The organism is Collinsella sp. TM09-10AT (assembly GCF_003436275.1).
Classification (GTDB): Bacteria; Actinomycetota; Coriobacteriia; order Coriobacteriales; family Coriobacteriaceae; genus Collinsella.
On the sequence record NZ_QSOP01000014.1, the window covers coordinates 1 to 57,671 of the forward strand.

General features: G+C 58.8%; 51 protein-coding genes (1 of these 51 running past the window's edge). 20 read left to right on the plus strand and 31 right to left on the minus strand.

The window, feature by feature from the left end:
• Nucleotides 1-232: 232 nt before the first annotated feature.
• From DXD77_RS06765 to DXD77_RS06785, 5 genes are all read right to left on the minus strand, one after another.
• Nucleotides 233-562 carry a helix-turn-helix transcriptional regulator gene (locus tag DXD77_RS06765; protein ID WP_117563845.1) on the minus strand — a complete coding sequence of 110 codons (330 nt, stop codon included), beginning with the start codon at nt 560-562 and terminating at the stop codon, nt 233-235.
• Nucleotides 563-570: 8 nt separating this feature from the next.
• Nucleotides 571-1,110: a hypothetical protein gene (locus DXD77_RS06770; protein ID WP_147324130.1), complete on the minus strand. Its 540-nt coding sequence runs from the start codon at nt 1,108-1,110 to the stop codon at nt 571-573.
• 250 nt (nt 1,111-1,360) lie between these two features.
• Nucleotides 1,361-1,717, minus strand: a complete 357-nt coding sequence (locus tag DXD77_RS06775) for an Hpt domain-containing protein (protein WP_199407877.1) — start codon at nt 1,715-1,717, stop codon at nt 1,361-1,363.
• Between the two features lie 23 nt (nt 1,718-1,740).
• Entirely contained in the window at nt 1,741-3,621 is a 1,881-nt protein-coding gene (locus DXD77_RS06780; protein WP_117648263.1) for a diguanylate cyclase, read from the minus strand.
• Between the two features lie 210 nt (nt 3,622-3,831).
• A complete protein-coding gene (locus tag DXD77_RS06785) occupies nt 3,832-4,629 on the minus strand; it encodes an alpha/beta fold hydrolase (RefSeq protein WP_117648264.1) in 798 nt (265 codons plus the stop codon).
• Between the two features lie 225 nt (nt 4,630-4,854).
• On the opposite strand from DXD77_RS06785, the gene DXD77_RS06790 reads away from it, so the two are divergent.
• The 3 genes from DXD77_RS06790 (at nt 4,855) to DXD77_RS06800 (ending at nt 7,746) form a co-directional block, all read left to right on the plus strand.
• On the plus strand, nt 4,855-5,631 hold the full coding sequence (locus DXD77_RS06790; RefSeq protein WP_117648265.1) for a radical SAM protein: 777 nt from the start codon (nt 4,855-4,857) through the stop codon (nt 5,629-5,631).
• A gap of 160 nt (nt 5,632-5,791) precedes the next feature.
• A complete protein-coding gene (gene map, locus DXD77_RS06795) occupies nt 5,792-6,679 on the plus strand; it encodes a type I methionyl aminopeptidase (RefSeq protein WP_055286839.1) in 888 nt (295 codons plus the stop codon).
• 131 nt (nt 6,680-6,810) lie between these two features.
• Nucleotides 6,811-7,746 carry a D-2-hydroxyacid dehydrogenase gene (locus DXD77_RS06800; protein ID WP_117648266.1) on the plus strand — a complete coding sequence of 312 codons (936 nt, stop codon included), beginning with the start codon at nt 6,811-6,813 and terminating at the stop codon, nt 7,744-7,746.
• 179 nt (nt 7,747-7,925) lie between these two features.
• On the opposite strand, the gene DXD77_RS06805 is transcribed toward DXD77_RS06800, so the two are convergent.
• The 3 genes from DXD77_RS06805 to DXD77_RS06820 all read right to left on the minus strand — a co-directional run bounded on the left by DXD77_RS06805 (nt 7,926) and on the right by DXD77_RS06820 (nt 10,390).
• The gene (locus DXD77_RS06805) at nt 7,926-8,417 is read right to left on the minus strand and encodes a PIN domain-containing protein (protein ID WP_117648267.1); all 492 of its coding nucleotides are present in this window, start codon (nt 8,415-8,417) and stop codon (nt 7,926-7,928) included.
• Nucleotides 8,410-8,790, minus strand: coding sequence for a translation repressor RelB (locus tag DXD77_RS10400; RefSeq protein ID WP_158549108.1), 381 nt, complete (start codon nt 8,788-8,790; stop codon nt 8,410-8,412). The genes DXD77_RS06805 and DXD77_RS10400 overlap by 8 nt, the downstream gene beginning before the upstream one ends.
• Nucleotides 8,791-9,004: 214 nt before the next feature.
• Entirely contained in the window at nt 9,005-10,390 is a 1,386-nt protein-coding gene (locus tag DXD77_RS06820) for a M18 family aminopeptidase (RefSeq protein WP_233506762.1), read from the minus strand.
• A gap of 161 nt (nt 10,391-10,551) precedes the next feature.
• Between DXD77_RS06820 and DXD77_RS06825 the strand changes: the two genes are divergently transcribed.
• The 4 genes from DXD77_RS06825 to DXD77_RS06840 all read left to right on the plus strand — a co-directional run bounded on the left by DXD77_RS06825 (nt 10,552) and on the right by DXD77_RS06840 (nt 14,665).
• Nucleotides 10,552-11,637, plus strand: a complete 1,086-nt coding sequence (locus tag DXD77_RS06825; RefSeq protein ID WP_117648268.1) for a carcinine hydrolase/isopenicillin-N N-acyltransferase family protein — start codon at nt 10,552-10,554, stop codon at nt 11,635-11,637.
• 139 nt (nt 11,638-11,776) lie between these two features.
• Nucleotides 11,777-12,856, plus strand: a complete 1,080-nt coding sequence (locus DXD77_RS06830) for a 6-phosphofructokinase (protein ID WP_006234882.1) — start codon at nt 11,777-11,779, stop codon at nt 12,854-12,856.
• Between the two features lie 433 nt (nt 12,857-13,289).
• Nucleotides 13,290-14,228 carry a helix-turn-helix domain-containing protein gene (locus DXD77_RS06835; RefSeq protein ID WP_117648269.1) on the plus strand — a complete coding sequence of 313 codons (939 nt, stop codon included), beginning with the start codon at nt 13,290-13,292 and terminating at the stop codon, nt 14,226-14,228.
• Between the two features lie 116 nt (nt 14,229-14,344).
• The gene (locus DXD77_RS06840; protein ID WP_117635687.1) at nt 14,345-14,665 is read left to right on the plus strand and encodes a multidrug transporter; all 321 of its coding nucleotides are present in this window, start codon (nt 14,345-14,347) and stop codon (nt 14,663-14,665) included.
• 116 nt (nt 14,666-14,781) lie between these two features.
• On the opposite strand, the gene DXD77_RS06845 is transcribed toward DXD77_RS06840, so the two are convergent.
• Both DXD77_RS06845 and DXD77_RS06850 read right to left on the minus strand, forming a co-directional pair.
• On the minus strand, nt 14,782-17,547 hold the full coding sequence (locus DXD77_RS06845; protein ID WP_233506763.1) for an FtsX-like permease family protein: 2,766 nt from the start codon (nt 17,545-17,547) through the stop codon (nt 14,782-14,784).
• A 5-nt stretch (nt 17,548-17,552) separates the two neighbouring features.
• Nucleotides 17,553-18,254: an ABC transporter ATP-binding protein gene (locus tag DXD77_RS06850; protein ID WP_117648270.1), complete on the minus strand. Its 702-nt coding sequence runs from the start codon at nt 18,252-18,254 to the stop codon at nt 17,553-17,555.
• 271 nt (nt 18,255-18,525) lie between these two features.
• On the opposite strand from DXD77_RS06850, the gene DXD77_RS06855 reads away from it, so the two are divergent.
• Both DXD77_RS06855 and DXD77_RS06860 read left to right on the plus strand, forming a co-directional pair.
• Nucleotides 18,526-19,164: a GyrI-like domain-containing protein gene (locus DXD77_RS06855; RefSeq protein ID WP_089572341.1), complete on the plus strand. Its 639-nt coding sequence runs from the start codon at nt 18,526-18,528 to the stop codon at nt 19,162-19,164.
• 185 nt (nt 19,165-19,349) lie between these two features.
• A complete protein-coding gene (locus DXD77_RS06860) occupies nt 19,350-20,594 on the plus strand; it encodes a chloride channel protein (RefSeq protein WP_117648271.1) in 1,245 nt (414 codons plus the stop codon).
• A gap of 69 nt (nt 20,595-20,663) precedes the next feature.
• On the opposite strand, the gene DXD77_RS06865 is transcribed toward DXD77_RS06860, so the two are convergent.
• The 6 genes from DXD77_RS06865 to DXD77_RS06890 form a co-directional block, all read right to left on the minus strand.
• Nucleotides 20,664-21,338, minus strand: coding sequence for a TIGR00266 family protein (locus DXD77_RS06865; RefSeq protein ID WP_117648272.1), 675 nt, complete (start codon nt 21,336-21,338; stop codon nt 20,664-20,666).
• Nucleotides 21,339-21,504: 166 nt separating this feature from the next.
• The gene (locus DXD77_RS06870) at nt 21,505-22,866 is read right to left on the minus strand and encodes a cell wall metabolism sensor histidine kinase WalK (protein WP_117648273.1); all 1,362 of its coding nucleotides are present in this window, start codon (nt 22,864-22,866) and stop codon (nt 21,505-21,507) included.
• A gap of 2 nt (nt 22,867-22,868) precedes the next feature.
• The gene (locus DXD77_RS06875; protein WP_117648274.1) at nt 22,869-23,552 is read right to left on the minus strand and encodes a response regulator transcription factor; all 684 of its coding nucleotides are present in this window, start codon (nt 23,550-23,552) and stop codon (nt 22,869-22,871) included.
• A gap of 228 nt (nt 23,553-23,780) precedes the next feature.
• Complete coding sequence (locus DXD77_RS06880; protein WP_233506764.1) at nt 23,781-24,359, minus strand: methylated-DNA--[protein]-cysteine S-methyltransferase; 579 nt, start codon at nt 24,357-24,359, stop codon at nt 23,781-23,783.
• 456 nt (nt 24,360-24,815) lie between these two features.
• Nucleotides 24,816-25,841, minus strand: coding sequence for an aspartate-semialdehyde dehydrogenase (locus tag DXD77_RS06885; RefSeq protein ID WP_117648275.1), 1,026 nt, complete (start codon nt 25,839-25,841; stop codon nt 24,816-24,818).
• A gap of 173 nt (nt 25,842-26,014) precedes the next feature.
• Nucleotides 26,015-27,403, minus strand: coding sequence for an aspartate kinase (locus DXD77_RS06890; RefSeq protein ID WP_117648276.1), 1,389 nt, complete (start codon nt 27,401-27,403; stop codon nt 26,015-26,017).
• Between the two features lie 103 nt (nt 27,404-27,506).
• On the opposite strand from DXD77_RS06890, the gene thrC reads away from it, so the two are divergent.
• Both thrC and thrB read left to right on the plus strand, forming a co-directional pair.
• On the plus strand, nt 27,507-29,024 hold the full coding sequence (gene thrC, locus DXD77_RS06895; RefSeq protein WP_117648277.1) for a threonine synthase: 1,518 nt from the start codon (nt 27,507-27,509) through the stop codon (nt 29,022-29,024).
• Between the two features lie 201 nt (nt 29,025-29,225).
• Nucleotides 29,226-30,107, plus strand: a complete 882-nt coding sequence (thrB, locus tag DXD77_RS06900) for a homoserine kinase (RefSeq protein WP_117648278.1) — start codon at nt 29,226-29,228, stop codon at nt 30,105-30,107.
• Nucleotides 30,108-30,389: 282 nt separating this feature from the next.
• Here thrB and DXD77_RS06905 read toward each other — a convergent pair whose 3' ends face one another.
• From DXD77_RS06905 to pflB, 9 genes are all read right to left on the minus strand, one after another.
• Nucleotides 30,390-31,022, minus strand: coding sequence for a helix-turn-helix transcriptional regulator (locus DXD77_RS06905; RefSeq protein WP_117648299.1), 633 nt, complete (start codon nt 31,020-31,022; stop codon nt 30,390-30,392).
• A gap of 31 nt (nt 31,023-31,053) precedes the next feature.
• Nucleotides 31,054-31,737 carry a DUF3990 domain-containing protein gene (locus tag DXD77_RS06910; protein ID WP_117648279.1) on the minus strand — a complete coding sequence of 228 codons (684 nt, stop codon included), beginning with the start codon at nt 31,735-31,737 and terminating at the stop codon, nt 31,054-31,056.
• 91 nt (nt 31,738-31,828) lie between these two features.
• The gene (yihA, locus tag DXD77_RS06915; RefSeq protein ID WP_089572350.1) at nt 31,829-32,419 is read right to left on the minus strand and encodes a ribosome biogenesis GTP-binding protein YihA/YsxC; all 591 of its coding nucleotides are present in this window, start codon (nt 32,417-32,419) and stop codon (nt 31,829-31,831) included.
• Between the two features lie 38 nt (nt 32,420-32,457).
• A complete protein-coding gene (gene mtnN / locus DXD77_RS06920) occupies nt 32,458-33,198 on the minus strand; it encodes a 5'-methylthioadenosine/S-adenosylhomocysteine nucleosidase (protein ID WP_117648280.1) in 741 nt (246 codons plus the stop codon).
• A gap of 78 nt (nt 33,199-33,276) precedes the next feature.
• The gene (locus DXD77_RS06925) at nt 33,277-33,498 is read right to left on the minus strand and encodes a hypothetical protein (RefSeq protein ID WP_117648281.1); all 222 of its coding nucleotides are present in this window, start codon (nt 33,496-33,498) and stop codon (nt 33,277-33,279) included.
• Between the two features lie 50 nt (nt 33,499-33,548).
• Nucleotides 33,549-34,367 carry a pyruvate formate-lyase-activating protein gene (gene pflA / locus DXD77_RS06930; RefSeq protein ID WP_117648282.1) on the minus strand — a complete coding sequence of 273 codons (819 nt, stop codon included), beginning with the start codon at nt 34,365-34,367 and terminating at the stop codon, nt 33,549-33,551.
• A 187-nt stretch (nt 34,368-34,554) separates the two neighbouring features.
• Nucleotides 34,555-35,409, minus strand: a complete 855-nt coding sequence (locus tag DXD77_RS06935; RefSeq protein WP_117637022.1) for a DegV family protein — start codon at nt 35,407-35,409, stop codon at nt 34,555-34,557.
• 438 nt (nt 35,410-35,847) lie between these two features.
• A complete protein-coding gene (grcA3, locus tag DXD77_RS06940) occupies nt 35,848-36,099 on the minus strand; it encodes an autonomous glycyl radical cofactor GrcA3 (RefSeq protein ID WP_055252439.1) in 252 nt (83 codons plus the stop codon).
• A gap of 85 nt (nt 36,100-36,184) precedes the next feature.
• Nucleotides 36,185-38,236 carry a formate C-acetyltransferase gene (gene pflB / locus DXD77_RS06945; RefSeq protein ID WP_117635670.1) on the minus strand — a complete coding sequence of 684 codons (2,052 nt, stop codon included), beginning with the start codon at nt 38,234-38,236 and terminating at the stop codon, nt 36,185-36,187.
• Between the two features lie 552 nt (nt 38,237-38,788).
• Between pflB and DXD77_RS06950 the strand changes: the two genes are divergently transcribed.
• The 6 genes from DXD77_RS06950 (at nt 38,789) to DXD77_RS06975 (ending at nt 46,503) form a co-directional block, all read left to right on the plus strand.
• Nucleotides 38,789-39,238, plus strand: coding sequence for a MarR family winged helix-turn-helix transcriptional regulator (locus tag DXD77_RS06950; RefSeq protein WP_117648283.1), 450 nt, complete (start codon nt 38,789-38,791; stop codon nt 39,236-39,238).
• Nucleotides 39,235-41,601: an ABC transporter ATP-binding protein gene (locus DXD77_RS06955; protein WP_117648284.1), complete on the plus strand. Its 2,367-nt coding sequence runs from the start codon at nt 39,235-39,237 to the stop codon at nt 41,599-41,601. The genes DXD77_RS06950 and DXD77_RS06955 overlap by 4 nt, the downstream gene beginning before the upstream one ends.
• Entirely contained in the window at nt 41,601-43,457 is a 1,857-nt protein-coding gene (locus DXD77_RS06960; RefSeq protein ID WP_117648285.1) for an ABC transporter ATP-binding protein, read from the plus strand. Before DXD77_RS06955 ends, DXD77_RS06960 begins: the two co-directional genes overlap by 1 nt.
• A gap of 569 nt (nt 43,458-44,026) precedes the next feature.
• Nucleotides 44,027-45,058, plus strand: a complete 1,032-nt coding sequence (locus DXD77_RS06965; protein ID WP_117648286.1) for a 3-deoxy-7-phosphoheptulonate synthase — start codon at nt 44,027-44,029, stop codon at nt 45,056-45,058.
• 476 nt (nt 45,059-45,534) lie between these two features.
• Nucleotides 45,535-46,185, plus strand: coding sequence for a GNAT family N-acetyltransferase (locus DXD77_RS06970; RefSeq protein WP_117648287.1), 651 nt, complete (start codon nt 45,535-45,537; stop codon nt 46,183-46,185).
• A gap of 138 nt (nt 46,186-46,323) precedes the next feature.
• Complete coding sequence (locus DXD77_RS06975; RefSeq protein WP_117648288.1) at nt 46,324-46,503, plus strand: hypothetical protein; 180 nt, start codon at nt 46,324-46,326, stop codon at nt 46,501-46,503.
• Nucleotides 46,504-46,538: 35 nt separating this feature from the next.
• Here the strand turns inward: DXD77_RS06975 and DXD77_RS06980 are convergent, their stop codons facing one another.
• A complete protein-coding gene (locus DXD77_RS06980; protein ID WP_117648289.1) occupies nt 46,539-47,948 on the minus strand; it encodes an APC family permease in 1,410 nt (469 codons plus the stop codon).
• On the opposite strand from DXD77_RS06980, the gene DXD77_RS10285 reads away from it, so the two are divergent.
• Complete coding sequence (locus DXD77_RS10285) at nt 47,947-48,216, plus strand: hypothetical protein (RefSeq protein WP_147325424.1); 270 nt, start codon at nt 47,947-47,949, stop codon at nt 48,214-48,216. The genes DXD77_RS06980 and DXD77_RS10285 overlap by 2 nt on opposite strands.
• Nucleotides 48,217-48,493: 277 nt before the next feature.
• Here DXD77_RS10285 and DXD77_RS06990 read toward each other — a convergent pair whose 3' ends face one another.
• From DXD77_RS06990 to ptcA, 3 genes are all read right to left on the minus strand, one after another.
• Nucleotides 48,494-49,699: an agmatine deiminase family protein gene (locus DXD77_RS06990; RefSeq protein ID WP_022094159.1), complete on the minus strand. Its 1,206-nt coding sequence runs from the start codon at nt 49,697-49,699 to the stop codon at nt 48,494-48,496.
• 368 nt (nt 49,700-50,067) lie between these two features.
• Nucleotides 50,068-51,507 (minus strand): APC family permease, encoded by a 1,440-nt coding sequence (locus tag DXD77_RS06995; RefSeq protein WP_022093785.1) that lies wholly within the window; start codon nt 51,505-51,507, stop codon nt 50,068-50,070.
• Between the two features lie 132 nt (nt 51,508-51,639).
• Nucleotides 51,640-52,713, minus strand: a complete 1,074-nt coding sequence (gene ptcA / locus DXD77_RS07000) for a putrescine carbamoyltransferase (protein WP_117648291.1) — start codon at nt 52,711-52,713, stop codon at nt 51,640-51,642.
• Nucleotides 52,714-53,042: 329 nt separating this feature from the next.
• On the opposite strand from ptcA, the gene DXD77_RS07005 reads away from it, so the two are divergent.
• Nucleotides 53,043-54,008, plus strand: coding sequence for a response regulator transcription factor (locus DXD77_RS07005; protein ID WP_117646252.1), 966 nt, complete (start codon nt 53,043-53,045; stop codon nt 54,006-54,008).
• 329 nt (nt 54,009-54,337) lie between these two features.
• On the opposite strand, the gene DXD77_RS07010 is transcribed toward DXD77_RS07005, so the two are convergent.
• Together DXD77_RS07010 and DXD77_RS07015 are read right to left on the minus strand one after the other, a co-directional pair.
• Nucleotides 54,338-56,575, minus strand: a complete 2,238-nt coding sequence (locus DXD77_RS07010; protein ID WP_117648292.1) for an ABC transporter permease — start codon at nt 56,573-56,575, stop codon at nt 54,338-54,340.
• On the minus strand, nt 56,565-57,350 hold the full coding sequence (locus tag DXD77_RS07015) for an ABC transporter ATP-binding protein (protein ID WP_117648293.1): 786 nt from the start codon (nt 57,348-57,350) through the stop codon (nt 56,565-56,567). Before DXD77_RS07015 ends, DXD77_RS07010 begins: the two co-directional genes overlap by 11 nt.
• Nucleotides 57,351-57,494: 144 nt before the next feature.
• Between DXD77_RS07015 and vsr the strand changes: the two genes are divergently transcribed.
• A protein-coding gene (vsr, locus tag DXD77_RS10575; RefSeq protein WP_233506765.1) for a DNA mismatch endonuclease Vsr crosses the window boundary here: on the plus strand, nt 57,495-57,671 show its 5' portion. It continues 810 nt past the right edge of the window; the window shows 177 of its 987 coding nt (coding positions 1-177); its start codon is at nt 57,495-57,497; its stop codon lies off the right edge, out of view.

The window sequence follows — 57,671 nt, forward strand, 5'->3', positions numbered from 1 at the left end:
AAGGCGGGGCCGAGGCCGCCTCGATCAATTTGCGAAAGAATCTTGACGGTACCGGCCTCCCGTTCCGCTTGATAGCAAAACCGCTCATATCGTTCCTTCTTCCCTTTATCGTTTTTCATTGTTGTTATTGTTTTTCGATAACTACTATTTGTCAAGATAATCTAAATGAAAGAACCCGTGTTAGACACGGGTCCCTTCACGCTGATATTTCGTTTTAGTTGTTCGCCTTAAGCTACTCGTCGCTCAAATCGACAGCGAAGACTGATGTCGGAAGCGATGCCTCATTGCCTCCGCCATCCCGCATCTGCCTAACGGCATTTTTCGCGCGCTCGACAATAAGCTCCTCAAGCTCCCTCTCGCTCACGCGCTGAATAATATCTCCCGGTTGACAATCAAGCTCATCACAGATTTCGAGAAGCGTCTTAAGGCGAATAGCTTTTATTTTTCCGTTTCTTAGCTTTGAAATATTAGCCGGAGTATGCCCCGTCGCCCGAATCAGATCAGCGCTGGTCTTTCCGGTCTTAAGCAGCTGCGTCTCAAGCTCGATGATGAGATAGCTCATGTTTCCTCCTACACAAGCTCGTCAGACTGCTCTTGGAGCAGCGAGGCATAACTCCAGATCGCCGAGATAAACAGACAGACAACTGCGCCGATAACCGACCCCGCATCAAAGGTAGCGCCTTGGCAAATCTCAATAACGAAGGAATGAGGCACGATGTAAAGCTCCAGTCCGCCAATGGTGAGATTGACCGATTCATAGGCACCAACAAACGAAACCACGGCGTTAACAGCAAAGGCAAGCGCGAGAACACGGATAAGCCGCACATGCGCCTTGGTAAAGGGCGAGACGCCCCGAGAGATGTTATGGCTGATTCCGCACAAAACGACAAGCGAAACGCCCACGACGAGTGCCAGGCACAGCCCGCTTGGGATAACGATGCTCCCGCCATCGAGAAGCGTCACGACACCGAAAGAATCGACAGAAACAACGTTTGCAACCGCATACCAGATCACGTAAACAACCAACGCGGCAAAAGCGATGAGCATCCCTGCAAAAACGGTTGCCATGCAAAAACCAAGCTTCCTGATATTTTCGCCCGCCTTGGCCATACGCTGAACGCTGTTGGACATACACTCACCCTCATCGACTCTATCGTTATTCGAACAGTTTATCGAACAACGATATGGATTGCATGCGGAAAGCCCCGCCAGTGCGCATAGCCCATTCACTAATCAGAAGGGGTGAGAGTGGATTTTGGACACGTATCGAACGAGAGTGGATAATCTCCCACTTTGAGGCCGCCACCGGGCCTAAAACGGGAGATTATCCACGCTCATAGTCATCAAGGCTCACAGCCTCTTACTCGGCCGCCTCGCGCAAGGCCGACATCGTTGCCGCATATTGCTGCTGCAGCGCATGCATTCCCTCGCGAGCGCCGTCAACGGCATCGGCGCCGCGCAGCGCTTCGGTCACCACAACCGCCGGCTCGTACAGATTATCGAATCCCAGGTTCTGGCTCACGCCCTTGAGCGTGTGCGCTGCCATAAACGCACCTTCGGCGTCTCCTGCCGCCATGGCGGCCTCCAGCTTGCCCATGCTCTCGTCATCCAAAAACTTGAGGGCAAAGCGGGCAAGCATTTCCCCGCCCATCAGCCGAGCGCACGCGTCGTCATAATTAGCGCCGATCTTCTCATACGCTTCACGCATGGAAATCATGGATTCAAACTCCTTTGGTCAAACTAAATCGTAGGAAGCGCAACGACCTCGGCAGGACGCGCCAATGTTTCGGCAATACGGTCTTGCACCTCGAGCAGGCAGTCGAGCAGCAGCGGGTTAAAGGTGCCGCACTTACCGTCCAGGATCATCTGAATCGCCTCCTCGTGCGGGATGGCATCCTTGTACACGCGGACGCTCGTCAGCGCATCGTACACGTCGGCCACCGAAACTACCTGCGCGGCGATGGGGATATCGTCGCCCTTAAGGCCGTCGGGATAACCCTTGCCGTCCCAGCGCTCGTGGTGCCAACGCGCAATCTGGTACGCATATTCCATAAGCGCATTGCCGGCGTGATGGCGGCCCAGCTCATGCAGCATGTCGGCGCCGATCGTGGTATGCGTCTTCATAATCTCGAACTCCTCGGACGTGAGGCGCCCGGGCTTGTTGAGGATCGCATCGTCAATCGACATCTTGCCGATATCGTGCAGCGCCGAAGCCAGGGCGATCGTGGAGCGTTCCTCATTGTCGAGGGAGATCGTGCCGCTACGCTGGACCAGATAGCCAAGCAGCAGCTCGGTCAGCTTTTCGATGTTCGTAACGTGCCTACCGCTCTCGCCGTTGCGAAGCTCCATGACGCCGGCCATGATGTCGATGAGCATGCGACTGTTCTTGACGCGCTCGTTGTACTGTTGGGACAGCAGGTTCGTCAGGCGGCGCTGTTTGGCGTACAGGCGGATGGTGTTGCTTACGCGGCGGCGCACGACACGGGAGTCAAACGGGCGGTTGATATAGTCTGAGGCGCCCAGCTCGTACGCGCGCAGAACCGCATCATCGGAATCTTCGCTCGAAATCATGATGACAGGCAGATTATCGATACCCGATCGGCGCGACAGATCGGCCAGCACCTCAAAGCCGCTTATGCCCGGCATCACAATGTCCAGCAGCACGAGCGACAACTCATCGCCATAGCGGTCGACCATGTCGAGCGCCGCACGACCGTTATCGGCCTCGAGGATGCAATGCTCGTCCTTGAGCATCTCGCTGAGAATGGCTCGGTTCATCTCGGAGTCATCGGCGATAAGCACCAAAGGCTTTTCGCTTTGGAAGGCCTCGATGGAATCGGCATCGGTCACGACCGTACCGGCTTTTGCCTTAGCGCGGCTCAGTAACTGAGCAGCGCGGCCAACGCCCTCATCGACCGTCTCGCCATGAATGCGAACGCCACCAACACATGCCGTCAAGCTCACGTACTCATGGCCCGGAATAATCGTGGAATGAACGGCATCGGACACCTGATGCAGGCGACGGGTGAAGTCATCGGAGGGAATATTGGGCATGACAACCACAAACTTGTCGCAGCCATAGCGCACAAGCTCGTCAGTCGAACGGATTCCGCTGCGTATGGCTGTCGCCACAGCACCGAGCGCAAGGTCGCCGGCATGACGGCCACACGTATCGTTGAAGGCCCTAAAATCATCAACGTCGATCATCGCAACGCCGGCATTCATGCGGGCGCTGCGAAGCTTTTCCTCGTAATATCGGCGATTGCGCACGCTCGTCAGCACGTCGGTGTAGACAAGGTCCTCTTCCGCGGCCTCTTGCTCATCAATCGGACGCACCATCAGCAAGACGTGAGGCTCGCCCTCGACCTTCAGAGGGCGTAGACGGGCGCGGTACTCAGTGCCATCATTGAGCAGTTGCTCCGACACCTCATCGGAGTCTGCCAAAGCCTCAAGACTCGACTGACGCAGACAAGGGCAGCGATCGCCGGCGAGCAAGCAGTTAGGCTCACTCTTAATCTGATCGGCCGACAGTAAACGCACCACGGGGTAGGTCTTCGCGACGCGGGCGACCTCGACGGCAGCCTCCTCGTCGGTTAGATTGACCTCGTGAGTATTGAGCATATGGGGCCCTTTCGATAGTTTCGCATGGAGCGGTGGGTTCCAAATGTTACAAGGGTAACACCTTGTCGATGCAGGTAAGTACGTGAATGCTGCCACATTCTTATGAGTTGGCAGACGGCGCGATTGAAGCCGCAGACGCGAGGTTTTGAGCACGTTTGTTAATACGGCCGAAACGTTTGCGGATGAAGCCTGCTTTGGCTATTGCGGATGCTAGAGCCCCAGGATGCCACGGACAGCCCGGGCAGCCGCTGCCGGGCGATCGCGCAGACCGTTATGCGCGCCCGGGATCGTCACGAGAGGGCAATCGAGATATTCGGCAGCCGCTCGCGTGCCAGCCTCGCGGGGCGCGCCAATCGAGAGCTCGCCTAGGAGCACGGCGGCCACCGTTTTCGACGCGCGAACGCTATCCCAATCGGGAACGCAGGTCATAGTAATCCCGTATTCGTTTGCCATGAAACTGCGGCCGTTGCGCAGGGCATGCTTGGCTTCTGCCTCGGTCGTTCCAGGAGCCTCGGGGTCCAAGTCGCCGAGGGCTCCCAAGAAAAGCCGGAGCGCCCTTGAAACCTTTCCAGCCGCAATCATATCGAGCAAAACCGGAGCTGCGCCCATGCCGACGCCTTCGGCCGACACAGCCGGCTCATGCAGAATCGCACGGGCGACGAGATGGGGTTCAGTGCGAAGAAGCTCCAGCGCCACCAACGTACCGGCGCTGTGCGCAAGCACATTTGTCGGAGCGCCAACGTGTTCGATCACGGCCTGCAGGTCGGCGGCCTGAGCGGCAAGATCATAGCTGCCGTCTGCCGCTTCGCTGCTGCCACCACAGCCGCGGCGGTCGTAGGCAATGACGCGGTAGTCACAGGCGAGCTCGCGGGCGATACCGTCAAAAAAGACGCCGTCAACACAAGCGCCGTGCACGCACACCAAGGCAGGAGTATCAGGCGACACATCCGGGCCGGCATATTCGCGACAGGCAATCGTGGTGCCCGCATTCTCGACCGTAAAATCCATGTTGTGCCCCCATCATCAATGCTCATCCAGTTGCACGTCAGCACGGTTGGATGGACCCGCATTGCTTTACGCCTTGTTAACAGATTAACTGTACCCGACCCGAGGCTTTTCATGGCACGGCATCATGAGCGACGTGAAAAAACGAAACTTGTAAAGCAAGAGCCCACACCTTGCTTTGGAGCCGATGCTATGCTTAGGCACAATTGTCTTGAGGAGCATATGCCTATGTCTACGTTTTTGAATGCCAGCCCCATCTTTGGGCCCGTTCGCAGCCGTCGCCTTGGTCTCTCGCTCGGCGTCAACATGATGCCGGCCAGCGGCAAAATCTGCACGTTCGACTGCATCTACTGCGAGAACGGCCTCAACGCCGAGCGCCCCTGCCATGAGCCGTATAACACGGCTGCCGTGGTACTCGAAGCGCTCGAGGCAAAGCTGCGCGAGATGGCAGCCGAGGGCGAGCCCCCCGATGTAATCACCTTCGCAGGCAACGGCGAGCCCACCGCCGCACCGGAGTTTCCACAGGCCATCGCCGGCGCCGTCGCGCTGCGCGATCAGCTAGCCCCCAACACCAAGATTGCCGTGCTTTCCAACGGCACGCGCGCCGACCAGCCCGCTGTGCACGATGTGCTCATGATGGTCGACGACAACATTCTTAAGCTCGATACCGTCGACCCGGCGTTTATCCAGCTGCTCGACCAGCCCGTTGGCCCCTATGACGTCGAGCACCAGATCGAGACGTTCGCAGGCTTTAACGGTCATGTCATTATCCAGACGATGTTTTTGAGCGGTGAGTACCGGGGCAAGTCTCTCGATAACACCGGCGAGGAGTACGTCGGCCCTTGGCTCGCGGCGCTCGAGCGCATTCGTCCGCAGGAGGCGACCATCTACACGGTGGCACGCGAGACGCCGGTCGCCGGCCTTGCCAAAGCAGCGCCCGAGGTGCTCGACGCCATTGCCGCGCGCGTCCAAGCCCTCGGCATTCCCTGCCAGGTGAGCTACTAGCAAAACCACGCAGCGGCTAGTGTCAGCCATCCCGCTCCATCAGTTGCGGTGATATAGTTCCTATTTGTGCTGTTAAACCGCTTAAATCGGAACTATATCACCGCAACTTTTATGGACGCGTGGGTGGGCTATACTAGCTGCGAATGAAAGGAAGTTAGCCATGTATGACAAAGGACCCGTGCCTGGCCGCAACGACGCTTGCTGGTGCGGCAGCGGCAAAAAATATAAGAAATGCCATAGCGCCTTTGATGAGCGCCTCGAACGCTTGTGGGAAGAGGGCTGGGAGGTTCTGCCCCGCACGCTCTACAAGACTCCCGCCGATATCGAGGGCATCAAGCGATCGGCCGCCATCAACGTGGGCGTGCTCGATTACGTAGGCGAGCACATCGCCGCGGGCATGACCACCAACCAGATCGACCAGATGATCTACGACTACACCGTCGAGCACGGTGGCACGCCGGCCGACCTCAACTACGAGGGCTACCCCAAGAGCGTGTGCACCTCGATCAATGATGTGGTCTGCCACGGTATCCCCTGCGATACGGACGTGCTGCACGAGGGCGACATCATCAACGTGGACTGCTCCACGATCTTGGACGGTTACTTTAGTGATTCGAGCCGCATGTTCTGCATCGGCGAGGTCTCGGCCGAGCGCCAGCGCCTGGTCGACGTCACCCGTGCCAGCGTGGAGGCGGGTCTGGCGGCCGTCAAGCCATGGCTGCCGTTGTCCGTTATGGCCGAGGCAGTGCAAAAGACCGTCGAGGACGCCGGCTTTAGCGTGGTGCGCGAGTACGGCGGGCACGGCATCGGTAAGGAGTTCCACGAGGACCCGTTTGTGGGCTTTACCACCGAGGCGCCCGATGTGGACACCATCATGGCCCCGGGCATGGTCTTTACCATCGAGCCCATGGTCAACGCCGGAGCGCCCGACATCAAGATCAGCAAGGGTGACGGCTGGTGCGTGCGCACCAAGGACGGCAGCGATTCGGCCCAGTGCGAGGTACAGCTCGTGGTGACCGAGGACGGCTACGAGCTGCTGAGCTGGTAGCCGCGGATGCGCCGGATGCTGACGGGCACGCTCGTCTTGCATCCGGCGTTTTTGTTTGAACGTTTTACCTGATAAAACCTGCCAAAAATAAACCTGTCCCTTTTTGGTAGGTTGAGCGGAGAGGACTGCTTGTGAACATCCTGGTTTTGTTGCCCGTCAACAATCGCCATCGCGCAATTCTTGAGTCGAGCGCTCCGGGCGAGGACTTTATCTACACGAGCGCCGACGCCGCCACGCGCGAGCAGGTCGCCGGTGCGGACGTGATCTTGGGCAACATCGACCCTGACATGCTCACGGCATGCGAGCATCTCCAGCTGTTGCAATTGCAGACCGCCGGCTATGACGACTACCTTGCTGCTGGCACCGTGCCGGCTGACGCCAAGCTGTCTTGCTCGATCGGCGCCTACGGTCAGGCCGTAAGCGAGCACATGTTTGCCATGGTCCTTTCCATGATGAAGCGCCTGCCTGGCTACCAAGATTTACAGCGCGAACATCGCTGGGAAGACCTGGGGCCGGTCACCTCGCTCAAAAATGCCAACGTGCTGGTGCTGGGCGCGGGCGATATCGGCGGCCACTTTGCCACGCTCTGCCGCAGCATGGGTGCACACGTCCGCGGCATCAAGCGCCATCCACTCGTCTACCCCATTGTGTTTGAGGACATGGACGGCATGGACGCCCTGCCCGAGCGCCTGGCCGAGGCTGACATCGTCGCATCCTTTATGCCCAGCACGCCCGAGACCCGCGGTCTGGCGAACGCCGAGTTCTTCGCCGCGATGAAACCGGGCGCCTTCTTTGCCAACGGCGGCCGCGGCGATCTTGTGGTTGCCGACGACCTAGTTGCCGCCCTGGAATCAGGACATCTCGCCGGCGCCGCGGTCGACGTCACCGACCCCGAGCCGCTGCCTGAGACAAGCCCGTTGTGGGATACGCCCAACATGCTCATCACGCCGCACATCTCCGGCTGGTTCCACTTGGCCGCCACGCTCAACAACGTGGTCGACATCGCCGCGGAGAATCTGCGTCACCTGCAGGCCGGCGAGACCCTGCGCTGCTGGATCGAACACTAATTGTTCCGGCGTTTTGCCAAACGCCGGAACCCCTCGACGCTGCGAGCCCGCCAGAGCGGCAATCTGACGTTCAATCGTCGGGCATGGCCAAAAGGCCTATGCCCTCCTCTTTCACGTCACCTTGCTCACTCTGGCGGGCTCTCGCTGACGTTTGCTCAACCTGCAGGGTCTTCAAATTGCTAGAGCGTTGCTAAATAATTTTTTGCGTCTTCTACACTCATTGCTGCGACGGGTGCGTGTGAACAGAGTTTGACATCGTTGGTGACCAGTAGATCTGCTTGAGCGCGTATCGCTGCCGCAATGATTAAATCGTCTTCGTAATCGCTATGGAGCTCACGCTGCCTGCTCGACATCCAGATGTCGCTCAGGTCACAGGGCACTGGCGTGGCAAGCTGCGACAGCACGCTAAGACAATCCCATGCAAGCGATGTCGCTGCCGCAGCGGCATCTTGGGAAAGCGAACCATGCTCGCGCCGATACCATGCCTTATGTTCGCTTGAAATCAAATAAAACAGGTCTTTGGACGATGTCGCCGCATACAGCAAATCAACCTGCGCCGTGCATGCATCGCGTAAAAACTCAATCGCCACCGAACGACCACGTCGTGAGGGAATGAAGTAATCGAGCCACACGTTGGTGTCAACCAAGATGCGCTTTGGAGTCTCACTCATAGAGCCAGCTCATCTCCTCGCCATAGCGATCCGCATAGGCATTCCGTTTGAGCTCTTCGTCGTCCGATGGCTGAGCCTTGACCATATCGATTCCCGATTCACAGCAAGCGGCAGCGAACAGCTTCGACCCCTGATCCATAAGCTCGAGCTTACGTTTGACAGCCTTTTCGCGCTCGCGCTGTTCCGCCCGGGCACGACTGGGCAGCAGGATATCCTCGAGCGCACCGGGGCGATCGGCCAGCGACGCTGCAAGCTGCCAGAGCGCTCGCACCGCTTGGCTCGGCGTCATACCGGCCTTGGAGAGAGCGGCGTCCCCACTCCTTTTAAGATCGGCATCGAGACGTACGTTGATCTGAGCGGCTGTTGTGGTCATGACCCCTCCTTAATACTTCGAAACTATCATAAAACTCTATGGTAGATACGTAAAGCATGTATAGCATTTACAAGCATCAGCCGTACTCTGTACACAAAAAGCCGCCGAGGCACACTGCACCTCGGCGGCTACGCATCACCAATCCAGTTCGGTTTCACCTTTTGCATTCGCCCAGATAAAACCTGCCGAAATTAACATCCCTTTTTGGCAGGTTTTAGAGCTCCACGCTTTCGGCTCCGTTGATGGTCAGGTCACGCTCGTAGAAGGCGGTAAGGGCGCGGATGGCGTACATCACGTCGCGCACGCCGCCGGTCTCGTAGCTCGAGTGCATGGCCAGCTGCGGCAGGCCCACGTCCACGGCATGCATGCTCGCCTGCATATTGGACAGATTGCCGAGCGTGGAGCCGCCGGCCATATCGCTCTTGTTGGCGAAGGCCTGCGTGGGCACGTCGGCGTCATCGCAGATAGCCTGGAACACCGCGCGGCTAAAAGCATCGGTGCAGTAGTGCTGGTTGGCGGCTTCCTTGATGACGATGCCGCCGTTAAGCACAACCCGGTTGCGGGCATCGCACTTCTCGGCGTGGTTGGGGTGCACGGCATGCGCGTTGTCGCAGCTCACGAGCATCGAAGCGGCAAGTGCGCGGTGGTACGACTCGCCATCGAAGCCCAGCGACCCGTTGATGCGGCGCAGCGCGTCGGCCAAGAACGTCGACATGGCGCCCTGCTTGGTCTCGGAGCCAACCTCCTCGTTATCGAAGCAGCAGAAGACCGAAACGTCGTGCGCATTCTCGGCACCCAAAAATGCCTGCAGCGAGGTGTAGGCGCAGGCCAGGTCGTCGAGCTTGGGCGTCGAGATAAACTCGTCGGCCCAGCCCCAAATGCGCGCATCCTGACGATTGACCAGGAACAGATCGCGGCCCAGAATCTGCTCGGGCTCAACGTCCAGCTCTTCGGCGATCAGGGCATCGAAGTCACCCTGCTTAAGCTCGCCGGCGCTGATGAGCGGGCACAGGTCGACGGCTCGGTTGGGAGCAAAGCCCTCGTTAACGCCGCGGTTCATGTGGATGGCAAGGCTCGGGATGATGGCGACTTCGCGCTCGGTGGCAAGCAGGCGGCTCTCAATGCGGTCACCCTCGCGCACCAGCACGCGGCCCGCGAGCGCCAGCGGGCGATCGAACCAGGTGTAGTCGATCATGCCGCCGTAAGCCTCGGTGTTCAGGCGCAACGTCTCGCCTGCGCCATCGAGCTCGGGCACGGCCTTGACCTTAAACGTCGGCGAATCGCTGTGCGACGCCGTGAGCTGAAAATGATAGTCACCGGCAACGCCGTCCTCGCCCCACGTCGCAGCCAAGTCCTCGCCCACCTTAAAGGCGATAACGCTCGAAGTATTGCGCTGCGTGTAGTAACGACCGCCCGGTTCGATATCCCATGCCGCGTTCTCGGGCAGATAGGTAAAGCCTGCCTCGTCGAGCTCGGCCATAATGGTCGCCGCCGTATGGAACATGCTGGGGCATGCCTCGATAAAGTCGATAAGGTCGTTGGCGGCCTCGATATCGTCGGCCGTCACGTGCGTGCGCTCGGGCGTTTCCTGATCCGTCATGCTCTCCCCTTTCGCTGGGTTGATGGTCCCTTCCAGCATACCCCGCCGCGCCAGCGCCGCACTCTTCATTCCGTGCTTAATTCCGCGCCGCTCACCAAGTTGAGTCATCATGCCCGCACTCCTTTTGCGACAATTACGCTAACAGGACGAGAGGAGTCGTCATGAAGCCACGTAACATTGCCATCGCCTACGGTGTCGCGGGAGCCGCCGTCGGCCTTGCCGCTGTCACCGGTATCGTTTATCACAAGCAAATCAAGTCCGCCGCGTCGCTCAAACGCTTGACCGACTATGCGGATGGCTATGACCTGTACGCAATCGACATCGCCTACGACTACGATCTTGATCGCATCATCGCTGCTGGCGTGCGCGACGACCAGGCCTACATCGATGCCGTGGTGGCGCAGGTGCTGCCCGGTGTGCCGACACATGTCCAGGCACCCCAGTTTGCCTGCAGCGCTTTTGTCGCCGTAGATGCCGAAGGCCGCGTGCGCACCGGTCGCAATTACGACTTTAAGGACGACACCTCGGCGCTGCTGGTGCGCAATCACCCGCGTGACGGCTATGCCTCCATCGGCTTTGCGGCCCTCAATAACCTGGGCGATAACACTCCGCTTGACTCCGTCGCCGGACGCGTCGCCGCACTCATGGGCCCGTTTGCCCAGCTCGACGGTGTTAACGAATGCGGCGTGTCCGTTGCCGTACTCACCCTGGATTCCAAGCCCTGTGACCAGGACACGCAACGCCCCGTCATCAATACCTCGCTCGCCATCCGTCTGGTGCTCGACCGTGCCGCCACCACGCAAGAAGCTGTCGACCTGCTTTCCGCCTACGACATGCACGCCATGGCAGGACGCGATTACCACTTCTTTATCAACGACGCCGCCGGTGACGCGCGCGTAGTAGAGTGGGACCCGCGCGATCCGGACCGCGCTTTCAAAGCGACTCCTGTACGCCAGGTTACGAACTTCTACGCCTGCTATGGCGACGAAGTGCTCCCCAACCAAAAGAACGGCGAGCTGGGCCATGGCAAGGAACGCGCCATCGCCATCGCCGATGTCCTCGACGCCCATGTCGGTGCCCAAGACGAAACGATTGCCTGGGAAGCCCTGCGAGCCGCAGCGCAAGAGCCCAATCCGGAAGACATCACCAGCAATACGCAATGGTCGGTCGTCTTCGACAATACCGAGCCCGCTGCCGCCATCACGCTGCGCCGCCACTGGGGCAACGTCGATGCCTTCGCACTGTAAGGAGCCAGGCCCGTCGACCTTACGTTCCCTGACGTTGCTTACATTTCCATACGCTTGAGCTAACACGTTTTACCCCCGTATCAACAGTGTGCGGGGGTAAACTTATGCGCATGTTATAACTTGCCCGGAAGGATTCATAATGCTCAGGATCGGTCTTCTTACCAGTGGCGGCGACTGCCAGGCGCTCAACGCCACCATGCGCGGCATTGTCAAAACGCTTATGACCAATAGCGAAGAGCCTATCGAGATCTATGGTTTTGAGGACGGCTACCAGGGCCTTATCTACAGCAGGTTCCGCGTCATGACGCCCGCCGATTTTAGCGGCATCCTCACCCGCGGCGGCACCATCCTGGGCACGAGCCGCACGCCGTTCAAGCGCCTGGACATTCCCGAGGCCGACGGCGTCGAGAAGGTGCCCGCAATGGTCCACACCTATCATAAGCTGCAGCTCGACTGCCTGTTTATGCTGGGCGGCAACGGCTCCACCAAGACCGCCAACCGCCTGCGCGAAGAGGGCCTCAACGTTATCGCCCTGCCCAAGACCATCGATAACGACACCTGGGGCACCGAGTTGACGTTTGGCTTTACGAGCGCCATCGACGTCGCCACCAAGTGCATCGACGACATCCACACTACCGCCTCGAGCCACGGCCGCGTGTTTGTCATCGAGATTATGGGCCACAAGGTCGGCTGGATTCCGCTGTATGCCGGCGTCGCGGGCGGCGCGGACGTCATCCTGATTCCCGAGATCCCCTACGACATGGACAACGTCATCAAGACCATCGAGCATCGCATGGAGACCGGCAGCCGCTTTACCATCGTGGCCGTCGCCGAGGGCGCTATCTCCAAGGAGGACGCGGCGCTGTCCAAGAAGGAATACAAGAAGAAGCTTGCCGAGCGCACGAGCCCGTCGATCGTCTACGACATCGCCAAGGAGATTGAGGCCAAGACCGGTCGCGAGACCCGTGTCGCCATCCCCGGCCACACGCAGCGCGGCGGCCAGCCCGATGCCCAGGACCGCATCTTTGCGACCCAGTGCGGTGTCGAGGCAGCGCTCGGCTGCCTGCGCGGCGAGTTTGGCTACATGATTGCCCTGCGCGACGGCAAGATGTGCCATATGCCGCTCGAGGATGTCGCCGGCAAGCTCAAGTTTGTCGATCCCCAGAGCGATCTGGTGCGCGAGGCCAAGGCGTTGGGCATCAGCTTCGGCGACGAATAGCCTCGGCTGGAACCGCCCCCATCGGGCCCTCCGACCCCGCCCGACGTATTTCGATTTGGCTCCTCCCTTGACTCCGTCAAAGGTCGCCAATCGAAATCGTCGGGCGGGGTCGGAGGGCCCTGCGTTTACATACTCGCCGGGGCTATTCGTCTTCTTGCTGCGGGTGCCTGGGCTGGAATTGAGTTGCGGTGAAATAGTTCCTGCTTAGTCCGCAAATGGCTGAATCCAAAAACTATTCCACCGCAACTTACTGAGTGGGGGCTCTTGGCTGCTACTTGCACTGACATTTGTCCCAAAATGGCTGGTCGTTAGGGATTGCTACCGGTAGTTGCGGTAGGGTTGGGGCGGATTCTAACTAGAAATGGTGGTCGCTACCGGTTGTTCTCGGCATACTCGGCTCATTCGATTCGACCATCAAACGAAAGGAACCACCATGGATCTTGCGATGGCACAGCGCCTCGTCGATCGCCGTAAAGCTGCCGGCCTTTCTCAGGAGGCGCTTGCTGCCCAGCTGGGCGTAAGCCGCCAGGCTGTTAGTAAATGGGAGCGCAGCGAGTCCTCACCCGATACCGATAACCTCATTGCGCTCGCCGCGCTGTATGACGTGTCGTTGGACGAGCTGTTATATGGGGAGGCGGTGGCTAGCGCTGATGACTCACAGGCTGATGATGAGGCACAGAACAGCAACGCCGGCACCAAAGCTTCAGATAAGGCTGAAGAGGCTGAGGCTTCTACTGAGCACGCTGATTGCAGCGATAAGCCACTTGTCGATATTTCCCTCGCGCGCGGTATCCACGTCATTGATCCCAATAAAGGCGAGGAAGTCCATGTTGGTTGGAGCGGCATCCATGTGACCAACGAGCGCAAGGGCGAAGAGGTGCATGTGGGGCCGGACGGCGTGCATATCGATACGCTTGAGGACGATGGACATAGCGTACGCACCAATGACGACGGCACCGTCACCATCGACGGCGAGACGTTTTCCAGCTGGAAGGAAGCACACGACAAGCTCGACCATCATGGCAAGCATTTCCACACCAAGGTCGGACGTGCATGGAACAAATTCCCCTTCCCCGCACTTGTCACTCTCGCCTATCTGGTGCTCGGCATTGTCTACGGCACATGGGGCATGGGGCTTTTCCTCGTCTTTCTGGTTCCCGTCTACTACGCGATTGGTGACTTCATCGATCGGCGCCACCTGTCTAAGCTGATCGAGGCCATCTACCCGGCAGCCGCCATCGCTTGGTTCCTCTACATGTGGCTCTGTTTGGGACAGCCCCATCCTGCATGGATCATCCTCATCACGATTCCCGTCATAAAGGCGCTCATGCGCTGGTGCCGCAAACAATGGAAGTGCCGCAAACAGGCCTAAACCACCCATTCAGGCCCAATCTCGAAGGCTAAAGAGAGCCTCTCATCCACGCCTGTGAGCGAAAGCCAAATAGAATGAAAGGCAAATGGAAAGCCCGTTTGACGAGCGGAGGACATATGCGCGACGTAGCCGAAAGCGACTGGAAGCTGTTCAAGAAAATGCTTCCTCAATGGCAAGAACGTTATATGGAAAAGCTCATCGGCCAGTACGTTGAGATACTGAACGGCGACAGCGAAGCGTCCAGTAGATTTTGGGCACTAGAAGAGCGCCTCAATAGAGACAAGCTGTCCTCAGGCGTAATTGCAAACGACATTCGCCGCAGCACAATGCACCGCGAGATAGCCAATTTGCTTATCGACAGCGTGATCACCCTTGACGACCTTGACGGTTTTACCGAGGACATTAAGAGCTATGCGCAACACTGGATTGGCCAGTAAGAGCACTGAACGACAGACATCCCCAGCAAAACGGGGCAAACGCCGGGCCACCTAATGGTTGTCCGGCGTTTGCCCCGATAAAACCTGCCAAAATAAACCTGTCCCTTTTTGGCAGGCTACTCGGCGCTCTTGAGGGCGCCGACCATGTCGATCTTATTGAGGGTGCGATTGGTAGCGAGGTTGACGATGATCGTAAAGCCGAAGGAAAGCACCACGGCGAGCACATAGCTCAGCGGCTCGACCTCGACGTCAAAGTACAGCGACGGCATCTGCAAAATGTAGGTAAAGCTCTCGGCCAGCAAGCCGCCCAGCGGCACGCCCAGCGCAGCGCCGATCGCTGTGAGGATCAACGTCTCCTTGTTGACGTAGTGATGCACCTCGCCACGGCGGAAGCCCAGCACCTTGATGGTCGCCAGCTCGCGTTCGCGCTCCGAAATATTCGTATTAGACAGCGTAAACACCACCACAAACGACAGGCACGCCGCCATAAAGGTCACGAGCACCACGACCGAATTGATAATCGTAAAGTTCGCTTCATAGTTTTCCCAATGCTCGGCCGTACTCGAAATTGTGAGCCAACCGTCACTCTTAAGCTTCTTGCTAAACGCAATCTGATCGGCCGACGAGCCCTTGAGCAGCGCAAGGATGCCGTTGAGGCGCGCGCTTCGACCGAACGCGCGCTCATAGGTGCCCTGCGTCATGTAAAGCGTGTTGCCTAGATAGTTGAGCGAGATGTCGCTGACTTTGACCTTGGCAACATTGAGCGACGAATCCTGGACGTGAGCCGTGTCACCCGGCTTGATCCCCAGCACCAGCTGAGAGCTCTTGCTCAAATACACGTCTCCGTCACGCAGGGCGAGCGGTTCTTTGGACTCATCCTCCAGGCGCACGTAATCGCCCAAGTCACCCGTGCGGTCGTCGGGAATCACGATGAGCTGCACGGTCTCGCTCTTGCCGCCAAACGTAAAGGTGACGTTGTCGGTCATAATCGGCAGGGTCGAGGTCACCGTCACGTTGGAATCATTGGCCGTGCTGCGCTCATCCAATGCCGCGCACGTCTGCGAAAAATCGTCGGGATTGGCGACCGCCAGCAAGTCATAGCGCGTGATATGCCCGTACTGTTTGGGCGAAAGCGCCACCGACGTGTCGCGAATTCCCATACCGCAAATCACGAGCGCCGTGCAGCCGGCGATACCGAAGATGGTCATAAAGGCGCGCTTTTTGTAGCGGAATAAGTTGCGTGCAGCGACCTTGTTCAAAAAGCTCATGCGGTGCCAGATAAAGCCGATGCGCTCGAGCAGAATGCGCGAGCCGGCGCGCGGGGCCTTGGGGCGCATGAGCGAGGCAGGGGTCTCGGCCATCTCGTGGCGGCAGGCGATAATCGTGGCTCCCACCACGCCCACGGCAAACAGCGCCACCGAAACGATCGAGGACACGATGTCGTACGAAAGTAGCATCTGGGGCAGCGAGTACATGTCGTCGAACACCGTAAACAAGAACAGCGGCAGACCCACAAATCCGATGATATTGCCGAGCACGCCACCGATCAGACACGCCCACAGCGAGTAGTCCACATATTTGGACAGGATACGCCCGCGTGAATAGCCGAGTGCCTTGTACAGGCCAATAAGCGTGCGCTCCTCCTCGACCATGCGGGTGGCGGTGGTGAGACTGATAAGCACGGCGACGATAAAGAAGATGAACGGGAACGCCGTGGCGATGGCCTCGATCGAAGAACTATCGCTCTCGACGCTCGAGTAGCTTGCGATATTGCCGCGGTCCTGGATGTACCAGGTGCATTCGCCCAGGTCGGAGAGCTCGGCGCGGGCATCGGCGAATTGCTGGTTGGCGGCGGCGCGGCGCTGGTCCAGGTCGACCTGAGCCTGCGCACGCTCCTCGCTGCCCTCGGCCATGCGATTGATGTTGTCCTGCTCGATCCCAAAGACCATATTCGCCTGACGCTCAGCCGCGTCCAAGCTCGCCGGTGTGTCGACCGTCAGCTCCTGGGCGCGCGCCTTCTCACGCTCCTCGCGGATCTTCTCGATATTGCCCTTGACCTCATTGATCTTTGCCGAGTAGGCATCCGAATAGGAGTTGAGGCTCTTGGCTCCCTCGACGACCACGTGGACAGCGGAGTAGGAAGAAGATGTCGCGGCATCCTCGCTCACGTAGAACTTGTAGTCCGCAGTCGAAGCAGCGCGAAAGGCGTTGACTGTCGAGTCGGAGCTCACGTCGGTAGGATCGAGAACCTCGGCCGTGATGGTGTAGTCCCCATCGGTAAACTGGTCCTTGGCGCTTTGGTTCGACGAGCTCGCATCGTTGGCGGCAAAGCTCACCGTATCGCCGATTTTCTTGCCCGAAGCCTTCAAAAAACGTGAGGTCACTGCCACTTCGCCCGAAGTCTCGGGCAGCTCGCCGCGTACTAGCACCGGTTGGTCAATATTCTCTTTGGAGAGGCTCTGTACGACGACACGCTCGCGCGTTGTACCCACGGCGGTGTAGGCGGTCTCGGTATAGATGCCCTCGGCCGTCTCGACGCCATCGACCTCTTGGATCGCAGCAAGATCGTCATCGGTCAGACCATAGGTCGACTGCACGTTGATGTCATAAACATTCTGCTGGTCAAAGTAAGCGTCAACCGAATCGCACAGGTCCTCGCAGCCCGCCTTAAGGCCGCACATCACGCTCACGCCAAGCGCGGTGATAACCACGATTGACAAGAAGCGCTTAAGACTGCCGCGGATTGTGCGGTAGATGCCACGGCGAAAAACCGTCGGCACCATATCGTTTGAGCTTTGAGCGGTGCGGTAGGTCGCGAACTCCCGGTCGCGACCCATGTGCTCCGTATCGTGGTTTTGGCTGTTTTGGCGATCTTGCTCCATGGGCACTACCACTCGATCGTCTCGATAGACACGGGATTTTGCTGAACCGTCTCGCTCTCCACGCGGCCACTCTTAAAGCGGATCAGGCGATCGGCCATGGGCGCCAGCGCGGAGTTGTGGGTGATGATAATGACCGTGATGCCTTGCTTGCGACAGGTGTCCTGCAGCAGCTGCAAGATCTGCTTGCCGGTTTTGTAGTCGAGTGCACCCGTGGGCTCGTCGCATAAAAGCAGCTTGGGGTTCTTGGCCAGCGCGCGGGCGATGGATACGCGCTGCTGCTCGCCGCCCGAAAGCTGCGCCGGAAAGTTAGCGAGGCGGTCGCCCAGGCCAACCTGGCGAAGCGTTTGCTCGGCATCGAGCGAATCGGGGCAGATCTGCGCCGCGAGTTCGACGTTCTCAAGCGCCGTCAGGTTGGGGACCAGATTGTAGAACTGAAAGACAAAGCCGACGTCAGCGCGACGGTATTCCACAAGCTGAGCCTCGTTGGCAGAGCTCACGTCACGCCCGTCCACCGTCACGGTGCCAAAAGTTGCCGTGTCCATGCCGCCCAGAATGTTGAGGGCCGTGGTCTTGCCGGCACCCGAAGCACCCAAAATGATGGCGAGCTCGCCGCGCTCGACCGTAAAGCTCGCGCCGTCGAGCGCGTGGATGCGGGCATCGCCCTCGCCGTATGCCTTGATGACGTCTTTGAATTCGATATAGGCCATCGATTAATTCCCATCTGGTCGGATAACTCTTTAGTATTACCCATTTCCCACCTACCAAAAAGGGACAGGTTTATTTTGGCAGGTTTTATATGGGGAAACGGCAGCTATAGATAGGGCGCCGGGGAGGCCGAGAAATCATCAACGGGGTCAGGCCGACCGCCAAACACAACGCACGCATCTCAATCTGTCAGCCAAATCATTCGAACAGTTGTTCGTTTCTATGATATGATTCAACTATCTAAGCAGGCCAATACGCAGAAAGGCGGCCAACATGGCGTTCGACTTTAAGAAGGAATGCAAGGAGCTCTACAAACCTGCAAGCAAGCCGAGTATCGTAACTGTCCCGCCTATGAGCTACGTTGCCGTTCGCGGAAAGGGTGACCCAAATACCGAAGGTGGCGAGTATCAAAACGCCCTGCCGCTACTTTACGGCATCGCCTATACCGTCAAGATGTCGAAGAAAGGCTCCAGGAGTATCGAGGGCTATTTCGACTTTGTGGTACCGCCGCTCGAGGGTTTCTGGTGGCAAGAGTCCCCGAGCGGCGACATCGATTATGTACGCAAGGACAATTTCAACTTTATCTCGTGCATCCGCCTGCCCGATTTCGTCACCCGAGATGACTTTGGCTGGGCAGTCGCGGAAGCCACGACCAAAAAGAAACTGGACTTTTCCGCCGTCGAACTGCTTAAAGTTGACGAGGGTCTCTGCGTTCAATGTATGCACACCGGGCCCTACGACAACGAACCGGCGACCGTAGACGCTATGCATGAATACACGACCGAGCTGGGCTATGTTCCCGACTTCTCAGACACCCGTTTACATCACGAAATCTATCTCTCCGATCCACGCAAATGCGCACCGGAGAAACTTAAGACCGTGGTTCGTCATCCTATCAAGCGCGCTGAATAGCGTGGGGCGTCATTTCACGCGCTAGGTTTTAAGCCAGCCAACCAGCCGCCTCCTAGGCCGTCCGGTAATTATCTTGACGCGGCCCGTCGCATCTTATAAGTTTGTTTTGCTAAAGCTGGAAAGCCTCTCAACGATGCGCAACTCCAGCTCTTTTTCTATCAAGAGAGCAAGTGTCGGAAAGCAAAATGTCAGAAAGCAGCGCTTCGAGCAGAATTAAACGCCTGGTCAACACCTATAGTTGCCTCGTGCTCATGGGCGCCGTCGGAATCCCTATCGGCGTTATCGTTGGCGCCATCAGTGCCCTTTTTGGTCGTGTGCTCCTGGCAATCGGCGCCTTCCGTGACGAGCACATCGTACTGCTCCTTCCCTTCCTCGCCCTCATGGGCTTGGCCATCGTATTTGCCTACCTCACCTGGGGCAAAGGCACCGATCGGGGCATGAGCTTAGTATTCGACGTAGGTCACGGATGCGAGGACGCCATCTCCCCGCGTCTGGTGCCGCTCATTATGCTGAGCACGTGGGCCACGCATCTCTTTGGCGGCAGCGCGGGACGCGAAGGCGTAGCCGTGCAGATCGGCGCAACCGTCTCGCATTGGATCGGCCGACGTCTACCTTTCCGAGAACCCGGCAACACGTTTTTGCTTATCGGCATGGCCGCCGGCTTTGCCGGACTCTTCCGAACGCCCCTCGCCGCCACGGTCTTTGCGATCGAAGTACTGGTCGCAGGACGCATGGAATACCGCGCGCTGTTTCCCGCGCTTACAGCCTCGCTCGCCGCAAGCATGACCTCCGGCGCTCTGGGGCTCGAGAAGTTTGAGGTCGCCGTTACCGCCTCGTATGCGCTCGACCTCCCCGGTCTTGGACGACTGGCGTTGTTGGGTATCGCGTTTGGTATGGTAGGTGGAGCTTTTGCCTGGTGCCTTGCCCATGCCAAGACCCTTGCAGCGCGGCTGCTCCCCAGCCCTTACATACGCGTTGCCGTTATGGGCCTTGCGCTGTCGGCGATTCTGTTCGCGCTGTGGCAGGGGCGATACTGCGGCCTTGGCACCAACCTGATATCCGCGGCACTGGGTGACAACGGTGAGGCGTCGATCATGCCTTGGGACTGGGCGCTCAAATTCGTACTCACCATCGCCACGCTTGCCGCAGGATATCAGGGTGGCGAGGTGACGCCGCTGTTCTCCATCGGAGCCAGCCTGGGTGTCGTACTCGCCGGGATTCTCGGCATGCCCGTCGAGCTCTGCGCCGCGCTGGGATACGCCGCCGTCTTTGGCAGCGCCACCAATACGCTGCTCGCGCCCATCTTTATTGGCTGCGAGGTCTTTGGCTTTAGCAGTCTGCCGACGTTCTTTATTGTCTGCGTCGTGGCCTACCTGTTCAACATGGATAAGTCGATCTATGCGCTGCAGGAGCACAGCCGCACCCGATAAACAGGGCGTTTGCCACCAAAAAACGCGCACGACAGGCCGGGCCCGCCGCGCGCGTCATCCTATACACGATTAGTTATTGTTGTTGGTCATCGAAGCCACTGCTGCCGCAAGATTGGAAATGGGCATTGTCTGCAGCCAGATGCGCCCCGGACCGGTGAGCACAGTGTTGAACACGCCTTCACCGCCAAACATGATGTTTTTGACGCCCTTGACCATATGCGCGTCGATGCTCACCGTCTCCTCAAAGCCGGCCACGTTGCCGGTATCTACAATCATTTGCTGGCCAGCAGCAAGCTCGTACTCAACTAGGTCGCCGTCGATCTCGGCAAAGGCAATACCCGAGCCCGTGAGCTTTTGCATGATAAAACCCTCGCCGCCAAAGACGCCGGTCTTTGCCTTCTTGTTAAAGTGGATGCTCAGCTCAACACCACTTTCCGCGGCAAGGAACGAACGCTTCTGCAAAATCCAGCTCTTACCAGGGCCAATCTCGATCGGTATAATGCGGCCGGGGAAGCAAGAGCCAAACGCAATCATGCCATCGCCGTGCGCGGTCCAAATGTTTTGGAACAACGCCTCACCCGAAAAAGCCTTAGAGAACATCTTGCCTATACCACCGCCCGAGGTGGACATCTCCATGTTGGGGGTCATCCAGACCATGGCACCGCTTTCGGTGATCATGGATTCGCCGTCGCTAAGGTTGCACGTAACAACCGGGAAAGCCCCTCCGCCGATCTCGTACTGCATGACCGTCTCCTTTCCTTCGGGAGCCGAACAACGATGTCCATATTTTAGCAGTTAGAGGTGCGTTTATTTGGGTCGGTGGCGTTCATGGCGCCGATCACCGCCAGCCTCCGCTGCCGTCTGCACAGATAAAACCTGCCAAAATAAACCTGTCCCTATTTGGCAGGTCTTAGAGGCGGACGGTGAAGGTAATCTGGTTACCGTGGCCGCAGACAGAAGCGCTCCCGCCATGGGCTTCGGCGATGGCACGCACCACGGATAGGCCCACGCCCGAGCCGCCCGTCTTGGAGCTGCGCGACACGTCCGCACGATAGAAGCGGTCGAACAATCGATCTAGGTCGCCTTCGGGCAGCTCGTCCACGGCGTTCGATACGACAAGCTCGGTGGCGCCCTTACCCTTAACGCGCGAAACGGCACGCAGGCTCAGCTCAATCACGCTGCCCTCGCTCGCATAGCGCGTGGCGTTGTCCAGAAGCAGCTCAACCACCTGCGCCACCGCCGCAGCATCGGCATGGGCCCGCACGCCGCACGCAATCGACGTCGACAGACGCTTGCCGCGCGAAACCGCCACCGATTCAAATGGCGTCGCAGCCGTGTCCACGGCCTCCGAAAGATCAATCGTCGCCATAGTAAAGCCTGCCGAACCCTCGTCCATACGCGCCAGGAACACCAGACGCTCCGTGAGCGCCGTCAGCCGCGCAACCTGCTCGTGAATGCTCTGCGTCCACTCACTTTCGCCGCTCTCGATCTCTTGTACCTCATTGGCGGCGTCAATTACAGCCAGCGGCGTCTTGATCTCGTGGCTCGCATCGGTAATAAAGCGCTTTTGCTTGCTGTAGCTCTCGACCATCGGTCGAATCACCGCGCCCGAGGCACCCGCCACAATTGCCAGCACCGCCAGCCAGCCAATGCAACTGATCGCCACGCTCGCGCTCAAAAACGAATGAAAGCTTGCAAGCTCGCGCGAGCAGTCCACGAACACATAGGTGATCTCGTCGTCCTGGACGTCGGTCGTATAACGATAATTGCCAGAGAAGCCCGAGGTCCAGCCCTTGGCATGCAGCCTTGCGGCAATACTGGCGGCGCGCTTGGCACCAACCGCGGCAATGCGGGCCGTATTGACATCGGCAACCTGTCCGGCGTCAATCGTCACCGTAAAGTAGCGCGTGTCGAAGGGAGACTCCGCCGTCATGCCTTCGAAGTGTCTGATGCGAACGCCCGCTTGGCTATCGCCGGCATCCTTGCCATTAGCGGGCTCGGCTTTAGACTCGTCCCCCCAATCGATACCGTCCTTGCCCGCCAGAATATAGTCCAGGCGAGCATCGGCCATCTTGCAGACATGCGAATAATTGACGATGTTGATGCCGGCGATGATGAGCGTGAGCACCACGGTCACGGCGCCCATGGCAACGAGGATAAACTTGCGACGCAGACGGCGGCCCAATGCGTCAACAGAATTAGCCCGCCCCTTACTACTCGAGGCGGCGTGAAACCACTCCGTCATGCGCTTGCACCACGCGCTCGCGCTCACGCTTATTCGCCTTCCTCGACAACCTCGAGCGAATAGCCCTGGTTACGCGACGCGCGAATGGCAACGTTGGCACCAAGCGCCGTCAGCTTTTTGCGCAGGTACGAGATATAGACCCACACCACGTTGGCGCCTTCGGGCGCGTCCTCACCCCAAACCTCGAGCATCAGACGTTCAGTGGGCATGCGCGTGCCGGCGTTGCGCATAAAGAGTTCCATAAGCTGAAACTCGCGATTGGCCAGGTGCTCCTCGCCCAAGGGTCCCACAAGCGTGCAAGCCGCCGTGTCGAGGCGCACGTTACCCACGCTGAGCGTCGTGGCGTCAATTGCCGTCGCGGCACGCGTCATGGCACGAATACGCGCAAGCAGTTCCTTGGCGGCAAACGGCTTGGTCAGGTAATCGTTGGCACCGGCATCCAGGCCCTCGACCTTATCGGACACCTCGCTTTTTGCCGTGAGCATGATGATGGGCAGTCGCTTTCCGGCGGCGCGTGTACGCTTGAGCACCTCGATGCCGTCCATGCCGGGCATCATGATGTCCAGGATTGCGGCGTCGTAATCGTTGGTGAGTAGATTCTCGAGCGCCGTCAAGCCGTCGAGGGCGGTGTCAACCTCGTAGTCGCTATGTTGAAGAATCGCGGTGAGGGCGCGGGAGAGACCAGGTTCGTCCTCGGCAAGCATCAGCTTCATAGTTGCTCCTTTGGCGCATGGCTCTACAGGTTTCGATACTGCCGATGATAGCGTACCGTCAACCGCCTTAGCGCAGCCTTAGCTGCTCAACCTGCGCGTTTTTAAATACGCAGGATGTGGCTTAGCCAAACTTAAGGCGCACGTGTCGAGCGCTTTGACGCATGCCGGGCGCGAAGGGACAGTGACTCGTCCTTTCACGGCGTCCTAGTTATGCAAAGTGCTCGAGCGTTACTCCTCGTACGCGCCCTCAAGCCGAAGCAGCCACTCCTTGCGGTCAAGCCCGCCGGCATATCCGTTGAGCGAACCATCGGCGGCAACTACGCGATGGCACGGCACGATAATCGAAATGGGATTACGCGCGACCGCAGCCCCCACAGCACGGGGAGATACAACGGGTGCCTCGTTCCCCGGCACCCGATGGCGGGCGGCAACACGCTGGGCGATCTCGCCATACGTAGCGACCTCGCCACGCGGGATAGAAAGCAGCTCGTACCAGACTTCACGCTGAAACGCCGTGCCAATCAAATGCAACGGCGGCGTATACCGAGGCTCCTGCCCTGCAAAATAAGCATTCAACCAAGCCCAAGAACGCTCGAGCACCGAGGAGGCCGCACCATTTGCGGGATTCACCAAAGATATTCCACCGGTACCGGAAACCGCGTCGGCGCCTTCAACATGTTCGGAGTCTTCCCGGAGAAGCGTGGAACCAAAGTGCTCCTGCCCCTCAAACCAAAGCCCCGTCAGACCGCGGCCATCAGCGGCAAGCAAGATTTCGCCCAAAGGCGAGGCAAATGTCGTCGTGACCACCAGCGGCTCCTTTCAAAACTCCGCAACATAATACCGCGAATTGTGCAGACAACCCCAATCGACCCCAAAGTCACCCAAGGCAGCAAGCGCGACAGCGCCGCAGCTGCCGCACGACCCCAAAGTCCCCGCAGGCAGCAGGCGCAACGCGCCACAGCTGCCGGCCGCGCCCCAAAGTCCCCCAAGGCGGCAGGCGCGAAGCGCCGGGGCCGCCGCCGGGACCAGGGCCCGCAACAACCACGTGCCCCCACATCAGCCCAGCGGCCCCAACCAACAACGGCCCCATCGCGGGCAGCTCGCAGCAACGTCACCGCAGGCGGGGGCCGGGCTTGGTTTTCAGAACACTCCGCAGACCAGTGTGGCGCCTTGTCCGCGGCTCCGAAGGAGCAGGACAAGGCGCCACACATGGTCGAGGACGTTCTGAAAACCAAGCCCGGCCCCCGCCGGACAGGTCAACCGCTACTCGCAGAGCAGCTTAGCGATCTGGACGGCGTTGGTTGCCGCGCCCTTACGGATTTGGTCGCCGCAGCACCAGAAGGTGATACCGCGCACGGCCTCGGGGTTCGAGATGTCGCGACGCACGCGGCCGACCCAAATCAGGTCCTGGTCGGACGTATCCATCGGCATGGGGAAGCGATCGTGCGCATCCTCGGCGCTCATATCGTCAACCAGCTTCACGCCCGGAGCGGCAGCCAGCGCAGCACGGGCCTCCTCGACCGTAATGTCGCGCTCAAACTCGAGCGTAATGCTCTCGGAGTGCGAACGCAGCACGGGCACGCGCACGCAGGTGCAGTTCACGCGCAGCTCGGGCAGATGCATGATCTTGCAGCCCTCGTTTTGCAGCTTCATCTCCTCGGAGGTAAAGCCCTCCTCCTTGACACCGCCAATCTGCGGAATCAGGTTGCTCGCGAGCTGGGCGGCAAAGGCGCGCGGCTCGGGAATCTCCTCGCCGCGGCCCAGAGCGGCCAGCTGAGCCTCGAGCTCAGCCATACCGGGAGCGCCAGCGCCCGAAGCCGCCTGGTACGTCGAAACGATCATGCGCTTCACGCCGGCGAGCTGATGCAGCGGCCACGTAGGAACTAGGCCGATGATGGTCGCGCAGTTGGGGTTGGCGATAAGGCCGTGATGCCACTTGATGTCGTCGGCATTGATCTCGGGCACGACCAGCGGCACCTCGGGATCCATGCGGAAGGCGTGGCTGTTGTCGACCACGACGGCGCCGCGCTTGACGGCCTCGGGCAGCAGCTCCTTGGCGATATCGTCACCGGCAGCGCCGAGTACGATGTCGCAGCCCTCAAAGGCCTCGGGGCAAGCCTCTTCGATCACGATCTGCTCGCCGTGGAACTCAACGGTCTTGCCCGTGGAGCGCGCGCTCGCTAGCAGCTTGAGCTTGCCGACCGGAAACTCCTGCTCGTTGAGGCACTCGAGCATCTGGGTGCCCACGGCTCCCGTCGCGCCCAAAATAGCAACCGTGTACTGTTTCATGCTTCCCCCTTTAAAGGTTGTGGCTTTTGCCCGCACGCCGAGCAGGCCGATTATTGTTGCCAGTGTATACAAGAACGGGGCGGATACAAAACCCGCCCCGTCGAAACGAAACCGAAACGAAACGCCCCGCCGTAGTTTTTGAGGCAAGTCCCAAAAATCTACTGGGATAGCAGCTACTTGTAGAGCGCGGCCGGGGCGGGATCGACCGGCACGGGAGCCTCCAGGTCGGAGACCTTCACAATGCCGTTCTCGTCGGAGAAGGCGCGGTAAATGGTCCGAATCGCCAGATCGAAGTCCTTCTCCTCTACGCCGATAATGATGTTGATCTCGTCGCAGCTCTGCGAAATCATGCGCACGCTCACGCCGGCCTGGCCGAGCATACCAAACAGGTGGCCGGAAATACCGGCGCGGCCGCGCAGGTTGCGGCCGACGGTCGCGATGAGCGCCAGGCCCTCAACAACCTCGATCTCGAGCGGCTCGACCTCCTGCTGAATGTCGCCCACGAGCGAGTACAGCGAATCGCGCACATCCTGCTCCTGCACCACGGCGCCAAAGCGATCGACGCCGGTGGGCATATGCTCAACGGAAACGTCATAGCGCTCGAAAACCGAAAGCGCGCGGCGCATAAAGCCGACGCGGGGCTTGGTACGGTCGCGGGCCACGTTGATGGCGACAAAGCCGCGCTTGCCGGTCACGCCGGTAATGATGGGCTCCGCCTCGCCCTCGTCTGCGGTCTCGCTAATGATGGTGCCGGGATCCCGCGGGGCGTTGGTGTTCTTGATGACCAGCGGAATGCCCGCCTCGCGCACGGGGAACACGGCCTCCTCGTGCAGAACGCTCGCGCCCATGTACGAAAGCTCGCGCAGCTCCTCGTAGGTAACGCGCGCGATGGGCTGAGCCTCGGGAACAATACGCGGATCGGCAGAATAGAAGCCCGAGACGTCAGTCCAGTTCTCGTACAGGTCGGCACCCAGGCACTTGGCCAGGATCGAGCCCGAGATATCGCCACCGCCGCGGTCGAGCAGCTTGATCTGCCCCTCGCGCGTCGCGCCGTAGAAACCGGGCATGACAAAGCCGCCCTGCTGGCCATACTCCTGCACCAGCTCGGAAGTGCGGTTCATGCTGAGCGTACCGTCGTGATGGAACGCCACGACCGTCGCGGCGTCCAGGAACGGCAGGCCCAGGTACTCGGCCATCAGGCGGGCGGTAAAGTACTCGCCGCGGCTCACGAGCTCCTCGGTGGAGTAGCCGCCCGAGCGGGCGCGCTCGGCAAAGGCCGCAAACTCCTCGCGGATGGGATAGGTGAGCTCCAGCTCGTCAGCGATATCAAAATAGCGCTGGCCGATGTCCTCGAGCAGTTCCTCGCACGACACGTGATACTTAACGTGTGCGTTAACCAGATAGAGCAGGTCGGTCACCTTGGTGTCACCCTTAAAGCGGCGACCGCAGGCGGAAACCACCACAAAACGGCGGGCCGGGTCGGCATCGACAATGGCCTTGATCTTCTTGAAGTGTTCGGCGTCGGCGACCGACGAGCCGCCAAACTTGGCAATCTTTATCATGGCGTGGAGGTTACCTTTCTAAAAGCCTCTGCAAACCTGTTTTGCGCGCTCTGATACCATGGGTTCACCGATTGGGACCAAGGCATCCGAGGAGCAGTGTTATATGGGAACTTATCATAGTACACGAGGACGCACTTTATCGTGCTCAAGTAAGGTGGCAATCCGCGCCGGCATCGCTCCCGACGGGGGTTTGTTCGTCTCGGACGAGCTTGGCACCCAGCAGCTCGATATCAGCACACTTGCCGATAAATCGTACTTTGAAATCGCTCAAGATGTGTTGGGAATGTTACTGAATGATTACACGCCCGAAGAAATTTCGGCCTGTGTGAATGAGGCATACCGCGGCACGTTTGCAAGCGAAGAGGTCACGCCGCTCGTCAAACTCGACGCCGCACCGGGCGCCGACGCCCCTCAAACCTATGTAATGGAGCTCTTTGGCGGCCCCACGAGCGCCTTCAAGGACGTCGCCCTGCAAATGCTCCCCCGCCTCATGGCCCGCACCTCCGCCAAGGACGGCGGCGCCGAGCGCATCATGATCGTCACCGCCACGTCGGGCGACACCGGCAAGGCTGCACTCGCCGGCTTTGCCGATGCTCCGGGCACGGGCATCTCCGTCTTTTATCCCGAGGGCAAAGTCAGCCGCGTGCAGAATCTGCAGATGTCCACGCAGGAGGGCGATAACGTCGCTGTCTGCGGCATCCGCGGCAACTTCGATGACGCCCAGAGCGCCGTCAAGCGCATCTTTGCCGATAAGGAGCTTGCCGAGCGCCTGGAGGCCGCCGGCACCGTGCTTTCGAGCGCCAACTCCATCAACGTCGGCCGTTTAGTGCCGCAGGTCGTCTACTACTTTGCCGCCTATGCGCAGCTGCTGCGTGCCGGCGCTATCGAGGCCGGCGACGCCGTTGAGTTCTGCGTGCCGACCGGCAACTTTGGCGATATCCTGGCCGGCTACTACGCCAAGCGCATGGGCCTGCCCGTCGCCAAGCTCGTCGTCGCAAGCGACAAGAACAACGTGCTGGCCGACTTTTTGACCACCGGCGTCTACGACCGCAACCGTCCGTTCTTCACGACCATCTCGCCGTCGATGGACATCCTTATCAGCTCCAACCTGGAGCGCATGCTCTACTTCCTGTCCGACGGCGACTGCGAGCTCGTTGCCGGCCTTATGGAGCAGCTGGCACAGACCGGTCGCTACGAAGTGCCCGCCAATCTGCTCGCAAAGATTCAGAGCGTCTTTGGCTGCGGCTGGGCCAGCGAGGACGAAGTCCGCGCTGCCATCAAGAGCTGCTGGGACGCAAACGGCTACGTGATTGACCCGCACACCGCCTGCGGCTATCACGTCTTTGAAAAAGTCACCCCCGCCGAGGGCGCCAAGGCCCGCGTGCTGCTTTCGACCGCCAGCCCCTACAAGTTCCCGCGCGCCTGCTGCGACGCTCTGGGCCTCGACGTTCCCGAGGATGATTTTGAGGCTATGCGTGTGCTCGAGCAGGCCACCGATACGGTCGCCCCGGCACAACTTGCCGAGCTCGAGTCCAAGCCCGTCCGCTTTGAAGACGTCTGCGACGTCGATGAGATGGCAAGCTACGTCGAGTCTGCAGCAAAACGAATGAGCACCAACTAAACCCCTTATTAAGCGCCGGCGAAAGCCGGCGCACCTTCTTTTTATTAAGCTTTCGGGATGATGACGAGCATGCGAGCGGGTCTGGCCGTTTAGTTCGTCGCGAGTTCCGCACGAGCCGGAAAGCACTTAATGTGCTTTCCGAGCGAGCCAGGACTGCCCGAGCAGCGAACTAAACGGCCAGACCCGCCCAGGAGGACCCACATGATCAAAATCACCGTCCCAGCAACCAGCGCCAACCTAGGCATCGGCTACGACACCCTCGGCATGGCCGTCAGCCTCTACTCGCACTTCACCTTCGAGCGTACCGACAAGCTCACCATCACGGGCTGCCCCGAGGAGTTCCAAAACGAGAACAACCTGGTCTATGTGAGCTTTGTCGATGCTCTGGCCGCCTGGGGCGAGCAGGCCTTCCCCGTTGCCATCGACATCCAGACCGACGTGCCCGTCGCTCGCGGCCTGGGTTCCAGCTCCACCTGCGTCGTCGCTGGCATCATGGCGGCCGCCGCGCTGACGGGCCACACCGTCGACCGTGCCGAGCTCGTCCGCATTGCCACCGAGGTCGAGGGCCATCCCGATAACGTCGCCCCTGCCATCCTGGGCGGTGCCGTTTGCTCCTTTACGCCGACTGATTCGCTCCCCCAGTGCCTGCGCTACGAGGTAAGCGATCGCTTGCGTTTTATTACCGTGATTCCGCCCTACGAGGTGCATACGAGCGAGGCGCGCAAGGTTGTGCCGCAGGAGATTCCACTCTCCACCGCCGTATGGCAAATGGGCCGCATCGCCGGCATGACGCGCGGCCTGGAGACCGGCGACCTGGATCTGATTGCCGCCGCCAACGACGACCGCATCCAAGAGCCGTATCGCCGTCGCCTCATCCCCGACTACAACGCCGTGCGCGACACCTGCCTTAACGGCGGCGCTAAGACCATCTGGATCAGTGGTTCGGGCTCGACCCTCATGGCCGTGACTGACGACACCATCGTGGCAAAGTTCCTACAGGTCAAACTGCGTGAACAGTTCCCCAAGTGTGACACGCACATTCTGACGTGCGACACGGAAGGCGCCCAGATCGAATACCTGTAGTCGCCGTACCTTATACCCGCCGGGGAGGCCAGGGGCTTTGCCCCCAAATCGTCCTCGGACATGGCAGGACCCCCGCTGCGCACTTCGTGCGGCGGGGGTCCTGTCGTCCTGCGGAAAGATTTGGGGGCAAAGCCCCTGGCCTCCCCTATGTTAACTTCGCTGGCGGCGGCTACAGGGACCTACGCTCTGGAAAGTCGCCGGGCTGATAGTTGCTTTTTATTGGTAGGGGCTCTTGCTAGGCTGGAGCACTTCCTAGAGGCGGGCATCGGCTGTGTGCTTGGTTTAGGCGGCGCTGGTTTCTTTGTATTCGAAGACTGGTTCTAGGAGATCTTCGATGTTGCAGTGGAGGGCTTTTGCTATGGCTCTTACGCCTGTTACCGAAGCTTCATTGATGTTTCTCTGGCGCTGCTCGTACATTTGGATTGAGCGGAGTGATACGCCCGATTCGTATGCCAGGTCTTGTTGGGTTTTCTTGAGCCGCTTTCTTGCTAGCGCCAGTTTGGTTTGACGAGGTGTTTTCTTCGCCATGTCGCAAATAAGACGCGTCACACGTTCCTCCGAGGCTTCGTGCCAGGGATGATACAGGTTATGCAGCACATCAAACGGAGCGACATGCAGCAGGTCTTCAAAAGACTCTCCCAGGCGCCACTGCAGATACGCCAATATCCAGCCCGTCCAGTATTCCGGTGTTTTCTCAAATCGATAGGTGCGGTCCGGCATAGACGTGGCTTCATAGCCCGACCTTTCGGCGATCAGTGCGAACAGCTCAACGCCCGATTTTCCCGATACGACCCATGCGTTGCCACGCTCAAACTCGCGGGCAACCCCGCTCAGACAAAAGAGTTCAGCAACTTCAGATCCTTCTGCTCCATAGTCATTGACGGCATAGTCAAAGCAGTCACCGAGGTTGTTCATTGCATCCTCGAGGTAGTAGACGGGGTATGTCCTACTCGGCCCACAATCCGTTAACTCTTGGATCATTTAAATCAACCCTCCCTGCCATTAAATCCCTAATGTCGATACCTTCGGAATCGAACCCGTTAACCGTATCCAAGTATTTGCGTCGAGCATTCTGCTCACGCTCAAAACGCTTGGGATAAAACTCAGACCCCGAAGCCTGCTTCCAATCGCAGAATCTAATCACCGAAAAAGCGCGCTCGCTCATAAGAGCATATTGAATACCCAAATCACCCAAGCGCATGATACGTTGCAGCTGTCTGAGCGATATCATGCCGCTGACAAACTGTCTTGCAAACGAAAAATAGGAGTCGTCAGCGCGATAGCCCCGAATAACGTCATATGAAGAAATATCAATCAGGCAGTTATCAAGTAGAAATCGTAGCCCTTCGCGCGCCAATGGCGTCGAGACATTGAACTCTCTGTTATTCGCCAGAATTGCAAGCCAGTTGAGAATCGAGAACTCACCTGATTCCAAATCCAAAATCGCAAGACCATCTAAATCAAGCTCATATCGATTCGCAATGCCATCAGACTCGGTCCGACATGCCCATTCCATCGCCATTTCCTCATGTGGCGTGCAATAAAACCCACGCCCATAGTCGTTGAACTGTCTACATCTATCCAGCGATGGATGTTCGACAACAACCTCCGACCCGTGCCATAGCTCCATAGCGACCTCCAAAAAATATCACCTCAGTGATAGTTTACCAATAACTATCACTGAGGTGATATAGATAGGAGCTTTGGGGGGGTTAACCTGATTAGAGGCAAGCCTCAGCGATGCGGCGCTTGAGCTCGTCGATGCCCACACCGGTCTGGGAGCTTGTGATGATTACGTTCTCGGCCGGGACATTGAGCTGCTTTTTGATGGCTGCTGCCTGGCGGGCCTGCTGGGTGCGGCTGAGCTTGTCGGCCTTGGTGAGACAGACGATAAAGTTGAACTCGTTGCCCTGCAGATAGTCGATCATGTCGTGATCGAGCTTGCTGGGGTCGTGACGAATGTCCACCAGCGAGACGACCAAGTTAAAGCTGCGCTCCGAGTCGAAGAAGTCGCCGATAAGCTCTGCCCAGCGGTCGCGCTCGGCCTTGGAACGACGGGCGAAACCGTAACCCGGCAGGTCCACGAAATGCACGTCGTCGGCCTCAAAGAAGTTGATGTTGCTCGTCTTGCCCGGCGTGCTGGAAACCTTGACCAGGTTCTTGCGGCCAAAAAGCTTGTTCATAATCGACGACTTGCCCACGTTGGAGCGGCCGACAAAGCTCACCTCGGGGCAGGTGGACTCGGGAATCTGCGAAACCTTGCCATAGCTGGCAACGAACTTGGCAAGCTGGTAGTTAATGGAATCGGCCATGGACACTCCTTGGTCGTAGGTTCTTACAAAAGAGCGCGCTAATAGATAGCAGCGATACGGCGGACGATATCGAGCGTAATGCCACTCGCGGTACGGGCATACTCGAACAGGTCGAACTCACGGTCGCAAATCGCATCGTACGCCTCGTCACAATTATCGCTGATAGCGCGCAACACCAGGCAATCGACACCATTTTTAGTTGCGACATGGGCAATCGCCGCGCCCTCCATGCCAACACAATCGGCATGCGTCGCCTCGATAGCGTCGTTGCGCATGGCGGCACCCGTCACAAAACGGTTGCCCGTGGCAATCGTGCCGACCAGGAACTGCTTGGTGCCCTCGTTCGAAGCGGCTGCATTTGTCGAAGCATTGACAAAGCCACGCTCAGCAAGCACATCGGCAGCAATATCGACCAGCGCAGGCGTCGAGCCAAACTCCTCGAGCCCCGGTGCAGACTCGGCGATAAGCGCGGTATCGGTATCCAGATAGCGCAGGCGTTTGCCAATGACTACGTCGTCGATATGGAGCTTGGGGTTCAAACCGCCTGCAATGCCCGAAAACACAACAGCCTGCGGAGCATACTTGCTAATGAGGTGCTGTGTTGCGGCGGCAGCGTTCACGGTACCCATGCCCGCCGTTGTGGCGACAACTGTCAGTCCGTCGAGCCCGCCGGCCACAACGTTCAAGCCCGCCTCCTGTACCATGCAAACGTTACTCAACTCTTCCTTAATCTGCATGATCTCTTTTTCGAGCGCACCGATAATCGCGATGGTAGCCATGCCATTCCCCAAACCTATACGAAATACTCAACCACGGTATGGTACCAGCATTTTGTTTGACCTCGCCAAACGAACACGCTAAGCCAGCGTAGCGCGGGTATCATAGAGCGCCTTGGCGATGGCAGTCACAACCTCACTCGAATGGTCGCTCCATGGCATCGATGTCATGATGCTCATAATGTAGGTGTCGCCGTCAACATCAATGAGGCCAGCATCGCACGTCGCATTGCAACCTGCCTCGCTGATCCAGCCGGCCTTGTTGCGCACCAAAGCTTGGTCGTCCGCAATGCCATCGCGCACTCATTTATGTCTGTCCCCAATGAGTGCCCTTGGGGAGCGAAAATGGCTCGCTAGCCGATGGCGTTTTTGAGTTCCGCACGGCGCTTTTTCATGCCGGCCATGACGGCGTTGCGCAGCTCGGGCATGCGCGCGGTATCCATCTGGGGCACGCCCTCGAGCTTATAGGGAATACCCAGCTGCTCGTACTTGACGACACCCATCGTGTGATACGGCAGCATTTCCAGGCCCACCACGTTGTGCCATGGAGCGATCAGGCGACCGAGCTTCTCGCATTCCTCCGCCGTATCGGTGATACCCGGCACCACCACGTGGCGAATAACAACCTTAATCTTGCGACGGGCAAGCTCATCGCCAAACGCCAGGATGCGCGCAGGATCGCAACCGGTCAGCTTTTTATGCTCAACCGGATCGGCATGCTTGATGTCGAGCAGCACCATATCGGTCTCGTTGAGAACAGCATCGAACTTCTCCGGATGCTTGGGATCAAATGCATAGCCACAGCTGTCTAGGCAGGTGTGTACGCGGCCATCGGGGTTGTTGTGCATTGCACGGAACAGGTCGGCCAAAAACTCGGGCTGCAGGAGCGGTTCGCCGCCCGAAACGGTAATGCCGCCGCTACGGTAGAACTCATGGTTGCTCTGGAACTCGTCCATGAGATGCTCGACGGTCACCATCGTGCCGCCGTTAACAGACCAGGTATCGGGATTGTGACAATACGCACAACGCATGGGGCAACCCTGAACAAACACTACAAAGCGGATGCCGGGACCGTCGACCGTTCCCATCGTCTCGATCGAATGCACGCGACCCAGGGCATACGCAGAGTCCTCGGGATGAGCATCCACACCCTCAAGCGTCATCTCAGCCATTCCCGCAACCTTGCCTCTCTTTGGTTTTTGTCAATTAAAATGCCAGAGCCATTCTAGCCCATACGCCTGATGGCGAAACGGTTTAGCGGTCAATTTGATCGTCCTATTTGACTCCACGCAAAAGCGGCGGGAAGGTTGTCACAACCCGCTCGCCGCCGAAGCAATAGAAATCGATAGACGCCAGGCCCTACGCCTTAAGCGTAAGCACCGCGCCAAAGGCGGTCGGGCCGCAGTGGCTCGAGATGACGCCGCCGACCTGAGTCCAGGTAACGTCCTTAAAGCCCAGGTCGTGCGCATAGACTTCCATATCGTCGCGCAGCTCCTCGGAAAGGCCCACTGAATACGCCAAACCAATGTGCGAGTAATCAATATCGCCCTTCGCAACCATGTGGTCAATAAAGGCACGGGCACATTTGAGCATAGAGCCGCGGAGCTTCTTGGTCGCCACGAATTTGCCACCCGTTACCTCAATGCAGGGCTTAATCTTGAGCAGATGGGCGCCAAGAAACGCGACGTTGGACAAGCGACCACCCGCCTTAAGGAAGGCAAGGTCCGTAGGAACAAAGCCCAGCAGCACGCGGTCCATCACCGAATTGGTAAAGGCGAAAATCTCGTCGACGGTGGCGTCCGGATGGGCTTCGATATACTTGGCGGTCTCAACGGCGACAAGCGACTGGCCCACCGACACAAAGCGCGTATCCATGGAGAAGACGTAATCGCGGCCCTTTGCCGCAATCTTCGACGACTGATGCGAGCAGGTCGTAACCTCGGAATACGCAAGATGCAAAATGGTCGCATCGGGCCGCTCGGCGTGGATGCGGTCGTACACATGCGCAAAATCCGCCGGCGAGCAACCGCTGGTCTTGGGCATCACACCAAACTCGTTGCAGCGCGAGTAAATCTCAAGCGGGTCGATCGATCCGTCTTCGACGGTCTCGTCACCAATCGTGACATGCATGGGCACGCGCACGATGCCATAGCGCTCGCAGAGCTCCGGCGTCACATCCGAACCAGACTCAACCACGATTACGTACTTGCCCATTATCATCACGACCCATCTCGACGTTGGCTTTTCACTACATGACACACGCCCGGCGCACTGTTGCACAACGGCGTCCAAGCGCCAAAGAGACGCCGCCCTTTGCACATAACAAAGGACAGCGTCTCCCTGGAAAACTCCGTGCTTAACTGAGATTCTACACGGTTTATTGCTAAGTGTTACTTACTCCGCAAACGGTAGCTATACGCGATAAACGGTAGCAAGCAAGAATCCAGAACGCTCAACCCATCAGGAGAGTTCCGCCTAAAGGGTGACTACACAGGACCCCGCCGGGGCTGTTTGGGCTACCTCCCAAAACTTTCCGCAGGACGCAAGAAGCCCTCGCCGCACGAAGTGCGCAGCGAGGGCTTCTTGCATGTCCGAGGACGTTTTGGGAGGTAGCCCAAACAGCCCCGGCGATCCTGCGGGAGTTAAACCCCTTTAGAACTTGTTGTGGAAGGTACGCGAAATGACCTCGTCCTGCTGCTCCTTGGTGAGCGTGTGGAAGTTCACGGCATAGCCGGAAACGCGGATGGTCAGCTGCGGGTACTTCTCGGGGTGAGCCTGAGCGTCGAGCAGCGTCTCACGGTTGAAGACGTTGATGTTCAGGTGGTGGCCACCCTTCTCGGCGTAAGCGTCGAGCATGTGGACCAGGTTATCGGCCTGAGTCTCGGAAACTTCAGAAACCTTCATAATGTGTCTCCTTCGATTGATAGGCGCCGGCCGAAACCGACGCGCTAATCAGTAATCGTTATTGTTAGTATAGCACTAACAATAGTTACTCGCCCAGCTGATCAAGGTCGATATCACCAAAGAACACCTGGTCCTCCTTGCCGAGCGCGCCCGGGATGATGGAGAAGGTGTTGGAGATGCCGTCCTGAGCATCGCGGAACGGGAGCTTGGAAACCGAAGACAGCGAAGCGATGGCGCCGTGGCTATCGCGCTTGTGCATGGGGTTAGCACCCGGGGCGAACGGCTGGCCAGCCTTGCGGCCGTCGGGCGTGGAGCCGGTCTTCTTACCGTACACGACGTTGGAGGTAATGGTCAGAACCGAGGTCGTGGGCACGGAGTTGCGGTAGGTGTCGTTCATGCGGATGTACTCCATGAACTGGTGCACAACGTCGTGAGCGATCTGGTCGACGCGGTCGTCATCGTTGCCGTACTTGGGGAACTCGCCCTCAGTCTCAAAGTCGACGATGATGCCGTTCTCGTCACGGACGGGGTGGACCTTGGCGTACTTGATGGCGGACAGGGAGTCAGCCACGACGGAAAGGCCAGCGATGCCCGTAGCGAACCAGCGATGCACGTGCTTGTCGTGCAGAGCCATCTGGATGCGCTCGTAGCAATACTTGTCGTGCATGTAGTGAATGATGTTCAGCGAGTTGACGTACACGCCAGCGAGCCACTTCATCATGTCGTTGTACTTGGCCACAACGTCGTCGTAATCGAGCGTATCGCCCTCGACGGCGCGGTACTTGGGGCCGACCTGCTTCTTGGAGACCTCGTCAACACCGCCGTTGAGTGCATACAGCAGGCACTTGGCCAGGTTGGCGCGAGCGCCGAAGAACTGCATCTCCTTGCCAATGCGCATGGAGGACACGCAGCAGGCGATACCGTAGTCGTCGCCGTGGTACACGCGCATGAGGTCGTCGTTCTCGTACTGGATCGAGGAGCTGGCGACAGAAGTCTTGGCGCAGAACTTCTTGAAGTTCTCGGGCAGACGGGTCGACCACAGAACGGTCATGTTGGGCTCGGGGCTGGTGCCCATGTTCTCGAGCGTGTGCAGGTAGCGGTAGCTCATCTTGGTAACGAGCGTACGGCCGTCAACACCCATGCCGCCGATGGACTCGGTGACCCACTGCGGATCGCCGGTAAACAGGGCCTGGTACTCGGGGGTACGGGCAAACTTGACCATGCGGAGCTTCATGATGAAGTGATCCACGAACTCCTGGATCTGCTCCTCGGTGAAGGTACCGTTGGCAAGGTCGCGCTCAGCGTAGATGTCGATGAACGTAGAGGTACGGCCGATGGACATAGCGGCGCCGTTCTGCTCCTTGACGGAAGCCAGGTAGGCGAAGTACATCCACTGGATGGCCTCCTGCGTGTTGGTAGCAGGGTTGGAAATGTCGAAACCATAGGTCTCGGCCATCATCTTGAGCTCGCCGAGGGCGCGGATCTGCTCCTGCAGCTCCTCACGATCGCGGATGTTGTCGGCGGTCATGACCGTCGGGGTGGAAGCCTTCTGGGCCTCCTTGTCCTTGATCAGGTAGTCGACGCCGTACAGGGCAACACGACGGTAGTCGCCGATGATGCGGCCGCGGCCATAGCCATCGGGCAGACCGGTGATGATGTGAGCCGAGCGGCAAGCACGCATCTCGGGGGTGTAGACATCGAAGACGCCGGCGTTGTGAGTCTTGCGCTCGAAGGTGTAGCGCTCGACAACGTTCTCGTCGACCTTGTAGCCGTGCTGGCTGGCAGCCTGGCAAGCGATGCGGATACCGCCGTTGACGTGCAGCGCGCGCTTGAGCGGCTTGTCGGTCTGGAGACCGACGATGGTCTCCTTGTCGCGATGGGCGTTATCGATGTAGCCAGCGGGGTGGCTCACGATACCCGTGACGGTCTTGGTGTCCATATCGAGGACACCGCCCTGCTCGCGCTCCTTAAGCAGCAGGTCGAGAACCTCGCCCCACAGCTCCTTGGTACGCTCGGTCGGACCGGCGAGGAACGACTCGTCGCCCTCGTAGGGGGTGTAGTTCTTCTGGATGAAGTCTCGGACGTCAACCTCTCCCGTCCAAATGCCTTCCTTGAAGCCTTCCCATGCCTCCTGCATTGTGTAACCACGCTCCTAGTTACGTATAATGCGGCGCTCTCTCACACCGCTGCTTATTGAATTCTTGAATTATCGGCTTGCACTACCGGCTTCTTCCGTTCTTCACCACACGTTGGTACAGGGAAAAACGTTTGTCCACCTTGGAACTGCAACCCAAAACCCAAGATTTCACCCGTTTGAGAAGGATAGCATAGCCACCCCCTTCATCAGGGCTGTTATATGTTTCTTTTTTTATACCATTAGGGTGTTTTTAGCAAATCCGCAGGAAATGCGAGCGCGAACAACTACCGTTCACCGATTTGTTTGATATTTCCCCTTGCCTTTATACGTCCATCACTCTAGCTGTTATGCCAGCTTTAGCAGGATAAAGTGCCTCTGAGTAGGCTTTAGGACATGCCTAGAGATCTACTCCCTAACTTCGCTGATACCGACGGTGTACGGAGGTCGCCTAAAGGTAGTTTTCTAGGCATGTCCCAAAAATCTACCGTATAGGGTGCGCGTGCAGGGGTATCATCTTCCACCGAAAATAGTTTCTAGTGTTAGGGGTTTTCGGTGGAAGATACCGATTTCCATGAGCTTGGACGTCAGCTCTTAACTGAGTTTGGCAGCATGCATCATCGCATTTCACGCTCTGCGGACAAAGCTCTCGGCGGCGAGATGGCTGTCATGCGCGCCCTCATGCTCGCTGGCGGTTCGCTCACGCCGAGCGAACTCGCAAATCGCGCCTGGGTCTCGAGTGCCCGCATCGCCAATATCTTACGCACTCTCGAAGCCAAGGGCTGGGTCGAGCGCGAGCACTCAAAGACCGACCGTCGTCGTGTACACGTCACGATGACCGACAAGGGATTCCAGAATCTCGAAATCAAACGTCGGGAATTCGAGGAGCGCACCGCGGCCTTCCTCGAGCAGCTCGGCGAAACAGATACCCAAGAGATGGTGCGCCTTCTAAGGCGTCTCAACGAAATTATCGACCGCAATCAAGAAAGGAGAGATGCCGAGTGAGGATTCTCAAGCTCTTTAAAAAGCATGTCCTGGCACTGTTCACAGCTATCGTACTTATCGTAATCAGCTGCAACGCCGATCTGGCACTGCCTACCTACATGAGCGACATCGTCGACGTGGGCGTACAGCAAGGCGGCATCGCCTCGCCCGTGCCCGACACCATTCGTGCCGAATCGCTCGACGACCTCGAACTCTTTATGAGCGCCAAGGACGCCAAGACAGTAGAAGCTGCGTTTGGCAAGGCAGACAAAAACGGCATTCGCACGTACAGGGGAACCGAGGATGAGCGCGCCGACGGCGGCAAGATTGCCGATATCATGAGCCTGCCCGAGACCGTCGTCCTTTCGCTCAACCAAGGCATCGACGCCAGCTCCATGGGCGACATGATGGGCGCGTCCAGCGAGAAAGGCAACAGCGACGCCCAAGCCATGCCCACGCCCGAGCAAATGGCAGCGATGACGCCCGACCAGCTCGCCGAGATGCAGCAAAAGGCCGCAGCGGCGCAGAATATGCAAAAGCAGATTGATGCCGACGGCGGCAAGATCACCATGAAGAGCCTGCGTCTAGGCGTTGAAGGCGGCCTAATCGACCAGGGCAAGCTCGTCGAGGGCGCCAACGGTATGGCGGACAAAATGGGCTCCATGTCGGGCTCCATCGTGACCCAACGCGCCGTGAGCTACGTGCAGGACGAGTACAAGGCACAGGGTATCGACCCCGCCGACGTGCAGAACGCCTACCTGGGCCGCATGGCGACCACGATGTTTGGCCTGTGCCTGGTGTCGCTTGTCGCCACCATCCTGACCGGCGCCGTGGCTTCGCGCACCGCCTGCTCCATCGCCCGCGACCTGCGCCGCGAGACCTTCAACAAGGTTATGCACTTCTCGCCGGCCGAGGTGGGCAAGTTTAGCCAGGCTTCGCTCATCACCCGCTGCACCAACGACATTCAGCAGATCCAGATGGCCGCAACCCTGTTTATCCGCATGTGCCTGATGGCCCCCGTCATGGGCGTCGTCGCTGTCATGCGTGTCCTGGCCAACCACACCGGTCTGGAGTGGACCATCGCCGTGGCCATCATCGCGGTCTCGGCCGTCGTCGGCGTGCTTATGGGCCTCACCATGCCCAAGTTCAAAAAGATGCAGAGCTTTGTGGACCGCGTGAACCTTACCGCCCGCGAGCTGCTCGACGGCCTTATGCCCATCCGCTCGTTCAACCGCGAGGAGCATGAGCTCGAGCGCTTTGACAAGGCTTCGCTCGACCTTATGACCACGCAGCTCTACACCAACCGAGCCATGAGCTTTATGATGCCGCTCATGATGCTCGTTATGAACTGCATCACCGTGCTTATCGTCTGGTTTGGCGCGCAGGGCGTGTCTGACGGCGTGATGCAGGTCGGCAACATGATGGCGTTTATCTCCTACACTATGCAGATCGTCATGGCGTTTATGATCCTCACCATGGTGTCGGTCATCCTGCCCCGCGCCGAAGTCGCAGCCGAGCGCGTGGAAGAGATCATCACCTGTCCCACGAGCATCAACGACCCCGTCTCGCCCAAACTGCCCGCGGCCAACGCGCCGCGCGGTGAGCTCGCCTTCCACGACGTGAGCTTCCAGTATCCCGATGCCCGCGCCGATGTCATCAGCGGTGTGAACTTCACCACGCACGCCGGCCAGATGCTCGGCATCATCGGCTCCACGGGTTCGGGCAAGTCCACGCTTGTGCAGCTCATCCCGCGCCTGTACGACGTCACCGGCGGCAGCATTTCGCTCGACGGCATCGACGTGCGCGATATGACCCTTTCCGAGCTTCGCCGCCGCATTGGTTACATCCCGCAGCAGGGTCGCCTGTTCTCGGGCACCGTCGAGAGCAACCTCAAGTTTGCCGGCGACATGGTGGGCGATGACGACATGCACCAGGCCGCACGCATCGCCCAGGCCGAGGACTTTATCGCCGAGCGCGAGGGCGGCTACGACTCCCCCATCAGCCAGGGCGGCTCCAACGTCTCGGGCGGCCAGCGCCAGCGTTTGGCCATCGCCCGCGCGTTGGCCAAAAAGCCCGAGGTCGTGGTGTTCGATGACTCGTTTAGCGCCCTCGACTACAAGACCGACGCGCGCCTGCGCGAGGAGCTTGCCAAAAACGTTACCGACGCCGCGCTCGTGGTCGTGGCCCAGCGCATCGCGACCATCATGCACGCCGATCAGATCATCGTGCTCGACGACGGCCACGTAGTGGGCACCGGCACGCACGAGGAACTGCTGCACAACTGCCCGGCATACCTGGAGATCGCACAGTCGCAGCTTTCCGCCGAGGAGTTGGGGCTTACCCAAGAAGAGATTGAAGCCGTCATGGAAGGAGGCGAGCGCTAATGGCAGACGAGACCAAGACTCAGATTCCCAAGCCCACCCGCCGGCGCGGTCCCATGGGCCGCATGGGTGGTATGGGCCGCGGCGAAAAGGCCAAGGACTTTAAGGGCACCATGAGGCAGCTGCTCGGCTATATCGGCCAGCACAAGATTGCCGTGTTTGCCGCCGTCGCCTTTGCCGTATGCTCGGTCATCTTTAACATTGTGGGGCCCAAGGTGCTCGGCCAGGTTACGACCAAGCTGTTCGAGGGCCTGGTTGCCAAGGTCAACGGTACCGGCGATGTCGACTTTGCCTGGATCGCCAAGACGCTCGGCTTTTTGCTCTGCCTGTATCTGGCAAGCTCTGTCTGCGGCCTCATCCAGGGCTGGCTCATGACCGGCGTCACGCAAAAGATTTGCTACCGCATGCGCAAGGAGATCGCCGCCAAGATCGCCGTCGTGCCGATGAGCTACTTCAACGGCCACAGCAAGGGCGACGTGCTCAGCCGCATCACCAACGATGTCGACACGCTGGGTCAGTCACTCAACCAGAGCGTGACACAACTCATCACATCGGTGACGCAGATTATCGGCGTGCTCGTCATGATGCTGTCGATCAGTCTGCCGCTCACCGGCGTCACCGTGCTCACACTGCCGGCCGCCGCGATTATCCTGACCGTGATGATTCACTTCTCGCAGCCGTACTTCCGCGAGCAGCAGCAAGTCCTGGGCACCGTCAACGGCATTATCGAGGAGGACTTTGCCGGCCAGAACGTTATTCAGGTGTTCGACCGCGCCGAGGCCTCAATCGAGGAGTTCGACCGTCAAAACGACCGCCTCTTTATTAGCGGCTGGCGCTCGCAGTTCCTGTCGGGCCTGATGATGCCGCTTATGAGTCTGGTGGGCAACATGGGCTACGTGGGCGTCGTCGTGGTAGGCGCGCAGCTCGCGCTGACCGGCAATGCCACGCCCGGCGACATCCAGAGCTTTATCCAGTACGTTCGCAACTTTACGCAGCCGGTGCAGCAGCTGGGCAACGTGAGCAACACGATGCAGTCGATGGCCGCCGCCACCGAGCGCGTGTTTGAGTTCCTGGCCGCGCCCGAGGAGGAGCAGAAGGCCGACGCGCAGATTCCCGAGAAGCGCCCCGGCCACGTGGAGTTCGACCATGTCAAGTTTGGCTACACGCCCGACAAGACCATCATCCACGACTTTAGCTGCGAGGCGCAGCCCGGCCAAACCATTGCCATCGTCGGCCCCACCGGCGCCGGCAAGACCACGCTCATTAAGCTGCTGCAGCGCTTTTACGACGTGGACGGCGGTTCGCTGCGCGTCGAAGGCGTCGACGTGCGCGACTGGGACCGCGCGGCGCTGCGCGGCGAGTTTGCCATGGTGCTGCAGGACACCTGGCTGTTTAACGGCACCATCCGCGAGAACATCCGCTACGGACGCCCCGATGCGACCGACGCCGAGGTCGAGGCCGCCGCACGCGCCGCACGCTGCGACCACTTTATCCATACGCTCGCCGGTGGCTACGACTTTATGATCAACGAGGAGGGCACTAACCTGTCGCAGGGTCAGCGCCAGCTCGTGACCATCGCCCGCGCCATTTTAGCCGACCGTCCGGCGCTGATTTTGGACGAGGCGACCTCCAACGTCGATACCCGCACCGAGGAGCTCATCCAGCGCGCCATGGATGCGCTGATGCAGGGCCGCACGAGCTTTGTCATCGCGCATCGCCTGTCCACGATCCGCAACGCCGACGTGATCTTGGTGATTCGCGACGGCGACATCGTCGAGAAGGGCACGCACGACGAGCTGCTCGCCCAAGGCGGCTTCTACGCCGACCTGTACAACTCGCAGTTCGACGAAGCGGCGTAAATTCTGCCGCAGGGAACGAATAACGCCCGAGAACGGGGACGCAGGACAATCTGCGTCCCCGTTTTTGTTTTGCAGCCCTCGAACCGCCTCCCCTGGGACCTGATTGACGCCCTCCCTCAAGGCCCCGTGGACAAAAAATGGCAAATATGAGTACTGTCACCTTTTTAGTAACAGCCAAAACTGCCCCAAACGACCTCATTGCGGCCTAGATATGCCTTCAAATTGATCAAAATGCCCGGTAGCATACTTCTGTGTGCCAACGTTAATGAACATATTTACTGTTGTGTCTATTATCTTGTAAGATCGATATGATACTACGCTAGCAACAGTACTCATATTTGCCATTTTTTGTCCACAGGGTATGCCGCAGAAGATCCAACTTGCTCCAGCGTGCCGTACGTTGGCCCTCCCCTTCCGGCGAGCGCCGACATTTCCCCAGATAAAACCGACCAAAATAAACCTGTCCCTTTTCGGCAGGTTTCACTTGCACTTTAGCGTGCGACAGCGGATAATGCCGAGCATTCGAGAATTCGCCAATTGTTGCCGTTAATTGATAAAGGAGGCCCCATATGGCCATGGAATTCAAGCGCAGGCTGCCGATCCCCATGGAGATCCGCGAGGAAATGCCGCTTTCCGCCGAGCTTACCGCCAAAAAGCAGGCATTTGACGCCGAGGTCGCCAAGGTCTTTACCGGCGAGGACGCACGCAAGGTGCTCATCATCGGCCCGTGCTCTGCCGACCGCGAGGACTCGGTACTTGAGTACATGAACCGACTGGCCAAGACCGCCGAGGAGGTCAAGGACAAGCTCATCATCATTCCGCGCGTCTACACCAATAAGCCGCGTACCAAGGGCACCGGTTACAAGGGCCTGCTGCACAACCCCAACCCCGAGGCTCCCGACGACCTGCTCGAGGGCGTCAAGGCCATCCGCCATATGCACCTGCGCGTTATTGAGGAAACGGGCTTCTTCACCGCCGACGAGATGCTCTATCCGTCCAACTACCAGTACCTCGTTGACCTGCTGAGCTATGTTGCCGTGGGCGCACGCTCCGTCGAGAACCAGGAGCATCGCCTGGTGTCGAGCGGCATTTCGGTACCCGTCGGCATGAAAAATCCCACTGCCGGCTCTACCACCGTTATGCTCAACTCCATTTACGCCGCGCAGGCGCACCAGAGCTTCATCTTCCGTAACTGGGAAGTTGAGTGCGACGGCAACCCGCTTGCGCACGCCGTTATGCGCGGCTACATCGGTCTCGATGGGCGCACCTACCCCAACTACCACTACGAGCACCTGGAACGCCTGGCCGAGCGCTATACCGAGCGTACCGGCTATGCCAATCCGGCGGCGGTCATTGACTGCAACCACGATAACTCGGGTAAGCGTCCGCTGGAGCAGTATCGCATTTGCAAGGAGGTGCTCGACAGCTGCCGCCGCAACGAATCCATCTCCAAGCTGGTCAAGGGCTTTATGATCGAGTCCTACCTGGAGGACGGCAACCAGCCGGTCGACGGCGGCGTCTTTGGCAAGTCGATTACCGACCCGTGCCTAGGCTGGGAAAAGACCGACTACCTCATCCACGAGATCGCGGAGCGGGTTTAGTTACGCGGGCCGCATTTGGACAATCTGACGTTCAACTTCAAGGGCGCGACCAGAAGGTCAGCGCCCTTTCGTTTCACGTCACCTTGTCTCAAATGCGGCCCGCTCGCTGTCCGTCCTCTACCTGCGGCGTTGTCTTGCTCCGGATGCGGCAGTTAGGGACGTTCCTTTTCTGCCGGCAGTCTGGGATGTTCCTTGGGGTAGTCATTGGGGACGTTCTTTAATGACTGGTCGTTTAAGAACGTCCCCAACGACTACCCAGAATGAGAGTGGATAATCTCCCGTTTTTGGCCTATACCAGCGCTAAAAGTGGGAGATTATCCACTCTCATCGAGCAAGTGTCCGAAATTCCGCCCTCATTCCTTCTTAGGACCCTCCGTCCCCGAGGATTCGAGGCTCGTCTGCCGAATGGTTGATGCGGCAACGATGTCGCCATGTCACACTCATAGGTGGCCTGACCCAACCTGGAAGGAGCCTCCATGAGCCTTGACAACGTAACCCTGCGCGCCGCCACGCTCGATGACCTGGCCGGCATCGCCGCCATCTACAACCAGCTGTGGTGCAACACGCTGCGCAACCGCGGCGACGTCGAAGCTGCCGATTTCTGCGCGCGCTTTAACATCGCCATGCAGCTGCAGCGCTCCCCCATCGCACTCGTCGCCGAGACCGAGGGCCGCATTATCGCCGCCTGCTGCATCGGCATCTTCGAGGACGGCAAGCCGCGCACCAATCCCACGTGGGAGCCCTGCTATAACGAGATGTTTGCCCAGGCAACCGAGATGGCAAAGACCGCCGATGCCAAGCTCGAGGGCTCGCTCTTTGGAGACAGCCGCGAAAAGGCCACAGCGGATCGCTTTGCCGCCACAGGCAACGAATATGCCCAGGGTCAACTCAACTTGATTATCATTATGCCTGAATGGCAGGGCAAGGGACTCGGCCGCAAGCTCATCGACCTTGCGCGCGCCGAACTCGCCAAAGCCGGGTGCACCAAATTCTTCCTGATGAGCGACTGCAACTCCGACTGGCAGTTCTACGAGCACCTCAACATGAAACGCATCCTCGAGGACCACAGCCAGGACACCGGCGACGGCTTCATCGTCTACATGTACGGCGGCAACACCCAGGACTAACCCGCCAATATGGACCAGAACCACCACAAAGGTGCCTGTCCCCTTTGTGGTGGTTTGGAGCTCGATGCGGCGGAATGCTAGACTTGCGACGTATCAATTTGGGCCAAAACACAGGGCATACGCAGGGAAGGAGATGCCGTGGCGTCGCTTGCACCGTTCAAAACGTTCATTGCGCCCGCCACCAAAATCGTCGCCCGACTGCGAGGCTCGCTCACCTACAACAACGTGCCCTGCACCGCTCAAACACGCCCCTACCTGGGCCACGTCCCCTACTTTGCACCCAAGCTCGTTTCCGATCCCGAGCAGCGTGAGCAGTAATCCAAGATGCATCTAGCACCGCACAACTCGCGGCGCTACTGTTTTGGTGCAAAGCGACCTGTCCCCCTTGCGCCAACGCCGGGATTGTCGATGCTGCGACCGCGGCGCGATATGAGGCGCGAAACCTCGCCCAGCAACACGCCGATCACCACACCCATGAGGATCGGCAACTTTGACATCTCGGCGGGCGAGCTGTTAAGCGGCACGATTGTCGCAACAATCGAAAGCACGAACTCCACCACGGGAATCGCAAGCGCCACCGCGAGCACCTTGCCCTCGAAAGGCGCACGGAACACACGCGAGCGATTATCGTGCTTGCGCAGACGCCAAAACGCTGGGAACATGGGGATATAGCTCATGAGCAGAAAGACGACGTTCATCGAGAAGAAGACCCAAAAGACGTCGGAACCCTCACCCAGCGGAATCTGGAGCAGCAGCACCAGACTGGCAAAACAGCCGTTAATGAGCGCCGAGCCGTTGGGCATGCCGGTCTTTTTGGACACCAACGCAAAGGGACGCGGCATGTTGCCATGGCGCGCGGCATAGCTCGCTACGTTGTTGACGCCAAAGCTCCAGCAGATCATATTGGCGAACAGCGTCACCAAAAAGGCCACGCCCACGACCATCGTCAGCGGGTGGGTGCGCCCCACCATAGCGGCGGCTGCGTCCACAATGCCCGAATCGAGTGAAAGATGCTCGGTGGGAACCGCGGCTCCAATGCCAATGCCACAGATGATGTAGATCGCCGCAATGGCCACGCCACCGGCAATAACCGCCTTGGGGATATCACGCGACGGGTTCTTCATCGTGCTGGCAAAGGTCGCGACCACCTCAAAGCCCATAAAGTTGAACAGGATAATCGATAGGTACGTCAACGAATTGGTGTCGCCCAGATCTGGAATGAAGGTCTTAAACGACATGTCGTTGGCAAAGCCGTTGTTGCAGGCAAACCAGATGCCGATGATTCCCACCACGGCGGTAATGAGCACCTTGATGACGGCGCCGCCATCCATGACCCAATCGGCCTCGGCCACCGGCTGCATTGCCATGACCGTGACGCCCCACACAAAGGTAAGCTCGATGGCAATTCGGACCCCAAGCGAAAATTCGATGCCCCATACCGCATTGATGACACTGGGGAACATGCAGGCGATACTTGCCACCCACAGTGGAAAGTTGACCCAATAGCACCAGGAGCAGCGTGCACCCCAACGGTCTCCCAAGCCCAGGCGAACCCAGTCGTACAGGCCGCCCTCGGAATCGAACGCCGTACCGAGCTCGGCCACCACCAGGCCATAGGGAAGCAAAAACGTAATGATAAGGAAGATCCACCAGAAGAACTGCACGTTACCCATGGCAGATGCCGGAGCAGCCGCCTCGATGGTAAAGACAACGCAGATAACCGAGAGGATGACCTCGAACAGGGAGAACTTTTTACCTGCCATGGCACGCTTCCCCTACAGCAAAAAGGATGGCATCTGTACCGAAGGCGCAGCCCAAGGTAGGGTTGCAGGCCGCGTCACCGGTGCAGGTGCCATCCCAAAGAGAAGAGAGGATGCAATTGTTGGACCAACGCTCGCGGAACAGGCGCGTGTAGATAACGATACGCTGGTACATAGATACTCCGATCAAAACGGCCGCGATTGCGACCGGAATCTTTTGGCAATTGAAGACGCGTCTGACCTGGGATATTCAAGCGAACAATTGGCCTAACCCGCAATAAATCCCAGATCAGACGCGTACTCAATCAAAGAGGCGGGCACTCCGAAGTGGAGGCAACGGAGTGCCCAAAGAAAAACCCAGCCGACCAAGACATCGAATAAACCGACCATCAATGCCCCGAGATGGTCACGGTGCGATTCACCGACTGTCCGATTGATCGGCTGGGTTTCTGAGGTGCGGCAGATTCCCGTGAAAGAGGAGCGCCGCGTACTTTGGTACGCAAGCGACGAATAAACGGGAAGGTGCCGTGCCTCGGGAAGACAGACAATTACGCGGACGGCTCCTGCTGAGTAATGCAGTGGATGTTGCCGCCACCGAAGACGACCTGCTCGGACTGAACGCCGACGCACTTGTAGACACCCTCGCCCCAGACCTCGTCGTAGATCTTCTGGAGCGTGTCGACGGCCAGCTGGTCGTTCTCGTCGCCGTACTGCGGGACGATAACGCCGTGGTTGGTCACGAGGTAGTTCATGTAGGAGGCGATCAGCGGCTCGTCGGGGACGCGCGGCTCGGCGTTCTCGTCGGCGTCGATGGTGTCGCAGGAAGCCTGGTCCATGAACAGCGGGTTCACGGGCATGCAGAGCTTGTAGACCTTCATCTTGCGGCCCTTGGCGTCGACGGCGTTGGAGAGGGTCTCGTAGGCAGCGTGGCACTGCTCGTAGAACGGATACTCGGGATCGTCGGTCCAAATGCAGGCCATGACGCCCGGCGCGATGAACGTGGCGACGTCGTCGATGTGGCCGTTGGTCTCCTCGGGGTCGATGCCCTCCTTGACCCAGATGACCTTCTCGACACCCAGGTAATCCTTGAGGTGCTCGTCCATGTAGGCGCGAAGCTCCTCGCTCCAGGGCTCAAACTTCTTGCGGTACTTGGGCCAGATGGACTCGGGATCCTCTTCCTCCTCCAGAACCGCAGAGCAGGTGCGGCCCGGGGAAAGCAGGCACTGGTCGGTCACGACAAGGGTGCCCTCGCCGTCGACGGTGATGGAGCCGCCCTCGAGGATCATGTCGTCGGGACGATAGCGGCGGCAGCCGGAGAGCTCAGCCATCTTGAGGGCGATCTGCTCGTCCTTGTCCCACGGGAAGTACAGGCCGTCGACGAGGCCGCCGTAGGCGTTGAAGTGCCAGTGGTTGGCGCGCTTCTCGCCCTTGCCGTTGATGACGTAGGTGGCGGCAGTGTCGCGGAACCAGGCGTCGTCGGTGGTCATCTCGATGACGGTGACGTTCTCGTCGTTCTCGAAGACGGCCTTGCAGTTGGCGTAGTCGACCTGGTTGGCGCACATATAGACCGGGGTGAACTCGGAGATGGCGCGGGCGATGGCGGCATACTGCTTCTGGGCCGGCTTGGCGCCGTGGGCCCAGGTGTCGGTGCGGTGGGGCCAGCCCATCCACACGCGATCCTGCGGGGCGAACTCGGCGGGCATGAAGAAGCCGTCGGCCTTGGGGGTGGACTCGGACTCGGTGATCGTACGCATAAGATTTCCTCCAAATCGAACGATCGCTTGCTGCGGGCGGGTTACCCGCAGCCTAAAACCAAGAGATGGTAGGCGCCCGTTCCCCGGCAAAGGTCGGGGCGCCCGGTGCCGGTTTTCACGGAATCGCACCGGCAAGCGACGACGTAACCAAGTGCGTGGAGACAAAACGCACGAAGGATACGGAAGAGAGATTGGGGTGGGCGGTGGTTACCGGAGCTATCGCTCACACCCACCCCGGGGGAATGGTTAGCAAACCTGTCGCTTGGACACGCCTCCGAAGAGGCTAGAGTGCCCGGAGTCGGGAGCGACAAGCCCGACGAAGCGCGCGTTGGTACACGAGGAGGGTTGGAGCCCCAGAACCGGGTGCTCTAGTTCTCCTCGGCCTCGGCGGCCTCCTCAGCGAGACGCTGGGCTGCGAGCTCAGGGGTCAGACCCTTGTACTCGGTCTCGCGGCCCTTAGCGCTGACGACGCGGACGACCTCGCCGATGAGCACGAGCACGATGAAGATAACGATCATCGGGACCTTGTCGCCAATTTCAGCAGCGGAGAACGGGATCAGCGTGGCAACGATGGCAAGAACCAGCTCGATGCAGGGGATGGCCAGCATGACCTTCATCATGGCGCCCTTAAACGGGAACGTGAAGATGCGCTCACGGTTGGGGTCGTTCTTACGAAGGTTGAGGAACGCCGGGAACATCGGGATGTAGGTCAACAGCAGGAAGACGACAGAGGTGCCAAAGAGCATCCAGAAGACACCGTTGGAGATGGCGTCGATGGGAACGAGCTGCAGGCACAGCACCAGGGAGGCAACGACAGCGTTGACCAGGTTGGCGCCGTTGGGCATGTCGTCATCCGAGATCATCGAGGCGAAGACCTTGGGCATGTTGCCGTGCTCGGCAGCGTAGCGAGCAACGGAGTTAACGCCGAAGGACCAAGCGGCCATGTTGGCGAACAGGGTGATCAGGAAGGCGATGCAGATGACCTTAAAGATCATGGAGTCGCCCACCATGGTCTGGACTGCGACGATCATGCCGTAGTCGGGATCGATGGAGTCGGCCGGCACGGCGGCGCCGATGCCAAAGCCAGCGAACAGGTAGATCACGGCGATGGACAGGCCACCGACGATGATGGCCTTGGGGATATCGCGAGCGGGATCGGCCATGTCGTCGGTCATGGTGCAGATGACCTCGAAGCCCATGAAGTTAAAGATGATGATCGACAGGTAACCGAGAGCGTTGGTGTTGGTGAGCTCGGGCAGGAAGGTGGCAGCGGACATGTCGTTCGCAAAACCGTTCTCCATGGCATACCAAATGCCCAAAGCGCCAACGATAACGGCGACGGCGACCTTGATGATGGCGCCACCGTTAAGGACCCACTCGGAGTCGGCCGCCTTGGAGCGGCCCATGAGATAGACGATCCACACAAAGGCAAGATCGATACCCATCTTGGCGATCAAGTTGAACTCGACGCCAAAGACCATGCCCAAAATGTCGGGGAACATGGTAGCCAGCGAGGCGATCCACAGCGGGTAGTTGACCCAGTAGTAGTACGAGATGCGGGCGCCCCATTTGTCGCCCAGGCCATCGCGTACCCAGTCGTAAATGCCGCCCTCGCCGTCATAGGTGGTACCGAGCTCGGCAACAACCATGCCGTAGGGAAGCAGGAAGGTCAGGATCAGGAAGATCCACCAGAAGAACTGCTGGTTGCCAATGGCAGCAGCAGGAGCGGCGGCCTCGCAAACGAAGACGACGCAGATGATGGTCGAAATGACCGTCAAAAAGGAAAGCTTTTTCTTTCCGTCGCTCATGATGAGCTCCTTCGCTCAGTCTTGGACAGATCCGAGGCCCAAGGTACTAAGGCAATTGCCTGAGCCTCGGTGAGCGGGCGACAGGAGACGAGCATCCGCCGCCCGCAAACGTGCGTTTAGCAGGCTTAAGGCTTAGAGCTGCTCGAGAGCCTCGAGAGCGGCGTGAAGCTCGGCCTTGGCGGAGTACTCGACACCCTCGTCGTTGAGCGGGGCGCGCTTGCCCAGGGCAGCGAGGAGAGCACGGATGGAGTGCTTGCGGTTCTCGGCCTCGACCCAGCACAGGGAGCGCTCGGGATCGTCCATAACCTCGTCGACGACTTCCTCGTTGCGAGTGGCCGGCAGGCAGTGCATGAACTTGGAGTTGGGGCCGGCGAAGTTCATCATGTCCATGGTGACCTGATACTTGGGGTAGAACACGTCCATGTAGTTCTCGCCCGAGACCTCCTCGTCGTACAGGCCATACCACACGTCGGTGTAGATGAAGTCGGCGCCCTTGATGCACTCGATGTCGTCGGAGATGACGACGGAGCCGCCGGAGACCTTGCAGTTCTCCTCGGCGATGGCCATCATCTGCTTGCCGAACTCGGCGCGCTCCTCAACGGTGCCAACGTGCAGGCCGCCGTCGGGGATCTGGTGGCCCCTGGGTCCAAACTGGACAAACTTCATGCCGACCTTGGAGGCGATGAACATGAGGGAGACGCAGACCTGGGTGGCGTCGCCGATGAAGGCCAGGGTGCAGTCCTCGATCTTCTTGCCCTCGGGGAGGTTCTCGAGCATGGTCATGAGGTCGCCCATCTCCTGCGTGGGATGGTTGAACTCGGACATGCCATTGATGACGGGCACGGCGGAACCCTTGGCGAGGCCGACGACGTCCTTGTGACGGTCAACGCGAGCCATCATGATGTCGAGCAGGTCGCCCATGACGCGAGCGGTGTCGCCCAGGGACTCGTGGCCACCGAGCTGAATGGTGCCAGGGCCATAGAACTGAGCGTGGCCGCCGAGGTCGCACATGGCGGTCTCGAAGGAAAGACGGGTGCGGGTGGAAACCTGCTGGAAGATCATGCCAAGGCTCTGGTTGCGGAGCAGGTGCGGATAATAGCCGTCAACCTTGATGGCCTTCTTCATTGCCAGGCCAAGATCCTCGATAGCCAGGATCTGCTCTTTTGTGAAGTCGTTGGTGTCGATGAAATCCTTAGGCAGCGCCATGTCGATTCCTTTCCGCCGGTCGTGCCGACTATTGCTATGAGGCGCTCGAACATCACGCCTCGTGTTGACAAGACCATCATTCACCCGTATGCAATTTTTACCTAGTTTATTCGGGATTAAAGACCGTTCACGGAGTTACATCCCCTCTAAACCAATATAAACCCGCAGGTAGCCAGCTTGCAGGGGGTTTACTATCTAGAACCGCGAACGGTATACGGCTATGCTGTATCTCGGCGCCTAATCCGCAATGGAACGAAGGGTTGAGACGTCTATATCCCACAAGGTATACAGAGCTCGGCCATAGATTAAATGAGATGGGACGGTGACAGATGAACACCCTGATGTTCTTCTATACCCTAGCAATACTCGTGATCTGTATTGTGACGGCAGTGCTTTCGCTTGCCGCCTATGCCTCGTCTCGTCGACGCTTCTTTGTCTATGGCAGCGGCGTATTTATCTGCTATGCCATCGAGATGACCGAGATTTTCTTTTTTGAATACACGCTGCAAAACCAGAGTTTTCCGGCCAACGACTATTACTCCATTACCATGCCTGTGTTGCGGACCCTTGTGGCGACCGCTTCGCAGGCTTTTATTTGGCTGATTGCCATGGACTTGCTCGACAAACATTCTAAAAAGCAGTTCGCTATCCCCGTCTTAACGTTTTTGCTGTGCGAGTCGCTGATTATCGTCGCTGTCCCCTACGGCCCCATTCATCAATGGCTCTACTACACGATGCGTCAGGTATTCCTTGTTTTCGTGGGGCTATATATCTTTTGGACGGCACGCAAGAGCACACAAGTCGAGCTGAAGGCACGTGTCAACAACCAACAAAAGCACCTGATTATCGGCGCTATTCTGGTCGGTTGCATCGTTGCCGAGGATTTCTACAACATTCTGATTGTCCCCATGAGTCTGGCGCCCTCTTGGCTGCAACTATATCTGTCCGAGCGCAACTTTAGCGAAAACGTCTTTGCCTGCTACTTTGCGATTCTGCTGATCATCTACTCCTACCACGTGCTTTCAATCCGCATGCAGGAGGCGCCCGAGGAAAAGAACGTCAGCGATCTTGATCGACACATCGAAGAGCAGATGCCCTTCTATCGCAACGCCTACAAGCTCTCCAACCGCGAGACCGAAGTCATGCGTCTGGTTGTGTTGGGCAAATCGAACCAAGAGATCGCTGACGAGCTCTTCCTTGCCGTGGGTACCGTCAAGACCCACATCCACAACATCCTGGTCAAAACCGAACAGCAAAACCGCACGACGCTCATCCTCCACTTTTGGAAGCGATAACCTGCCAAAAAGGGACAGGTTTATTTTGGCAGGTTTTATCTGGGTAAACGCAAAAAACCGCCGCGAGGGAGCTACTTTCCCTCGCGGCGGTTTTCTAGCAGTAAAACCAAGTGAGTAGGCTTTTGGCGGGATGCCGAGCACGCCCCAAAACACCACCGCCCTGACCTGCGGTTTTGTTGAGCGTTTGTCGCAATGTGCTCGGCAGATCCAAAAAAGTCTACTCACTTATTTTTGAGATGCATCAGGCGGGCAAAAAACCGCCGCGAAGGGGGCCCGGCTCCCTTCGCGGCGTTTGTTCGCTGTGGTTATGCGACGGTTTTGCCCGCTTGCTACTCGCTGTAGCGGGTGGCTATGGCAGCTCGCACCATGCCGGTGCTCATGAGGTAGGTCACCAGGAAGTAGCCACCATAGGCTGCCAAGAAAATCGCACAGGTAAGACCCACGGTGCCGCCGATGCTCATGTTGCCAAACGTGCTCACCAGCTCGATGATCACCTTGAGCGCCACAAAGGAGTGCGCCAGACCCACTGCCAGCGGGAACAGGAAGAACACCGCTTGCTGCGCCATCACCGAATGGCGAATCTGGCGGTCGTCACAGCCGATCTGCGCCAGCACGCGATAGCTGCGGCTTCCGTCGGCCACATTGGAGAGCTGCTGGATCGACAGAATTGCCGCGCATGCAACGACCAGTACAAAGCCGATGTAGATAGCCAGATAGCTAATCATGCCGTTCATCTGCGCTGCCTGCGTATATAGCTCGGAGCGTGTCATGAAGACTCCCCACGACCCCGGCTCCTTGCCGTCAACGAGCAGATTGTCGAGCATGGTGTATTTAATGAGCTCATCGGCCTCGGTAACATCCATCCCCTGCTTGTAATTAACGAGCAGATTACTGGAATACGGCTGCAGGTTAAGCTGGGACAGCAGCTCGTCGGCTACGACCACGGTACCGGGATTGCTGCCGAGTGCCGAGTTGGCGATGGCAGCCGTGTCCTCGTCCGACTTATCGGTTGCGGGCTTGAGCGTATGTCCGCCCAAGGTGAGGGTATGGCCCCCAGCCATGTACTTGGTGTACAGGTCGCCCAACTCGCCGCCCATATCGCACGTAAGCAAGTACTGGTCGCGGCCAATGCTCACCGGCTCCTCGCCCATCATCTGGCGCAGTTTGTTGTACTGGCTCGCCGGCGTCACAAACAGGCCCATATCATCGGCATTGCTACCCTCGAGCGCCTTGGGGAGCTTTTCGCCCATGGCCTTGCACATCTCGCCCGCCGTCACCGAAGGATCCGAGCCGCCAAGCGTATAGCTCAGATACGAATCAATCTGCACATGCTCGCCGGCAACGTCGGCGATATTGACCTTCTTTCCGGCCTCGTTGCCATTATCTGCCGACTTGCCCTTGATACTTTCCGCAACGTTATCGGAATCGATACGGTCACCGTGCCATGCAGAGTACAAATCGACCGTTGCGTCTGCCAGCACCATGCGATCGGCCTCGGAAGGATTGACATACTCCTTGTAGTAGTCGAGCCTATCGGGCATGTAATAGATATACGTCTGCGTCATATCCGCCGGCGTATAGCGCTCGAGGTTTTCGTTCATCACGTTGGCGATCGACATACCGCAGGTCACCGAGGTAATGCCCAGAAACAGGATCATCGCGATAACGCCCATCGAAAAGCACACCGTGTTGACCTTGGCCGCAAGCTGGCGCACGGTAAACATGTTGAGGCCGCGCCAATACACGCTGCGCAGGCTCTGCAGCAGCTTGATAAGCATGCCCGAAAGGCCCCAGAACAGGGCAAAGGTACCCACCGTAACCATGGCCGTGGTGATACCAAACTGGTTCATGGCCTCCTGCAGCTTACCCTCCGTCGCGGTGAGCGGGAACCCATCGCGCAACAGGCGGTAATAGGCCACGCCCACCAGCACCACGCCCACGACAAAGATGGCGATCGCAATCCAGGGGTTGCGCGTCTTGATGCTCTCGTTGCGCCGCTCGGCGCCCATAAGCTCGATGAGCTTGGTACGGCGCACGGCGCGAAGGTTCAGCAGTAGCGTAAGCACAAACATCACGAGCATGCAGGCAAGGGTCAGGTTGAACGCATGCACCGAGAAAAAGAAGTGGAAATTAGCGATCTGTGTCTTAAAGAGCGAGGCCGTAAAGAATGTCATGAGCTGGGAGAGCCCCACGCCCAGCACAATGCCGGCGACAAAGGCGCCGACCGAAACGATCACGGTCTCGAGCGCCATGATCGTGGCGACGCGCCCGCGGCGCATGCCGAGCACCTGGTACAGGCCGAACTCCTTTTTGCGGCGCTTCATGATGAAGTTGTTGGCATACACCATCAAAAAGGCCATGACGCCGGCCAAAAAGTACGTCAGGTAACCGAGCATGCTGCCCATGAGCTCGGACAGTCCCTCCTCCTTGATGCCGGCAATGTCGACCTGCATCGAGACGGTATTGAAGGCATAGAAGACCGTGACACCCAGGGTGAGCGTCAGCAAGTAGACGAGGTAGTCGCGGCCGGCGCGGCGGACGTTGCCCCAAGCGAGTTTACAGAGCATCGGAGCCTTCACCGCCCATCATGGCAACGACCTCCATAATGCGGTCGAAGAACTCTCGGCGGTCGGTGTCGCCGCGGCGCAGCTCGGTGAAGATCTTGCCGTCGCGAATAAACAGCACACGGCTCGTGTAGCTGGCGGCAAAACTGTCGTGCGTAACCATGAGCACGGTGGCGCGCAGGCGGCGGTTAAGGGCCTCCAGGCTCTCGAGCAGCAGGCGAGCGCTCTTGGAATCGAGGGCGCCGGTGGGCTCGTCGGCCATGATCATGGTGGGGTCGGTGACGAGCGCGCGAGCCGCGGCAACGCGCTGCTGCTGGCCGCCCGACATTTGGTAGGGATACTTGTCGAGCACCTGACTGATAGACAGGCGCGCGGCCACATCCTGCACGCGGGTCGAGATCTCTGCCGAGTTTGTGCGGGCGATGGTGAGCGGCAGGGCGATGTTCTCGCGCGCCGTGAGCGTATCGAGCAAGTTGGAGTCCTGGAAGATAAAGCCCAGCTCCTCGCGGCGGAACTGCGAAAGCTTGGCCTGCTTCATGCGCGTCACGTCCTGGCCGTTGATGCGGATGGTGCCACTCGTGGCGCTATCGATGGTCGACACGCAGTTGAGCAGCGTCGACTTGCCCGAGCCCGAGGCGCCCATGATGCCAACAAATTCGCCGCGGTTGACGGTGAAGCTGACGTCGTTGAGCGCGCGGATCACGTTGCCCAACGCGCCGTATACCTTTTCGAGATGCGCGACCTCCAGTACCGGGGTCGCCATGTGCGTGGTTTGCATACCGAGTCCTTTCTTGCAATTAGTCTACGGCATCTATAGTCGCAAGAAGCCGAGTCGGCTACCATCGATATGGCTTACGCTTGCCTTACCGTTGCGTAAGGTAAGCGTAGTCTGCCATGTGTTGATGTTGAGAGAGGGCTCCTGTTGAAGACTGTTCATGTTGCCGCTGGGATCATTCGCAAGGAAGGATCTGACGAGCTGCTTGCCGTGCAGCGCGGCTACGGCAACATGCAGGGACTATGGGAGTTCCCGGGCGGCAAACTTCTGCGCGGCGAGACACCCGAAGACGCCGTGCGCCGCGAGCTTATGGAAGAGCTACAG

Coding starts and splice junctions, on each gene's coding strand:
- DXD77_RS06765 (WP_117563845.1), bottom strand. CDS start 562: ATGAGCTATCTCATCATCGAGCTTGAGACGCAGCTGCTTAAGACCGGA.
- DXD77_RS06770 (WP_147324130.1), bottom strand. CDS start 1,110: ATGGCCAAGGCGGGCGAAAATATCAGGAAGCTTGGTTTTTGCATGGCA.
- DXD77_RS06775 (WP_199407877.1), bottom strand. CDS start 1,717: ATGATTTCCATGCGTGAAGCGTATGAGAAGATCGGCGCTAATTATGAC.
- DXD77_RS06780 (WP_117648263.1), bottom strand. CDS start 3,621: ATGCTCAATACTCACGAGGTCAATCTAACCGACGAGGAGGCTGCCGTC.
- DXD77_RS06785 (WP_117648264.1), bottom strand. CDS start 4,629: ATGGATTTTACGGTCGAGAATGCGGGCACCACGATTGCCTGTCGCGAA.
- DXD77_RS06790 (WP_117648265.1), top strand. CDS start 4,855: ATGTCTACGTTTTTGAATGCCAGCCCCATCTTTGGGCCCGTTCGCAGC.
- map (WP_055286839.1), top strand. CDS start 5,792: ATGTATGACAAAGGACCCGTGCCTGGCCGCAACGACGCTTGCTGGTGC.
- DXD77_RS06805 (WP_117648267.1), bottom strand. CDS start 8,417: ATGAGTGAGACTCCAAAGCGCATCTTGGTTGACACCAACGTGTGGCTC.
- DXD77_RS10400 (WP_158549108.1), bottom strand. CDS start 8,790: ATGACCACAACAGCCGCTCAGATCAACGTACGTCTCGATGCCGATCTT.
- DXD77_RS06820 (WP_233506762.1), bottom strand. CDS start 10,390: ATGACGGATCAGGAAACGCCCGAGCGCACGCACGTGACGGCCGACGAT.
- DXD77_RS06825 (WP_117648268.1), top strand. CDS start 10,552: ATGAAGCCACGTAACATTGCCATCGCCTACGGTGTCGCGGGAGCCGCC.
- DXD77_RS06830 (WP_006234882.1), top strand. CDS start 11,777: ATGCTCAGGATCGGTCTTCTTACCAGTGGCGGCGACTGCCAGGCGCTC.
- DXD77_RS06835 (WP_117648269.1), top strand. CDS start 13,290: ATGGATCTTGCGATGGCACAGCGCCTCGTCGATCGCCGTAAAGCTGCC.
- DXD77_RS06840 (WP_117635687.1), top strand. CDS start 14,345: ATGCGCGACGTAGCCGAAAGCGACTGGAAGCTGTTCAAGAAAATGCTT.
- DXD77_RS06845 (WP_233506763.1), bottom strand. CDS start 17,547: ATGGAGCAAGATCGCCAAAACAGCCAAAACCACGATACGGAGCACATG.
- DXD77_RS06850 (WP_117648270.1), bottom strand. CDS start 18,254: ATGGCCTATATCGAATTCAAAGACGTCATCAAGGCATACGGCGAGGGC.
- DXD77_RS06855 (WP_089572341.1), top strand. CDS start 18,526: ATGGCGTTCGACTTTAAGAAGGAATGCAAGGAGCTCTACAAACCTGCA.
- DXD77_RS06860 (WP_117648271.1), top strand. CDS start 19,350: ATGTCAGAAAGCAGCGCTTCGAGCAGAATTAAACGCCTGGTCAACACC.
- DXD77_RS06865 (WP_117648272.1), bottom strand. CDS start 21,338: ATGCAGTACGAGATCGGCGGAGGGGCTTTCCCGGTTGTTACGTGCAAC.
- DXD77_RS06875 (WP_117648274.1), bottom strand. CDS start 23,552: ATGAAGCTGATGCTTGCCGAGGACGAACCTGGTCTCTCCCGCGCCCTC.
- DXD77_RS06885 (WP_117648275.1), bottom strand. CDS start 25,841: ATGAAACAGTACACGGTTGCTATTTTGGGCGCGACGGGAGCCGTGGGC.
- DXD77_RS06890 (WP_117648276.1), bottom strand. CDS start 27,403: ATGATAAAGATTGCCAAGTTTGGCGGCTCGTCGGTCGCCGACGCCGAA.
- thrC (WP_117648277.1), top strand. CDS start 27,507: ATGGGAACTTATCATAGTACACGAGGACGCACTTTATCGTGCTCAAGT.
- thrB (WP_117648278.1), top strand. CDS start 29,226: ATGATCAAAATCACCGTCCCAGCAACCAGCGCCAACCTAGGCATCGGC.
- DXD77_RS06905 (WP_117648299.1), bottom strand. CDS start 31,022: ATGAACAACCTCGGTGACTGCTTTGACTATGCCGTCAATGACTATGGA.
- DXD77_RS06910 (WP_117648279.1), bottom strand. CDS start 31,737: ATGGAGCTATGGCACGGGTCGGAGGTTGTTGTCGAACATCCATCGCTG.
- yihA (WP_089572350.1), bottom strand. CDS start 32,419: ATGGCCGATTCCATTAACTACCAGCTTGCCAAGTTCGTTGCCAGCTAT.
- mtnN (WP_117648280.1), bottom strand. CDS start 33,198: ATGGCTACCATCGCGATTATCGGTGCGCTCGAAAAAGAGATCATGCAG.
- pflA (WP_117648282.1), bottom strand. CDS start 34,367: ATGGCTGAGATGACGCTTGAGGGTGTGGATGCTCATCCCGAGGACTCT.
- DXD77_RS06935 (WP_117637022.1), bottom strand. CDS start 35,409: ATGGGCAAGTACGTAATCGTGGTTGAGTCTGGTTCGGATGTGACGCCG.
- grcA3 (WP_055252439.1), bottom strand. CDS start 36,099: ATGAAGGTTTCTGAAGTTTCCGAGACTCAGGCCGATAACCTGGTCCAC.
- pflB (WP_117635670.1), bottom strand. CDS start 38,236: ATGCAGGAGGCATGGGAAGGCTTCAAGGAAGGCATTTGGACGGGAGAG.
- DXD77_RS06960 (WP_117648285.1), top strand. CDS start 41,601: ATGGCAGACGAGACCAAGACTCAGATTCCCAAGCCCACCCGCCGGCGC.
- DXD77_RS06965 (WP_117648286.1), top strand. CDS start 44,027: ATGGCCATGGAATTCAAGCGCAGGCTGCCGATCCCCATGGAGATCCGC.
- DXD77_RS06970 (WP_117648287.1), top strand. CDS start 45,535: ATGAGCCTTGACAACGTAACCCTGCGCGCCGCCACGCTCGATGACCTG.
- DXD77_RS10285 (WP_147325424.1), top strand. CDS start 47,947: ATGGCACGCTTCCCCTACAGCAAAAAGGATGGCATCTGTACCGAAGGC.
- DXD77_RS06980 (WP_117648289.1), bottom strand. CDS start 47,948: ATGGCAGGTAAAAAGTTCTCCCTGTTCGAGGTCATCCTCTCGGTTATC.
- DXD77_RS06990 (WP_022094159.1), bottom strand. CDS start 49,699: ATGCGTACGATCACCGAGTCCGAGTCCACCCCCAAGGCCGACGGCTTC.
- DXD77_RS06995 (WP_022093785.1), bottom strand. CDS start 51,507: ATGAGCGACGGAAAGAAAAAGCTTTCCTTTTTGACGGTCATTTCGACC.
- ptcA (WP_117648291.1), bottom strand. CDS start 52,713: ATGGCGCTGCCTAAGGATTTCATCGACACCAACGACTTCACAAAAGAG.
- DXD77_RS07005 (WP_117646252.1), top strand. CDS start 53,043: ATGAACACCCTGATGTTCTTCTATACCCTAGCAATACTCGTGATCTGT.
- DXD77_RS07010 (WP_117648292.1), bottom strand. CDS start 56,575: ATGCTCTGTAAACTCGCTTGGGGCAACGTCCGCCGCGCCGGCCGCGAC.
- DXD77_RS07015 (WP_117648293.1), bottom strand. CDS start 57,350: ATGCAAACCACGCACATGGCGACCCCGGTACTGGAGGTCGCGCATCTC.